Consider the following 53,208-nt stretch of genomic DNA (forward strand, 5'->3'; position numbering starts at 1 on the left):
GGTCCCTATCCCGGCGTCCAGCGTGTGGACGGCGTCGGTCGAGTAGAAGCCGTAGTAGGGAATATAGAGCGCGCTGGCGTAGGGATAGAACCCGATCTCGTTGGGCGTCAGGCGACCGTTCCTGTCCGCATCGACCAGGGTAGTGTCACGGCCGGTGACATAGGTCTGGTTGTCGATCAGGTCCTGGGTAAGGCGGTTCCAGCCGGGCGTCTGCACATCGCCGTCGGAGTGATAGAGCATCCCGCCGATCGCAGTCGTCCAGCCATTGCCCAGATCAAAGTCGGCCGAAATCTCGCCCGTCTCGCGTTTGGGATAGATCCCCTTGTAGTAACTGTGGGAATCCTCGACCTCGCCATAGGCGTAGACGCCGCCCGTCACCGTGCCGACATTGACCGGCATCCCGAACTGGGCAGTGACATTCTTCTTGTTGTACGAGCCAAACGTGGCGGTGACTTCGCCTATTGGTTCGCTCAGATAGCCGCCCTCGTTCTTGCCGGACTTGGGAATGAAGTTGAGCATGCCGCCCACCTTGCCCGAGCCATAGATCGGGGTCGGAGGACCGCGCACGATCTGGATCTGGTCGGCCGCGCCGATCGGCGTCGAATATGTGCCGCGGTTTTCGATGCGCTTGAAACCGCGGAAATAGTTCTCCGCCAGGGTTCCGCGGATATTGAGTGCGCCCGGCACCCCATAAAAGCTGGCTGTGTAGGCGCCGGGCGAAACGGCCGTAAGGCCGTCGATCGTCTCGATCCCGTAACGTTGCAGCGTTACGTCGCTGACGAAGCTGGCCGAACGCGGCGTCTCCAGCAGCGGCTTATCGAGACCAAAGACAGTATTGTTGGGCTGCTTCTCCAGCAGGCCAGCCTTGTCCCGCGCCTTGACAACCAACTCGTCGACGGCATCGGCGCTGGCCGTTGTCGGATCCTCGGCCCAGGCGGCCGTGGACAGGGTCAAAAGCACGACAGCGGAAGCTCCCGCCATCAGAAGTCGTTGTTTCGACATAACGTCCTCGCTCGAGGCTACCGCGCCCACCGCCTGCGGCGGTTATCCCCGGACGGGGCCTCACGAGAATGAGCATCACCCAGTCGCGCCTGTATGGCGGGACGCCGTCTCTAACATTTTGAAGGAAATGTCTCCGCCGCTCGGTTCTTGTTCACCCGAGGGGCATCGCGCTCGACCCCGGGTCAAACAACTTGATCCTACGCGCACTAGGGGCCGCCGAAAGCGTTGCCGTGCTGGCTTGAAGCCAGGCCATCCCCAGCGGCATCGTGGCCACTGCCAGCAAGCAGACCCTTCCAAGCTCACAGACGCGTTATATCTGCCCTTGGGTGGACGCGCATCGCACGGGCCGCTGAGGCTTGCCCGGAAGCGGACCTTCCCAAGGTCGTCCAAGAGTCACGAGCCGTAGGCCGTTTGCCTCCAGTAACTTGATGTTCCTTTGCCAATCGACGACAGCAATCTCCGAGCTCCCCCCCCCCTCCTGGCGGTGCTCTTCTGAAGCAATCCGCACGCGCCGGGCTGCGCTAGTTCAGAACGCACACGAGAGTGCCGAACCATCGATTTCTCCGATGGATAGCATCACAACATACCGGCTTTCGCACACCCATTCCCTGTGGGAAGCCTCCGCCATGTTCAACGCGATCAAGACTTTTCTTTCTCGCATCACGCCTGCTCGCAGCGGGCGTCCGGAGGACCATTCCGTGAAGACGATCCTGCACATCGATTCCAGCATTCTCGGCGGCTATTCGGTAAGCCGCGCGCTGACCGCCGACATCGTCGCGCGCCAAGAGGCGCTTCATCCTGGAGCGCGGGTGGTGCGCCGCGACCTCGTCGTCGATGCCACCCTTCATCTGTCGGACGCTCACATGGCGGTGTTCCAAGGCGGAGAAGTTGGCAATGCCGTCTTGGGTCAGGATCTGGCCACTGGCGCGGCCTATATCGACGAACTCTTCGCCGCCGACATCATCGTGATCGGTGCGCCGATGTACAATTTCAGCATTCCCACCCAACTGAAGGCTTGGGTCGACCGCGTCAGCGTCGCGGGCCGCACCTTCCGCTACGGTCCCAACGGCCCCGAAGGCCTGGTGACGGGCAAAACGGTCTTCGTGGCCTCGACGCGCGGTGGCGTCTATTCTGGCGACGCGCCCGGCGCGGCCATGGACCATCAGGAAACCTACCTGCTGAGCGTCCTGGCCTTTATCGGCTTGACCAATGTCACGGTCGTCCGTGCCGAAGGTCTGGCGCTCGGCGAGGAGGTCAAGGCTGCGGCGATCGCCGGTGCAAGGGCGCAGATCCAAGCGCTGGCGGCCTGATCGCAAGGCCACTAGATCTGCTGCAGACTTACGCAGACCAAGACCGCGAGCACGGGGCTGCTGAGCCCATGCTCGCGGTCGCTCAATATCCCCTACCCCGTCGATCTGCCCCCGTCTGATTGAGACACCAGCCACCACCAGCCTACGGAGCGACCTTGGAAATCGGTATCGACAGCTTCGCGGCCACGATCCCAAACCCGGAGACGGGCCATACCGTGTCGGCTTCCGACCGAATGGACGCCCTGCTGGCTGAGGTCGAGACCGCCGACCGGGTCGGTTTGGATGTGTTCGGGATTGGCGAACATCACCGCAAAGAGTTCCTGGATTCCGCACCGGCCGTGATCCTGGCGGCGGCGGCGGCCCGGACCCAGCGCATCCGTCTCACCAGCGCAGTGACGGTGCTTAGCGCTGCCGATCCCGTACGTGTCTTCCAGGACTTCGCGACCATCGACCTGATCGCCAAGGGGCGAGCAGAAATCGTTGTCGGGCGCGGCTCGTTTGGCGAAGCCTATCCGCTGTTTGGCTTTGCGATGGAGGACTATGACGCCCTGTTCGCCGAAAAACTCGACCTTCTCCTGAAGCTGCGAGACGAGGTCGGCGTCACCTGGCGCGGACGTTTCCGACCACCGTTGAACGGCCAAGGCGTCTTTCCACGACCGCACCAAGCCAAATTGCCGATCTGGTTGGGGGTTGGCGGCACGCCGCAGTCCTTCGTCCGCGCGGGAACCCTCGGCTTGCCTTTGATGGTGGCGATCATCGGTGGAAGCTTTGATCGGTTCCGCCCCTTGGTGGACCTCTATCGTGAAGCCGGCCGGCGCGCAGGCCATGGGCCAGACACACTCAAGGTTGGGGTCCATGCGATGGGTTTCGTCGGCGAAACCGACCAGGAGGCCGCTGACGCCTTCTTCCCAGGCTGGGCGCACATGTTCACCGAGATCGGCCGCGAACGCGGCTGGTCAACGGCGACCCGCGCGCAATTTGACGCGATGCGCGGCCCGGGCGGTGCCTTCCTTATCGGAAGCCCCGAGACCGTGCGTGACAAGGTTCTGGCCGCCGACAAGGCGCTTGGCGGTATCTCCCGCCTGACCTTCCAGATGAGTTCGGCCATGCTGGAAACAAAGGCCATGCAGCGTTCAATCGAATTGCTGGGCACCGAGGTCGCGCCCGCCGTCAAGGGGGTGCTTGGCGCGGGGCAAAAGCGCGGGTGACCCCAACTCAGGCGCTCTGGCCCCCGGCCCGCGCGCCACGCAGACGCGAAAGATAGCGGCCGAAGGCGTTATGCGCGGCCGATTTGGCCTCCTCGGCCGACCAGCCGAGCGTCCCGGATATGTAAAGCGCTGCCTGTCCCATGCAGAAGGCAAGAATATCGCGCGCCGTCTCGTGGACCTCGTTCAACGGCAGGTCCCCCGATGCGACGCAGGCGCGGGTGGCCTCCAGCAGGACCCTATAGGTCGGAAGTGCCACCGCCTTGACCGCCTCACGGTCCCGCAAGCCTGGAAGCGTTCGGCTCGACAGGAACAAAAGCTCAAAATAGCCGGGGTTCTCGACGGCGAAGGCCGCGAAGCCATCGGCCATCAGCACCAGGCGTTCCAGCGGCGTTGAGCCGATTTGGCTTCGCGCCAAGTAGGCGCCAAAGCGCCTGAACCCGGCGTCCAGCAAGTGCAGTTGCAAGTCTTCCTTGTTTTTGAAGTGGCGATAGAGGGCCATCGGGGTGACGCCCAGTTCGGCGGCCATTTGGCGCATCGACAACTGCTCGTGTCCGGGGAGCAGAAAGCGATCTAGCGCCAGTGTCAGGATCCGCTCGCGAAGCGGGGCTTCCTCGGCGGTGTTCATCCCCCCGCCTCCGACGCCTGCCGGATCTGACTCATCATGTCCTTGCCCAGGATGGCCGAAGAACAGATCACGCCGCCCGCCAGGGCACCGATCACCCCGTCGGTCGAGACGTCCTGACCGGTCAGCCAGAGCCCTTCGATCGGCGTGCGGGCCCGAAGCCAGTCCTGCCTGAAGCGCTGGGGCGAGCTCTCCACCCCCATGAAACCGCCGCGCTGGCGCTTGGCGAAGGTCTCGTAGGTGAGCGGCGTGGAGACCTCCACGCGATCAACCGCATCGCGCGCCGCTGGCACGAAGTTGAACAGGTTCTCCAAGAGGCGCGCCTGGATATCGGCCTTGCGCGCCAGATAGTCGTCGCCGCGCTTCATCCAGCGAGTATCAGCCCAGCGCTCGAAATGCCGATAGTCGGTGTAGGCGTACATCTCGACCGTCGCCTTGCCGGGATAGGCCTCGTCCCAACTGGGGTCCTTGGTCGACGGAAAGGTAATGAAGCTCCAGGGAAAGGGCGCGGCGAAGTCGGCGCGATGGGCTTCAAGATTGGCCTGCAGGTCGGCGCTGGGGTGGTCCCAGATGTTGGCGGGCGTGAAGCCCAGCTCGGCCGCCGAGCGGTTGAAGCCGATATTGAGGCCGACGACGGCGTAGGTATCGACCACCTGGGTCAGCTTGACGTCGAGACCGGCGTCTCGCGCGGTCCCGGCGTCCAACAGCCGGCCGAAGGTGTTCTGGACCCCGGCGTTGCTGATGACCGTGTCACAGTTGATCTCAACGCCATCGGCCATGCGCACGCCACGCACGCGGCCATCGTCGACGAGAATCTCCGTGACCTCGGCGCCGTGCAGCACCCGCCCGCCGGCCTGTTCGATCAACGGCGTCATGGCGTCGGCAAAGGCCGCCCCACCGCCGACCGGATAGCTGCCGCCGTTCATGTAATGCTTGGCCAGCATGCAGTGCATGGCGAATGAGCTCTTGGTGGGCTCCAGGCTGTAATCGCCCCAGTTGGCGCACAGGACCGCGATCAGTTCAGGATCGTCGGTCAGATCACGCAGGACATCGATCGTCAGACGATCGGACTGGGCCAGGAAAGGACCGCAGCCCTCCTGCAGCACGACCCGCGCCATGGTCTCGGGCAGGGCCTTCTGGGCGAAGAAGGGCGCGGACGCTTTGGACACCTGACGCACCAGCGCCAGATAGTCGTCGATCGCTTGTGCCTGGGTCGGAAAGTAGCCCTTCAGGGCCTCGGCGTAGCGCGCCTCGCCGGCCGGTATCTGGTACTCACGGCCGCCGATGACCATGCGGTTGAAGAGCTCCGGCATCGGCACCCAGCGTACGCCGCCGCCGGTCACGTAGTCGAACAGCTTGTAGGTCATGGTGCGGGGCGAGGCGACGTCGCCGATATAGTGCAGCCCCACCGTCCAGCGATAACCGTCACGCTGGTAGGACTGGGTCATCCCGCCGACGACACTGCTCTGCTCCAAAAGCAGCACCGCCTGGCCTTCACGCGCCAAAATGGCCGCGACGGAAAGGCCGCCCATACCCGATCCGACGACGATCGCGTCAAAGCCCCCTTCAACGGCGCGCCCCTTGCGATAAGGCGATCCCGTGGTCCGCATGGCGTCCTCCCAGACACGCCCGTTCATCGGGCAATGTATACACCCGTATACAGACTCCACAGGATTGGTCTGTCAACCGCCCCTCGCCCAGGAGCCGTCGCCAGCGGCCTGTCGCTGATCGAAGCCGGGGCGCCCCCGATTGACCACCGGCAGATGCGCGAAGACCCATTGGCCCGAGGCCTCAACGGGCACGCGCAAGGACAGGCCCTATCAGCCGCCGCTGACCGCCCGGCCGATCAGCAAGGTGTCGGCGAACTGCTCGAAGCGGTTGATCTTGCCATCCTTGACCTCCCAGACATGAGCAACGCGCGCGGTCATGAACTTGCCGGTCTTGCGGTAGGTCCCTGAATAGCGACCGATGCCGACGACCACGTCGCCTGCATCGATCAGCCGGTCCAGGGTGAAGGTGTAGTTGTCCCACTCACTTCCGACGCGCTTGACGACATTGTCGACGATGGCCTGCTTGCCGATGTAGGTCCCGTGGTAGGGAAAGCCTTCCATTTCCGTCCAGCGAACATCGGGTGCCAGGGTGCTCAGCATGCCGTCCAGGTCCCCCCGGGCATTGGCGGCGTACTGGGATTTGACCACCTCATAGGCGGTCGGCGCAGAGGGCGGGGTTTGGGCGAAGGCCGGAGCCGACAGGCCGGCCGCCAAAAGCGACACGGCCATGACGGCGGGCGTGATGGTCTTGATCATTCTCGTTGTCCTCCTGGCGGGTTGCGGCTTCAGGCGGCGGGCTAGCTTAGGGCCCGCAGCACCGTGTTGCTGTCCACGACCTGCTCCATCGTGAGGATCCTGCCGTCCTTGAACCTGTAGAGGTGGGCGAAGGTGGCGGTCATCGCCTTGCCGGTGGCGCGATAGGTTCCCGAATAGACCCCGAAGGCGGCGACCGTGTCGCCGTCCTCGAGATAGGTGTGAGCCTTCGCCTCATAGCCCTCCCATTCGGTTGCGAGGCGCCGGAAGACGCCGGCCGCAATGGCGTCAAAGCCGACATAGGTTCCGGCATAGGGAAAGCCGGCCGCCTCGGTCCAGGTCGCGTCAGGTGCGAGCGCGGCTTGCAGGCGCGCGCTTTTCTGCTCGGGCGAGGCCTCATAGGTGGCCCGGATGATGTCCTTGTTGGAGGCCATCGCTCAGCCCCACTTCATTTCGCCGGTCGCCACCTTGGCGCCGATCTGCAGGGCAACGCCCATGCCGGCGTCGGGATAGCGGGCGGTCATCGCCGCGATCAGGGCGGCGCTGTCCTTGGCCTGGGCCAGCTCGGCCTCGAAGGCCAGCAGATAGTCGCGCGTATAGGTCAGGGCCGCCACGCCGGTGGGCGCCGTGGAGGTCATGTGACCGGGCACGACCACGGCAGGCTTTCGGGCCAGCATGGCGTCCAGTTGCTTGACCCAGGTCGCGCGGCCTTCCGCGCCCACTGTGTCGGCGGTCCAGACGTGGACGCCCGAGAACACCAGCACGCCGCCAAAGATCGCAGACAGCGACGGTGCCCAAAGATAGCGGCGATTGGCCAGCCCCTCGGCCGCGACAATCTGGATCGCCTGGCCGTCAACGGTCAGATGGTCGCCATCAAAGGCGGTCGGCATGACGATATCGGCCAGGGTCTTGGGACCATTGTCGCCCAGTTGCGGCCCCCAGGTGGCCAGCTTCTTTTCGACGCTGGCCTGGATGGCCGCGATCGTGTCGGAGGCGGCAATCACCTTGGCGTCCGGGAAGGCGGCCTTGATCGGTCCCAGGCTGAAATAATAGTCCGGGTCGCTCTGGCTGACATAGATGGTCGTCAGCTTCCGGCCCGTGGCCTTAATGGCCTCGACCAGCGCCCGGCCGTCGGGCAGCGTGAAGCCGCCGTCGATCAGCACGGCTTCCCTGGGGCCCCAGACCAGGACCGGCGCGCGGAAGAAGCCGTTTTCACCGGCCGGGACGGCTTTCCATTCCAGCTTGGTGCCAGCGGCCAGGGCATCGCTCTGGCCGGCGAGGGTTGCGGCCGCGCCGCCTGCGATCATCGTCATCATCGTTCTCCGGGTGGGCATGGGGAACCGTCGCTCTGTTGAGGGTGAAAAGGCGGCGCGAGGCGTCAAGCGACGCCGGCCGTCGAAAGAAGGGAAAGCGGATTGCGGTAGAGGGCGCTGGCGTCGGCCAAGGCCAGGCCCTGGCTATCGTCGCGGATGAGGCTGGGGACGCCGCTTAGACCAAAGCGCCGCATCAAGATTTGCGCGTAGGTCGTGCGGCCCTGGTTGGCGGCAACGAGCGCGGGCTGAGGCTCGGCAATCATCGCCGCCGCCTCGGTCAGAGACAGGCTGGCGAGAATTTCGATCAAAATGGCGGGGTCAGTGATATCCGCCCCCTCGACATAGCGCGCGGTCTGGATGGCGCTCAGCGCGTCGCGCTCGAGCGCCGGCGCCGAGAGGGACACCGCCGTCAGGGCCAGGGTCGCAGGTCCGCTGTCGAGCCGGCCACCGCCACCGATCACCTGATCACGATAGCGCTCGGTGAAGGCCGCCCCGGTCATCTGAGCGATACGCTGATCAGCGGCCCAGATGTGGCTGGTCATGCCAGCATCGAGCGCGCGTGCTCCATCGCCGGCGAACAGGCCTGTCGGCAGCAGATCCACCGTGACCCCGGGCTGGGTGGCGAGAAGGCTGATCCCCGCCGAGGCTCCGTAGCACCAGCCACACAGGGGATCGAACAGATAGACAAAGCGGTGGGTCATCAGCGCGGCTCCAGGTTCGCAGCCAATATGCGCCTTGCTGATTGCAATTCGAAGATCGAGAAAATAGACATTCTGTATGCCAAGGACATACAATCAGCTCGATGGCGGCAACCAAGGGATCAGCAATCTCAAGCGCCTGGCCTATTTCGCCGAGGTCGTCGAAACCGGCTCCTTCACGGCGGCTGCACAGCGGCTCGGTATCACCAAGGCGGTCGTCAGCCAGCAGGTCGCCAAGCTTGAGCAGGCCTTCGAGACGACGCTTCTGGTGCGCACCACCCGCAGCGTTCGCCCGACGGAGGAAGGTCGCGCGTTCTATGAGCGCTGCGCACGGGTCCTGACAGAGGCCCAGGAGGCGTTCGCGGGCCTCGCAACCGACGACCGCGCGCCCAGCGGCATGCTGCGCCTGACCGCCCCCTTCGACTATGGCGTGGCCGTCGTCGTCCCGGCGATCGCCGAGTTCCAGCGGCGCCATGGCGCCTGCACCACTGATCTTCTGATCAGCGACCAGACCTTCGATCCTGTCGAAAAGGATATCGAGTTGGCGATCCGGGTCGGCTGGCTGAACGACAGCAACCTGCGGGCCAGGCGCATCGGGTCGTTCCAGCAGATCCTGGTCGGCACGCCTGACCTGGCCGCACGCCTGACGGACAGTTCACAGCCCGACCAGATCGGCGACCTGCCCTTCGTGGCCAACAGCGTCCTGCGCGACCCGCTGGGCTGGACATTCTTCGATGGCGCAGGGGACCAGCGATCCGTGCGATTTTCAGCAGCACTGGTCATCGACGCCACTCTAGGGGCCCTGGAGGCAGTGCGCGCCGGCGTCGGAGCGTCGGTCCTCCCCGACTATGCGGCGCAAGCGGACCTGGCCAGCGGGCGACTGGTGCGACTGCTGCCTGATTGGCGCCTCGAGAGCGGCGGCATCTACGCCGTCACCCCCGCGACGCGCTTCCGTCGCGCCCGCGTCAGCGCCTTTCTCGACGTCTTGGTAGAATGGGAACGGCGCAGGGTTCAAACCGCCGAAGCGGACGTGACTTCGGCCAACGCCTGACCGATCGACACCACCCAAGCCTCAATACGATTTTCTCGCCGCCCATGAAAAAAAGGCCTTGCCCAGCCTCCGACTGTGTAATAGTGATGATGACACACAAACGGAACTAGACATGCCAACCAGCACCCGCTTCGCAGTCGCCGCCCACGCTCTCACGGCGCTCGCCGTGAGCGGCGGAAAGCCGCTGCGCTCAGAGGACTTGGCCTTTTCGGCCAACACCGGCGCGGTCGTCATTCGCGGGCTTCTGTCACGCCTCAGCGAAGCGGGTCTGACCCGCTCGCAGCTTGGCGCTGGCGGCGGCGCGATGCTGGCGCGACCCGCTGAAGAGATCCGCCTTCTGGATGTCTACAACGCCGTCGAGGATACGGAGCTGTTTTCGCTTCACCGCACGCCGCCCTGCAAGGGCTGCGCGGTGGGCGGCAACATACTCGACGCCCTGCAACCCACGCTCGACCTGGCGCGCCAGGCCATGGAGGCCGAACTGGCCAGGACAACGATCGCCGACATCGCGGCCGAGGTCGCCAAGCTTGGCAAGTTCTCTATTCCGCTCGTGTGGTGAAGGCTTGCCCTAAAATGTCGCTAAGACAGCTACACACAATCATTTCAGAGCTCTAGGGCCTGAGATCACGCCTTGGACCGTCCAGCCTCAAGGGGCGCTGGCGGCTCCCTTTTTCAGCCCCCTCCAACTAAAGGAATAAGCAAATGAGCATCGGTATCATCGGCGCTGGCGCCCTCGGTTCGAACCTGGCGCGCGCCCTGGCCAAGGCCGGCATCTCGGCCACGATCTCCAACAGCCGCGGCCCGGCCTCCCTGGCCGCGCTGGTCGAGGAACTGGGGCCGTCCATCAAGGCCGGCTCGGTCGAGGAGGCCGCCCAGGCTGACATCGTGTTCGCCGCAGTACGCTGGACGGATGCCGAAAAGGTCTTTAGCGCCCTGCCCGCCTGGAATGGCCGCATCGTCGTCGACGGCACCAATCCGGTGGAATTCCTCGATCCGAACTCGCCGGACGCCAGCGACCCGACCAATCCGCTCGCAGCCTACGGCATCAAGGCCGTGGACCTGGACGGCAAGCACTCGAGTGAGATCTTCTCGCAGTTCGTCCCGGGCTCGCGGGTGGTCAAGGCCTTCAACCACCTCGACGTCAACGTCCTGCCCGAGCCCAAGACCGCCGGCGGCAATCGCGTGCTGTTCTATTCCGGCGACGACGCCGATGCGAAGGCCAAGGTTCGCGGCCTGATCGAGGCCCTGGAGTTCTTCGCCGTGGACCTGGGCTCGCTCGACGTCGGCGGCCCGCTGGCGTCGCTGCCGTTCGGCGCGCTGTCGACCCACAACTTCATCAAGGTCTAGGTGCTATCGAGGTGGAGGGCGTTCGCGTCTTGCACGCCCTCCACCTCCTTGGCCGTCGCGACTAGCCGTCGAAGCGAGCGCCGCTCATGGCGTTGAGGAACGCGAGCGGATTCCAGTATTCGCGATAGTTGACGATCAGGCCGTCTCGGAAGGTCACGAAGGTGGCGTAGCGCATCTCGTAGGGATTGCCGTTGGCCAGCACTTTGCCAGAAGCGCTCCATTCTGCGATCGCCACGGCCGGGTCATCGGTCGCGTAGATCTTCAGGGTTGGCAAGGCGCGCACATCAATAGCGTCGGGATAACCGCGCAGATACTCATAGAGCGCCTCGCGCCCCTCGATGCGCGCAGGCGAGCCTTCCGGGGCGAACGGAAACTCGGCGACGACGTCCTCGGCGCACAGGTCAGCCCACCCTCTCATGTCTTTGGCCAAGAAGGTATCGAGGCTGCGGCGCAGCAAATCGACGGCGCTTGTATTACTCATGTTCTGGTCCTCTTTGATGAGTTTAGGGTCTTTCGCCCGCGGCCAAACCGCTACCGCTCAAAATGTCGGTGCCGAGCAAAATCGTATTGGCGCGCGGATCGTGCCTGCGCCTATCCATCGGGAATGGCTGGGTCATAGAGCCTCTTTCACCCTGTCGCAGCCCCGGATTCGGCACCTATCCGACTCGATACTGGCCGCCGTCGACGACCAAAGCCTGAGCGGTCATGAAGGCCGCGTCATCGGAGGTAAGGAACAGCACCGGGCCAACAATGTCGCCGGGCTCCGCAAAGCGCTGGATGGCTTGAGCCTGCCAAGTGGCACGCCTTTGTTCTTCGCCCTGGGCCTCTGTGGCAACCGTATGGGTAAGGCCGGGCAGCACGGCGTTGCAGGTGATGCCGTCATTGGCCACGTCGTTGGCCAGGCCGCGCATAAAACCGATAATGCCCATCTTCGAGGCCATGTAGTGGCTCATGCCCTTGACCGGCAAACCGATCGAATTGGACGAGATGCCGACAAAGCGCCCCCATTGCTTGCGCCGCATCGCTGGAACGAACTGCTTGGCCGACAGGAACTGGGCGTCCAGATTGACGGACATCGTCTGTCGCCAGGTGTCGAGGTCGAGGTCCTCGATGGGATGATTGGGGTAGTAGGCGGCATTATTGATCACGATGTCTACGTCCCCGAACGCCTGCACCGCCGCCCGCCCGATCGCGGCCCAGCCCTCGGGTTTGGAGACGTCAGCGGCGACACCCAGGGCCGCGCTTCCGATCGCGGCGACCGTATCTTCTGGCTGGGCCAGATCGACGACGACGACCTTGGCACCCCGCTGCGCCAAACCCAGGGCGATGGCCGAGCCGATACCGCGTCCAGCGCCGGTCACAACGGCGATGCGCCCCTCGTGTGTGTGAAGCATGACGCGGCTCTTACCTTGGTTGGCGACAGGTCGGGTTCCGCCGCGAGGGTGCGCCGAAACACAGGCCACGAGATCGCATCCCCGTCCTGCTCAGGGCAGCCAAGAAGTTCCGATGCCAGCCATCGGCCGATCCGATAGGAGAACATAACCGTGGCAGACGCCCTTTCCTTAACCCAGATGCGGATCTTCGTGGCTGTAGCTGACGCGGGGAGCTTCTCCGCTGCGGCCCGCCGCGTGCGCCGAACGCAGTCGGCCATCAGCGAAACAATCGCCAATCTGGAGGCCCAGCTCGACGTTCCGCTCTTTGATCGTAGCGGCCGATACCCGCGCTTGACCGCCGAGGGCAGCGTCCTCCTGGCCGATGTTCGAGCTATCGTTGCCGGTGTTGATGACCTTCGAGCGCGCGCCAAGGGTATCGCCGGGGGTCTCGAGCCCGAACTGACCGCCGTAATGGACGTATTCCTGCCCCTGCAGCGCGTTGCCGAGGTCGCCAAAAAGTTCCGCGAGGTCTTTCCGGTCACGCCGCTTCGCCTATACGTCGAGGCGCTCGGAGCGGCGGTGCAGCCCGTTCTCGAAGGCAAGGCAAGCTTTGGCTTCGTGGGTTCACTGCCGATTCTCCCAGACGGGCTCACAGCCGAGAGGGTCACCAGCATCCGCTGCACTATGGTGGCGGCCGCCAGCCATCCCTTGGCGGAGCACGGCGGAATGATCCCCAGCGAGGAACTGAAACGTCACGTTCAGCTCGTCCTCACTGATCGCTCCGATTTGTCGGCCGGGCGCGAGTTTGGTGTGATGTCAGCATCGACCTGGAAGCTTGCGGACCTGTCGGCCAAGCATGCTTTTCTGATCGGAGGACTTGGCTGGGGCAGTATGCCTCTGCATGCGGTGCGCCAGGACATCGACGAAGGCAGACTTGTCGAACTTTCGATCGATAACATGCCCGCCAAAGGCTTCCTGATGCCAATGTCGGCGGTCTACCGAACCGGCGCGCCACCAGGCCCCGCTGGCCGATGGATGATCGACCGGCTTAAGCAATGCCCGAGCGAGCGCCTGGATTAGTTATCTGACAAGGACGTTCGGGTGGGTGATTCATATGTAAAGCCATGGTCAAAGGACGGCCCCGCGGGAGCCTGGATCACAGCCTGCGCCAAAGCCGGGTCCAAGATCGAAAAGCATCTCCACGACCTTCGGGGAAACTTCGCGACCAGGCTCATGGCCAATGGTCTCCGCGACGAACAAATCGCGGATATGCTGGGTTGGCAGACCGAAAAAGTTCTCAAAATTCGCTGTCGCTATGTTGATCGTGATCGTATCGCCCACGGAATCGCACTGCAGATTGGATCTGTCCCGTCAGATCAGCTGATGAACATCGCTGTAAACACGGTGCAGCCAGCGCCGAAACCAGAAACAAAATACATTGATTTTATTGGGAAAATTGGAGCGGGCGGGGGGAGTCGAACCCCCGACATTCTGCTTGGGAAGCAGACGCTCTACCTCTGAGCTACGCCCGCGCGGCGTGGTGGCTCGTCTAGCGGGTCTTGCCGGGGTTCTCAAGGGGCGAGCGGCCGCGTCCCGGGCAGAATGTCGGATGAGGCCGCGTTGACGCCCGAGGGGTTAGAGCGCACGATCGGCTCAAACAAACGTTCGGGGAGAAACGCCATGGCTGACGGGGAACACCATCCGCGCGCCCAGTTCCACGCCATGGTCGATGGCACGGCCGAGGACTGGGGCATCATCGCCAACGCCTCAATGGAGTTTGGCCGAGACCTGCCCACCCGGCTGGTGACACATCTCAAGCTGCTGCAAGGCGACTGTGGCGGCTTCGCCATCGACCGCCTGGAGCACAGCCTGCAGACGGCGACCAAGGCCCATCTCGACGGCCGCGACGAGGAGTATGTCGTCTGCGCCCTGCTGCACGACATCGGCGACATCCTGGGGCCGCGCAATCACGCCGACATCGCCGCAGCCATCGTCCAGCCGTTCGTGTCGGAACGAAACCACTGGATGGTTGCCAACCACGCCATCTTCCAGGGTTATTACTTCTTCCACCACCTGGGCCTGGACCGCGACATGCGCGAGCAGTTCAGGGGGCATCCGGACTTTGAGTACACCGCCCAGTTCGGGCACCTGTACGACCAAGACGCCTTCGACCCGAACTTCAAATCCATGCCGCTGGAGGCTTTCGAGCCGATGCTGCATCGGGTGATGAGCACGCCCAAGCGCTCGATCTATATGCGCAAGCCGGAAGCTGAGGCGGCCGAATAGCTTCGGCCGCCCCTCGCCTTCTGACTACTTCACTCGCTCTGCCTTGATGCCCAGCTTGGTCAGTTGCGCCTGAACACTGTCGGGGCCCACCAGATGGCCGGCACCGACGGCCACGAAGCTGACGCCCGAACCGTCAAGCTTGGTCTTGAGCTTGCCGGCCCAGTCGATGTTGCGCTTGGTCAGCAGCACGTCATAGACGTCGGCATAGTTGGTCTTCATCTCGGTGACGAACTCGTTTTCCAGTGCCTTGAGGTCACCAGCGGCCCAGGCCGCGACCATGGAATCGATTTTGGCGGAGCCTTCGTCAGCGTCATCCAATGTGGATTTGAACAGGTCGATCTCGGCTTGCGGCGACATGTCGGCGAAAAAGCGGATCTGCTGCTCGGCGGTCTCAAATGCGCCGGCCGACTTTCCGTCGGCTTTCATCTGGGCCGAGATCACCTGCTCCACCCCGCTCTTGGGATCATAGCCGGCCTTGAGGAGCGGCATCATGGCCAGGGTGATTGAAGCCAGCCAGGGACGCATCGGCTCCATCGCCTGGGGCGGCAGGCCGGCGGCCTGGGCCAGGGTCTGGGCGCGCTTGAGGTCTTCGGCCGACAGCTTTGACGACAGCGGTTTGGCCTGATCCACCCCATACTTCATGATCAGGGGCTGCATCAGGGCCGGGTCGTCAGCGCCCTGCACCTCGATCACCAGGTCGCCGCTGGCCTTGATCGCGCCGTCGATCCGGGGCGAGCGCCATTGGGTCTGGGGTTTCAGAACGTGAATGGTGCCAAACAGATAGATGGTCGAGTCCTTGTCCTTGATCGCCCAGAGGGCGGGCTCGGCCACGGCCGGGACGGCCGCGCCAAGCGCCAGGATGGAGACGAGGCCGGCGGCCAGACGACGGGCAGGCCGGAGTAGATTCGAGAGCATGGCTTTGTCCTGTGCTTTGCGAGAAAAACTTAGGGTTGAAGCTGGGTCGGAGGCAATGGCGTCCGCCGCATTTGGGCTATTTCAGGAACCGTTCGACTGCGTCGGCGAAGGCCGCCGGCTGGTCAGACATGATGAAGTGGAAGGCCCCCTCGATCCGCTCCAGGCGCACGCCCGGAAGGGCGGCATAGGCGCCGGCATACATCTGCTCGACCCGCTCGACGGGCGCGCCCATCATCGGATCAAACGGATAGAGGACGACGGTCGGCGTGGTCACGGCCGGCAGGTCTGAACGCAGGTCGGTGGTCAGCACGTCATAGAGGGCGCGGGCCACGACCGCGCGGTCGGAGGCCTGCGACCAGGCCAGCGCCGCCTTCAGACCTTCGGGCGATTTCACCAGCCGGGGCATGGTCATGGCCTGTTGGGCATTGAAGGTTTCGGGCGGCATGGCGATCATGCCGTCGCGCATTGCTACCGCCTGCGGCCGGACGGCCTCGACGGTCGCGGCAGGTGAGAACAGCAGCGGATAGAAGGGCAGGCTGTCGACGATCATCAGCCGCCCCACATCGGCGGGATGGCGACGGGCCAGGGCCAGGCCGGTGAGACCGCCCATGGAATGGCCGATCACCGCCGGCGACTTGAGTTTGGCGGTCTTGATATAGCCGTCCAACGCCTCGACCAGCGGGTCGAGCATGGGACCTTGCGCATTGGCGCCGACCGGCGCGCCGGCGAACCCCGCCACCTGGACGACATGGACCCGGTAGCGGCCCGACAGTTGCCTGACGGTGGCGTCCCACACGGCGCCGGACGAGGCCAGGCCGGGGATCAGGATCACGTCAGGCCCCTTCCCCGTCACGGTGACGGCGATGCGGTCGGACGGCGTGACGGCATGGGCCTGACGGCCGCCGATGACGCCGGTGGCGACCAGGATCGCCAGCAGGATGGCGAAGGCGTGAAGGCGGGGGCGGGCTCGGGACACGGCTTGAAATCCTTGAAGTCTTGGCGTGCGAAAGGGTTCAGCGACGCGCGCCGGGGCAAGGGCATAGGGGAGACGAAAGGTCGGTGGCGGGGCTTAGCCGCCCAGGCCTCGCCGGCCGGCGACGAGGGTTGAGATCAGCAGATAGCTGGCCATCATCAGCGTGACAGCGTCCCACATGGACAGGGCCGGCAGCAGGTTCAGCTTTTCACCGGCCGCCCAGAGAAACAGGGCACCCTGAAGGATCCAGAACGACGCTGCGCCCGTCTCGGACATCACGCGGCGCACCAGTTCGTCGCTGCGGGACCACAGGGTCAGATTACCCACGGTCTGCACCAGGAACAGGGCCACGATCCCCATCATGACGGCAGCGGCCAGTTCGAAGGGCAAGGGATCGAAGAGTACAATAGCCAGGACGGGGGCGGCCAGCATCAGCCCGGCCAACAGGGATACGAGGCCCTGCTGTCGGTAATAGGAGGTCTGGGCCGGCGTGGCGTCGCGGGCGCTGCCCGGATCGAGCACCCGCAGGGCGGTCTTGCGGCTGACGCTGACGATCAAGACCAGCGCGCCCATGGCGATCAGCATCAGAGCGATGAGGCCGGACAACAGGTCAGACCAGCCCAATCCCTCGACGGTCAGGGTGCCGGCCTTTTCGAGCTTGCCGATCAGCATGCCCGAACCAGCACCGACGACACCGCCACACAGGGCCAGCGCAGCGGCGACCCTGGCCTTGGGAGTGGAGAGAAACTTGGGGAACTTCGACGCAACGGTCATGGCGATGCTCCTGCCAGGGAAGGGCCCTCAGGCCTCGTCCTGGAAAATGGATTCAATGGATTGGCTGAACAGACGGGCGATCTTGAAGGCCAGCGGCAGGCTGGGATCGTACTTGCCCGTCTCGAGGGCATTAATGGTCTGGCGCGAGACTTCCAGCCGGTCGGCGAGATCCGCCTGGCTCCAGTCACGCTCGGCGCGCAGGACCTTAAGGCGATTTTTCACCGATACCTCCTGCTGACAAAGGGCTGGGCGAGGCCAAAGCTGCCGCAGAACAGCGGGAAGATCAGATACAGCGGCGGGTGCGGCAGCAGGCCGGCGTTCTCGAGGAAGCCCCAGATGGTGCAGAGCGCCATGGTCACCCCGATGCCCCACAGCATGGACTGGGCCAGGATGGCGCGCAGAAACTCGTCGGTCTCCTCCACCATATAGAGTCCCATGGCCGCTATGGCGGCGATGATCGGCACGGCGGGTGCCACCGCCACCAGCCAGAGCAGCGGTCCCTCGGGGTGAAGGTTGCGGATCGTCCAGATCGACGCGAACAACACGGCCACATAGGCCAGGATGGCGGGAAAGAAGCGGGCCAGATAGCGGCGCGCGGCGGGTGACTTGGCCTGAGCCATGATTCCTCTCCTTTTCTGGCGTTTTCAGCGCTGGCGCAGCCACCACCCGACCCAGACCAGACCGTAGCCGGCAAGCTGGGCGGTCAGCAGGGTCAGGAAGCCGAGAAGCACCCACTCGGCAGGTGGGCGCTGGTGGAAGACCGCGAGCAGGCGCTCATTGCTGACCAGGGTGCCCAGCGGCAGCATTGCCAGCATCCCGCCCGTGCCGCCCCAGAACCAGGCGAACTTGTGGGCCTCGCGCGCAGCCTCGTCGATGTTGCGCCAGTAGATGACGCACACCCAGAAGAAGACCCCGATGGCGATCAGGCTGGCGCTGAAGACCAGCGCCGTCGGCAGGACAATGCCGGTCTCGCTCAAAAGGGCACCGCCGGCACCCACGACACCTCCGAAGATGCCGCAGCCTACCAGGATCTTCTGCGCCAGGGCCTGGCGAGCCGCCTGGCGACCAATCTGCTCGTTCATGACAAACAACCCCGTCTAAATGACAAGGACATTTGTCATTCACCGACACGCGATGTCAAGTGTGCTTTTCTTTTTGTATGGCTAAGTGGACTAAATGTAAGGCTGGCCTAGCTTTTCAGGCCGCGCGGGGCAGATCGAACCCGTCACGGGCTTCGCCTCCCAGAATTCCGCGCCAGTGGATTGCCTCGATCCGGTAACGCTTGAGCGCCCGCCCCAGGGCAGTATCGCTGCGGCACGTTCGGGTTTCCCAGCCATAGCGCGAGAAGCGGTCGCCAAAATCGGCCCAGCGGATCACCCGACCGTTAGCGTCCTGTCGCCAGACCGCCTTGTCGCATCCTGGAATGCGCGAGCACCGGTCCCAGGCCCTTATGCGAGCGGCGAGAATGGCGAAGGGGTCGAGGCCAGGCTTTGCCAAGGGCGTATCTCCAGCGGACGAACCGGCGAAACGCTCCACTGATGAGCACCGGCAAACCTCGACCTTTGACTACCACTTGGGCGACGAACGAAAAGGGCCACCAGATGTAGTGTGACGCCGTGTCGCGCGACACGGCGATGCGACATTGAGGGGCGCAAGCGTGGCCTTTACGGACGGCCCGAATCTCATCGTGGGGCGAGCGCCCTGCCCTACTTCCAGGCCCTGAAATGCTTGGACAGCTTCAGGCCCTGTCGCTGGTAGTGCGAGCCGCCCTCGCCGTACAGGCGCACGGGCCGCGCGGTGAGCGGCTCATAGACCAGGCGCGCGACGGTCTGGCCGTCTTCCAGCAGGAACGGCGTCTCGTGGCTGCGCACCTCCAGCACGCCCTTGGAGCCGACAGCGCCGGCTTCCTCGGTGCCGAAGCCCGGATCGAAGAAACCGGCATAGTGGACGCGGAACTCGCCGACCGACGGATCGATGGGCGTCATCTCGGCCGCTTCCATCACCGGGATCTCGATATTGTCCTTCGACGCCAGGATGTAAAATTCGCCCGGATCCAGCAGCAACTCGCCATGGCGGGTTTCCAGCGGCTCCCAGAAGTCGCGCGGATCGTGGCCGTCCTCATGGTCCAGGTCGACGACGCCGGCGTGGCGGCGGCCGCGGAAACCGACAATGCCACCCATGCCGGGCGAAAGGTCCACCCCGACGCTGCGAATCGACAGCTTGGCCGGTTCGCCGCGCTTGAGGCGCAGTTGGTTCAGGCGCGTGCCCGACCGCACCAGAACCGAAAAGGTCTGGGGCGCGATCTCCATATAGAGCGGGCCGTCATATCCCGCGTCGACATCGTCGAAGGCACGGCTGTGATTGGTCAGCAGGCGCACGAACACGTCTACCCGGCCGGTCGAGCTTTTGGGATTGCCACGCGCCGAGATGTTGGCCGGCAGCGACAGCCCCTCCTGCAGTTCGGCGATATAGACGCAGCCCTTTTCCAGCACCGCGCCCTTGGTCAGGTCCAGCTCGTGCATGGCCACGTCTTTCAGACGCTCGCTCACCTTGCGACCCAGGCCCGGCAAGAACGAGGCCCGCACCCGCCAGGCGCGCGCGCCAAGGCGCAGGTCCAGGCTTGCGGGCTGCACCTGATCGACGTCGAAAGGCGTCTGTGAGGTGATCGCGTCGTGGGCGATCAGGTCCTCGATGGATTGGCAGGGCAGAATCCCTGCGGAATGGGCGTCGGTCATCGGCGCGACAGTCGCTAAAGCTCGCCTGGAAGGCAAGGCTGGAGCGCACGCGGCTCGCCTCCAGCACTTCTGATGTTGAAATCCGCCGGGCCAGCCTTGACCCTGCGGGCCGCTGAACCCCTTATGCCGGCCTTTTCCGCGCCGAAGAAGGAACACCCCGTGGCCGAGGACCCGAAAGACTGGGACATCGCGACCAAACTGATCCGCGGGGGGCTGGCCCGGTCGCAGTATATGGAGACCGCCGAAGCGCTCTATCTGACCCAGGGCTTCACCTATGACAGCGCCGAGGGAGCCGACCGCCGGTTCTCCGGCGAGGATCCGGGTTTCGTCTATTCGCGCTTCAACAATCCGACCGTGAAGATGTTCGAGGACCGCCTTGCGCTGCTGGAGGGCGCAGAAGTCTGCCGCGCCCAGGCGACGGGCATGGCCTCGATCAATGCGGCCCTGATGGGCCTGGTAAAGGCCGGCGACCACGTCGTGGCCGGCCGCGCCCTGTTCGGCTCGTGCCGCTGGCTGATCGCCGAGTGGCTGCCGCGCTTCGGCGTCGAAACCACCTTTGTCGACGCTACCGATCCCAAGGCCTGGGAAGCGGCCATGCGGCCCAACACCAAGGCGGTGCTGATCGAGACGCCTTCCAACCCGGTGCTGGAGATTACCGACATCCGCGCAGTGTCGGAAATGGCGCACGCGGTCGGCGCAAAGGTCATTGTCGATAACGTCTTCGCCACCCCGATCTTCCAGCAGCCGCTGAAGCTGGGCGCTGACGTCGTGGTCTATTCGGCCACCAAGCACATCGACGGCCAGGGCCGGGTTCTGGGCGGAGCCATCCTGACCAGCGAAGCGATCAACGAAGAATTCTATCGCGACATGCTGCGCCACACCGGCCCGTCGCTGTCGCCGTTTAACGCCTGGGTCCTGGTCAAGGGCCTGGAGACCCTTGATCTGCGCGTACGCCGCCAGACCGATACCGCCTTCGCCCTGGCCAATGTGATGGCCGAGCACAAGAAGACCAAGTCGGTGCTCTATCCCTTCCGCCACGACCATCCGGGCCACAATGTCGCCAAGTCGCAGATGACCGGCGGCGGCACGGTGGTGGCGCTGGACCTGGGCTCGCGCGAAGCGGCGTTCAAGTTCCTCAATGCCCTGGAGATCGTCGACATCTCCAACAATCTGGGGGACGCCAAATCGATGGCCACCCACCCGCCGACCACCACCCACCGCTCGGTGCCCGAAGATCAACGCCCCTCGCTGGGCGTTGTCGAAGGCGGCGTGCGCCTGTCGGTGGGCCTGGAAAGCCTGGATGATCTGACGCGAGATGTGACCCGTGCGCTCGACCAGGCGTGAATCCTCGCCGCCGCTGCAGCGGATAAGGCGTCGGCGCGGAGCCGACAGCGGCGCCTACGAGGCCCGCACGCGCGACATCGTGGTGCGTGTAGCCCCCACCTATCTGGCCGAGGATTCCTCGCCCGAGAACGGTCTCTATCTGTGGTCCTACACGGTGGAGATCGAGAACCACGGCGTCGAGACCGTGCACCTGGTGGCGCGCCGCTGGACGATCACCGACGGGCTCAACCGCAGTAACGATGTCGAGGGCTCTGGCGTGGTGGGCGAGCAGCCCGAGTTGAAGGCCCGCGAGGCCTTCCGCTACGTCTCCAACTGCCCGCTGCCCACCCCTTCCGGTGCCATGCGCGGCAGCTACCAGATGATGACCGAGGCGGGTGAGGTGTTCGACGCCGAGATCCCGGAATTCTCGCTACACCTGCCCGGCGCCGCAAGACGTTACAACTAGCAACGCGCCACCCCTTCCGCGCGCACGCGCCGTTGACACCTTCTTCAGGCGAGTTGAAGCTTTGCTCTTCTCATCAAAGAGGTTACCCGATGTCGCAGAAGGCTTTTCGTCTCCCCGCCTTGACGCTGGCCGCTGCGGCGGCGCTGGCGATTTCGGCCGCGCCTGCCCTCGCCCAGACCCAACCTGTTCCGGGCCAGTCGATCATCAAGCGCGACCCGCATTTCAACCGGGCGACGGGCGGCTACGCCACCCAGCGTGCCAACCTTTCCCGCCAGACCTATGACGGCGACTATGTGAGCTATGGCTTCGGACGGCTTGAAGAGCAGACCCGGGCTACACGCCGGCTGGTCTCCGAGGTCGCGCCGAAGTTCAAGGACGCCGTCAGCGAAACTCTCCCCAACCCGGAAGGTGCCCAATTCAGGGATCTGAGACTTGGGATGTATCGCTCGGCGCTGGTGATCTGCGGCACGGTGCACATTGATGACGGCGCCGGCGGCCGGGAGGCGCGTCGCTTCATCGCCCGCTCCAGCGTCGCCACCCTGGAGACCGAAGCCAATCACGAGGCCTTCCAACAGGGCCTGCGCCAGACCGGTTGCAACAGCTGACGGCAGGCTGGATCGGATCGAAGGAATGCCGGCGCCCGTAAGGGCCGCCGGCATTTTCGTGTCAGACCGCGTCCGGAGCCATCGCATAGACCCGCGAGCAATACTCGCACGTCACGTGGATCTTGCCGTCCGGCTCGACCATCTCGACCTTCTCCTCATCGGAGAACGAGGCCAGCACCGCACTGATCCGCTCGTCGGAACAGCGGCAGAATGCCTTCAGGGGCTTCTCTTCCAGCAGGCGCACACCGTCCTCGTGATAGAGGCGGTACAGCAGGGTCGGCGTGCTGACGGTCGGATCGATCAGTTCGTCCTCGCCGGTGGTCTCGAAAAAGGCCTGGGCGTGACGCCAGGCTTCCTGGGTCTCGCCGCGCGTCTCGTCGCCGGCGATGGCCTGGATCAGAATGCCGCCCGCGCGCCATGATGGGCCATCGCCCGTATCCACCTGCCCGACCGCCAGGCGCACCCGCGTCGGGGTCTGCTCGGACTGGTCGAAATACTGCTCGGCGCAAAGGGCCAGGGTCTCGCCCTCGATGGCGGTCACGCCCTGATAGCGGTCGGTATCGGGCCCCTGGTCGAGGGTCATGATGAAGACGCCGCCGCCCAGCAGGGTCTTGGCCCCGGGCCGCGCAAAGCCTTCGCTGACCTTTGCCACTTCGTCCGCGTCGAAACGGCAATAGCCGCGCAGGCCGCCGCTGGTGTCGTAGTCGACAACGACATAGCGCACCGGTCCATCGCCCTGGGCCTGGACGATCAGTCGGCCTTCGAACTTGAGACTGGAGCCGACCAGGGCCGCCAGGGCGCAGGCTTCGCCCAGCAGGTTGGCGACGGGCTCGGGATAGTCGTGGTGGCTCAGTACCTCGTGCACGGCGGCGCCCAGGCGAACGACGCGGCCACGCACCGGCAGGCCCTCGATCTGGAAGGCGGAAACGACGTCGTCGAGGGCGGGAATGGCGGAGATATCGGTCATGGGGCGGTTAGATAGGCGGTTCGGCGAAAATTGCGAGGGGGGGCAACCGGGTAGAGACCACTGTGTCACCGGGTCGCCTGATGGAAACGGCGGTGCTAGGCTGGCCGCAACCAGCGGAAACGCTGCGGGCACCGTCCGTAAAAGCCGACCGCAAGTGGAGGAAAGACCAGAATGTTTTCCCATATCATGATCGGCACGAACGACCTTGATCGCGCCCGGGGCTTCTATGACGCCCTTCTGGCCACGCTCGGCGTGCCGCCGGCCATGACCAACGGTGAGCGCATTTTCTACATGACCCCGACCGGCATCTTCGCGATCTCGAAGCCGATCAATGGCGAACCCGCGACCTTCGCCAATGGCGGGACGGTTGGCTTCGCCTGCAGTTCACCCGAACAGGCCGACGCCTGGCATGCGGCGGGCCTGGCCCAGGGCGGGACCGCCTGCGAAGACCCTCCCGGCGTGCGGGACGGCAGCGTGGGCAAGCTCTATCTGGCCTATCTGCGTGACCCCGACGGCAACAAGCTCTGCGCCATGCATCGCATGGGATAGGTCCTGCAACGAAAGGCGCGCCGGCCGTGATGGCCGGTGCTCCGCCCGTTTAGTCCTTGAACGGCTTCTCGATCTCGTAGACCGCGTCTTCCAGCTTTTCGCGGAACAGGGTCTGAGCGTCCTGAACGCCCTGATTGTAGTAGTACGGCCCCATCTCTTCGGAAATGAAGTCGAGCAGAAACCCCGCCTGAAGCGGGCTGGCCTCGCAGTCAAGTTCGCGATCAAGATAGCGGGTCAGCTTGATCAGCAGGGCATCGCGCTTCTGCTTGTTGAACTCGATTTTCGGCATCGACCCTAGCCGATCGCCCCGAAGGCCCAGGCCAGCACCGACTTCTGGGCGTGGATGCGGTTTTCCGCCTCGTCCCAGGCCAGGGACCGCGGACCATCAAGCACGGCGTCGGTGACCTCTTCACCCCGGTGAGCCGGCAGGCAGTGCAGGAAGACGCCGTCGGGCGCCGACAGGTCCATCAGGGCCTCATCGACCTGATAGGGCTCCAGCGCGGCCAGACGCTCGTCATGGTCGGTGTCGCCCATCGAGACCCAGGTATCGGCCACCACCACATCAGCCCCACGAACGGCTTCCTTGGGGTCGTCGGTCATGGTCACCTGGCCTTGCAGGTCCTGGGCCCGGGCCAGATCCACCAGGTCGGGGTGATAGACCGCCGGACAGGCGATCTTCAGCTTGAAGCCCAGCAGCGGGGCGGCGTGGATGAAGCTGGAGCAGACATTGTTGCCATCACCGACCCAGGCAATGGTCTTGCCACCGACGTCGCCGCGATGCTCTTCGATGGTCAAGAGGTCGGCCATGATCTGGCACGGATGGCTCTTGTCGGTCAGGCCGTTGATCACCGGCACGGTCGAGACCTGGGCGAAGCGCTCGACATCGGCATGGCTGTTGGCGCGGATCATCACCGCATCGACCATCCGCGACAGGACGCGGGCGGTGTCCTCGATCGTCTCGCCGCGCCCCAGTTGCATGTCGTTAGAGGTCGAGATGATCCCCGATCCGCCCAGCTGACGGATAGCCGCGTCGAACGAAAACCGCGTACGGGTCGAATTCTTCTGGAAGATCATCGCCAGCACCCGCCCGTCGGCCGGAGCGTCGGCGTCGATCCTGCCCTGCCCCCAGCCCTTGCGAGCGGTCTTGCGGGCCTTGGCATCCTCCAGCATCAGCCGCAGCGTTGCGCCGTCCAGCTTCCAGAGATCGATAAAGTTTCTGGGGTGGGTCATTGCCATTCCCTCTCCCGCTCTCCCCGGCAAAAGCCGGGGCCCAGATAGATCCGGGAAATCAGCGGGCGTGATCTGGGTCCCGGCTTTCGCCGGGAAGAGCCTATGGAAGTTGGGTTTAAGCGGCTGCCAGCTTTGCGCGTGCGGCCTCGCAAGCCTTTTCAAGCTTGGCGATCGCCTCGCTGGCTTCTTCGATGGTCAGGTTCAGCGGCGGCAGCAGACGCACGCAGTTGTCGCCACCTCCGGCCACCAGCAGCTTTTCATCGCGGGCCAGGACCATGAAGTCGCGGTTGTTCGGGATCAGCTTGACGCCGATCAGGAAGCCCTTGCCGCGGATATCGACGATGACGTCCGGGAAGCGATCCTTCAGCCCGTTCAGTTGCTGCACGAAATAGCCGGCCACGGTCTTCACGTTGTCGAGGATCTCGGGCGTGTTGATCGTGTCGAACGCCGCCTTGCCCACGGCCATGGCCAGCGGATTGCCGCCGAAGGTCGAGCCGTGAACGCCCACGGTCATGCCCTTGGCCGCCTCGGTGGTGGCCAGGCAGGCACCGACCGGGAAGCCGCCGCCCAGGGCCTTGGCCACAGCCATGATGTGCGGCTCGCCGCCGGGAGCCCATTCATAGGCGAACAGCTTGCCGGTCCGGCCCATGCCGCACTGCACTTCGTCATAGATCAGCAGGACGCCGTGCTCGTCGCAGAGCGAGCGCAGGCTGACCAGGCAGTGCTCGGGGATCGAACGCGCGCCGCCCTCGCCCTGCACGGGCTCGACGATGATCGCCGCCGTGGTCGGCAGCGCGATGGCCGCCTTCAGCGCGTCATGGTCACCGAAGGTCAGCTGGCTGTAACCCGGCAGGCGTGGGCCAAAACCCTCGACATAGCTGGGATTGCCCGAGGCATTGACCGCCGCATAGGAGCGGCCGTGGAACGAGCCGTCGAAACCGAAGATCTCGGTCCGCTCGGGCTGGCCATTGGCGGTGTGATACTTGCGGGCCGTCTTGAGCGCGCACTCAATCGCCTCGGTGCCCGAGTTGGTGAAGAACACAACGTCGGCGAAGCTATGGGCGCACAGCTTGTCGGCCAGCTCTTCCTGCTCGGGAATGCGATAGATGTTGGAGACGTGCCAGAGCTTCTCGCCCTGGGTCTTCAGCGCTTCGACCAGCACGGGGTGGGCGTGGCCCAGACCGTCGGTGGCGATGCCCGCCACGCAGTCCAGATAGACCTCGCCGTCGGTCGAGAACAGTCGTGCGCCTACGCCTCGCTCGAACGCCAGCGGGGCGCGGTTGTAGACGCCCATGATGTGCTGTTGCGACAGGTTCGACGATGACGCCTGAATGCTCAAGACGGCCTCCCAAAAAGGAAAGAAGCCCCCGCGCTGTTCGCACGGGGACCGGAAGGCCGCAGGTTGTCGCCGTGGAACGTCAGTCTGTCAATGAAAGTACGGTGAATTTAGCGACTTGAGGGCGCTTCGACACAGCCGCTCAGGTCTTCAGGCGATACCCGGTGCGGAACAGATGCCAGCACCACAGGAACAGCGCCACCGTCAGCACCGCTGTAGTCACCACGCCGATCAGGATCGAGCCGTCGGCATGGCCAATGAAGCCGTAGCGGAAGCCGTCGATCAGATAGAAGAACGGGTTGTAGTGGCTGGCCGTCCGGAACGGCTCGGGCAACTTGTCGACCAGGTAGAAGGTCCCCGACAGGAAGGTCATCGGCATGATCAGGAAGTTGGTCACGGCCGACAGCTGGTCGAACTTCTCGGCCCACAGGCCCGCCAGAATTCCGGCCAGACCCAGGATCAGCGAGGCACCGATCCCGAAATAGAAGATCGGCCAGACGTGGGCGACGCCCAAGCCCGCGCCCGGCAGCAGGCCGATGACGATGGCCGTCACCGCCCCGACCACCACACCCCGGGTCGCTGCGCCAAGGGCGAAAGCCGAAACCTGTTCCAGCGGCGACAGCGGCGGGGTCAGGAAGTCGGGCGTCAGACCCATCATCTTGGCCTGGATCAGCGAAGACGAGGAATTGGCGAAGGCATTGTTCAGAATGGCCATCATGATCAGGCCGGGGGCCACGAAGTGTCCGAAGCTGACCCCGTCCACCGCCTGACGCGCGGGGCCGACGGCGACCACGAACACCAGCATGTAGAGCAGGGTCGTCACCACGGGAGCGGCCACAGTCTGCGTGCCCACTTTCCAGAAACGGCGGATCTCCCGCTGGTACAGCGTAAAGAAGCCGCTCCAGTTCCAGCCGTGATAGTCGCGCGGCTGCGGCGGAACGACGCTGTCTGCTAAGTCTCTCATGAGCCCAAATCCCTGCGTGCCTTGGCCATTTGCGCCTTGGGTCGCCCCAAGGCAAGGCTGCCGCACCCCGAATCAACATGTAGTTTCTGTGGACAGACCACTGGGCGCCCATTGTGTGATTTAACGTTTTCTTTACGATATGTTGTAGGACGACCGCCGGCGGGGCGGTCAGAACACCAGATGTAGGGTCCGCCGGCTTGGGGAAGCCTCGGACCCGATCAATGGCGGGAGATGGGTATGAGCTGGACCGACGAGCGGGTCACGACCTTGAAGAAGCTCTGGCTGGACGGCCTTTCGGCCAGTCAGATCGCCAAGCAGTTGGGCGGCGTTACGCGCAACGCCGTCATCGGCAAGGTGCACCGCCTGGGCCTTTCGGGCCGCGCAGCCCCTTCGCAACCGGCGCGCCCGGCCTTCAAGGCCCCGCGTCCGGCGCGTCCGGCCGCCCAGACCATGCCCTCGGCACCGCGCCGCGTGGTCGCCGAGCCCGCGCCCGTTTCAGCGCCCAGCCCGGTTACCACCCACCAGCAGCCTCCTTCGATGCCCGTGCTGCGCGACGAGCAACCTGGCTCGGCTACCGTGCTGACCCTCGGCGCCCACATGTGTAAGTGGCCGATCGGCGATCCCTCGTCGGACGGCTTCACCTTCTGCGGTCGCCGCTCGTCAGACGGCCCGTATTGCAACGAACACGCCCGGGTGGCCTACCAGCCGCAACAATCCAAGAAGAAGGCCGGCCCGACCGAGCTGGCCCGCTCGCTGCGCCGCTACATCTAGGCTCCGGCGAACTTACAAGACCAAGTCTCTCATGCGGCCCTCCCCGTTCTTCGGGGAGGGCCTTATGCTGTGAGCGACTCATCTCGGGCCAAAGACCAACGCCAAGCCGCTGGCTATGGCGAATAGGCAGAGCCAAGCCAGGATAAGACTACCGCGCTTCTCCGGCTTGGCCGGGCGGGAAAAATTCGGCTCGCGCCCTTCGAGCGCCGCCTCAACCTTCGGCCATTCTGTGGCCATGAACTTTGAACGGAACAACAGCGTCCAAGACGGATTGCGTGGACGGTACCCGCTGATCTGGCCGAGCACGCCCAGAACGCGTTCGCGAACGTCGTCGGGATGAAAGCCCGCCCACTCACCGGCGATGTCCAGGATGTTGAACACAAAGGCAGGAAAGACTTCCGCCTCCAGGATCCGGCGCACCTCCTCGATGGAAAAGCCACCCGCCTGGGCTGCTTCAGCCACATCGCGATAGTTCCTGACCTCCATCTCCGTATCCAGGAACAGCTCGGCCAGCGCGCACCACAGCGGCGTGCGCCGAGCGATCTCGTCTTCGCTCAGGAAACTGTCAGCCATATGCCCCCACTCGGAGGCTACCTTAAGCGGAGCTTTCTCGCGCCAACAAGGCAGAGCGTTTATCGACCACGGCCAACTGTTCTATCGTGCGCCATGACCGACGCCGCCCTGCCCGATTCCAACGCGCCCGCCTATTCCGTTTCGGAACTGGCCTTTGCGCTGAAGCGCACGCTGGAAACCAGCTATTCCCACGTGCGGCTGCGCGGCGAGCTGTCGAAGGTAACCCATCACTCCAACGGCCACGTCTATCTGACCATCAAGGACGACAAGTCCGCGATCGACGGCGTGGTCTGGAAGGGCTCGGTGCGGGGCCTGGGCGTGCGGCCCGAGCACGGGCTGGAAGTCATCGTCACCGGCAAGATCACCACCTATCCGGCCGGCTCGCGCTACCAGATCGTTATCGAGAGCATGGAAGCGGCCGGGGTCGGCGCACTGCTGGCCCAACTGGAGCGCCTGAAGGCCAAGCTCCATGCCGAGGGCCTGTTCGACGCGGCGCGCAAACGGCCGCTGCCGACCATGCCGGCCGTGGTCGGAGTGATCACCAGCCCGACCGGGGCGGTGATCCGCGACATCCTGCACCGCATCCGCGACCGCTGGCCCTGCCACGTGCTGGTCTGGCCGGTGGTGGTGCAAGGCGATCAAGCGGCGCTGCAAGTGGCCGGAGCCATCCGCGGCTTCAACGCCATCGCGCCGGGTGGTCGTGTGCCGCGTCCCGACATCATCATCGTCGCCCGGGGCGGCGGCTCGGTGGAGGACCTCTGGGCCTTCAATGACGAGACCCTGGCCCGCACCGTGGCGGCCAGCGACATCCCGCTGATCTCGGCGGTCGGCCACGAGACCGACACCACCCTGATCGACTTCGTCTCCGACCGTCGCGCGCCAACCCCCACCGCCGCCGCCGAGATCGCCACGCCGGTGCTGGGCGAACTTCGGGCCCTGGTCTCTGACTATGATCGCCGCCTCAATCGCAGCGGCGCGCGGCTGATCGAGGATCGCCGCACCCGCCTGGTCAGCGCCGCGCGCGGCCTGCCTCGCCCGGCCGACCTGCTGGCCCTGGCCCAGCAGCGCTTCGACATCGCCGCCGGACGCCTCGATGCTGCCCTGGGCCGCAACACCGCCGTCCACGCCCAGGCCCTGCTACGCGTCACCGCCCGCCTGTCGCCGCAAGCTCTGGGCCGTCAGCGCCAGCAGAAAGCCGACCGTCTCTCTGACCTTAGCGAGCGCCTGACCCTGGCTGCGCGTCGCGCGCCCCAGCGTATCGAGGCCAATGCCCGCCTGCCCGTCCTGTGGGATCGCCTGAAAGCGGCGGGCGAACGGCGAGTGAAACGCGACGAAGACCGCCTGGCCAATCTGGAAAAGCTGCGCCGGTCGCTCGATCCGCGCCGGCCGCTGGACATGGGCTTTGCGCTGGTGCGCCAGGCCGACCAGTCCATCGTGCGCTCGTCCGCCAGCCTTGGTCCCGGCGATTGGGTGAGCCTGCAATTTGGCGACGGCGACCGCAACGCCGTCATCGACGGCGGCGAGGCCCCGGCGGCGGCGGCGCCCCTCATCCGCCCGCCCCGGCCAAAGCCTGCGACAACACCAAAAGCTGATCAGGGCGACCTGTTCTAAAGCGCCCGAATATCCTAAAGTGACCCCATGAACGCTTTTGATCGCGACCTTGGAAAATCCGACGGCCTGGCCGTGCTGCACTATGGCGACGGCGAATTCGCCGTAATGTCGCCAGGTCGCTATGTGGCCTGCGCCGTCACCGGAGCCAAGGTGCCGCTGGAGGCCCTGCGCTACTGGAGCCCGGAATTGCAGGAGGCCTATGCTGGCCCGACCGAGGCCCTGAAGCGCTGGCAAGAGAAGATCGCCTGAACCGCCGGGCGCTTCTGGCGGGTCTTTCCGCCACGGGACTGGCATGTCCGGCGCTGGCCGCCGCGCCGGGACTTTCGCTCTCGGGACGCTTTGTTCAGGGCGGCTACGCTCTGGGCCGCACCGCGCCTCGCGCCAATCTGACACTGAACGGCGAGGCCGTAGGCCAGGCTTCAGCGGCCGGCCTGTTCGTGATCGGCTTCGATCGCGACGCCCCTCCGGCCATGAGTCTGACCGTCTCGACGGATGAAGGCTCGGCCAGCCACGAGGCCGTCATTGCCCCCGGCGATTTCGACATCCAGCGCATCGACGGCCTGCCGCCCAGCCAGGTGACGCCGGAAGACCCCATGCTTCTGGCCCGCATCGCCGCCGAGGGCAGCCGCAAGGCCGTGGGCTTCGCCAGCCTGGCTGATCTGGACGGCTTCCGGACAGGCTTCATCATGCCTGTCGAGGGCGCGCGGCGCTCGGCCCGCTTCGGCGGTCAGCGCATTCTGAACGGCGAGCCGCGCCGACCCCACTATGGGGTCGATCTGGCCGCGCCCGTGGGGACGCCCATACGTGCGCCGGCGGCGGGCACGGTGACCTTTGCCGAATCCGACCTGCATTTTGAGGGCGGCCTGATACTGATTGACCATGGCCAGGGCCTGATCACCGCCTATCTGCACCTGTCGAAGGTATTGGTGGCGGCGGGCGATCCCGTCGCCCAGGGCCAGCGCATCGGGGCGGTCGGCCGGGAGGGCCGGGCCACCGGACCTCACCTTTGCTGGCGCATGAAGTGGCGTGGCCGCAACCTGGATCCCACCCTTATGGTGGGGGCCGTCACCGCTCGCGGCTAGCGAAAAAGTAAACCTTTCGTTAGCCTTGTTGTCGCTATCCACGAACTGAACAGTCGGCTTTCCGACATATCAACTTCAGGTCTGCCACGGAGTATAGATCCGCATGTCGGCGGCGCTTTCGAACCTGCGTTTCCTGATGGTTGACGACAACCAGCACATGCGGGCGATCGTGGGCGCGATCCTGAAGGGCGTCGGCGTAAAGCATTTCCGCGAGGCCATGGACGGCGCAGAGGCGCTGCAGGTCGTGCGCGACAGCATGATCGACATCGCCATCGTCGATTTCAAGATGTCACCGCTGGACGGCGTGCAGTTCACACAACTCGTCCGCAATTCGCCCGACAGCGTCGATCCGTTCCTGCCGATCATCATGCTGACGGGCTTTGCCGAACGTCACCGGGTGTTCGAGGCGCGCGACGCCGGCGTCACCGAGATCGTCGTCAAGCCGGTCACAGCCCGCTCGCTGCTGGACCGCATTAATACCGTGATCTTCAAGCCCCGGCCGTTCATCCGGTCAGGCGACTATTTCGGCCCCTGCCGGCGCCGGCGCGACGATCCCAGTTACGAGGGGCCGTTCCGGCGCAGGGGCGAAGCAGGCGCCGTGCAGGATACGCTGGAAATCTAGAGCATCGCGCGGAAAAGTGCCCCGCCGGTTTTCCGCAAAAGCGATGCGAGAACAAAAAGCTAGAGCAAGGCGAGCGAGTTTGATTTAGCGCGCGTTCCGAAAAGTGGGAACCGGTTTTCGGAATGAAACGCGCGTGAAAACAAAAGACTAGAGCGGGTGATCTGATTCCATCAGATCGCAACCGGCTCTAGCGCGCGTTGCTCTAGGCTTCCCGCGCCGCCAGGGCCGCATAGACCTCGTTGGGCCAGCGGCGGTGCACCCAGAACCACTCGGCCGGGCGCTCGCGGATCCGTTCTTCCATGAAGGCGTTGACCAGCTTCACCCCGGTCTCGATGTCGGCCGTGCGGTCGCCGGTCGAGGGAATAGCGATGGGATCGTGCACAACTGCCCGGAACCGCGCGCCCTTGATGCGCTGAACGGACATCGGCTGTAGCACTGTACCGAAACGGATCGCCAGACGGCTGGGCCCGGGTGCCGTACGAGCGTCGTGGCCGAAGAACGGACTGGCCACGCCGCCATTGAACTTCTGGTCATTCATCAGTGCAACCGAACGGCCCTGTTTCATGCCCTCCAGCAGCTCGCGCGCACCGTCGCCGCCCTTGGGGGCGAACAGCCGCACGCCGTAGCGGTGGCGGCTGGCCTTGATGCGTTCATCGACATAGGGATTGTTGGCGGCCCGGTAGGTCATTTCGCAGATCACGCCGGAATCGACGATGGCGGCCGGCATCACTTCCCAGTTCGACAGATGTCCGGATACGAACACCACCGGTGTCTGGTCGGCAGCAATCTGGAAAAGGCGCTCCTGGTTGACCACCTCGACCCGACCTGTCGAGGGCAGGATGCGGTCCATCAGCGGAAACTCGGCGAAGGTGCGGCCCAGACCGTCCCACTGCGCTACCAGGATCTCATCGCGCCAGGCGGCGTCCTGGTCGGGGAAGGCCAGCTTCAGATTGCGCTCCGCGACCTTGTGGGCGCTGCTCAAGGGGCCAAAGGTGCGTCCCAGCCAGCCGCCGAACGCCGAAGCGGCGTCCACGCCCAGCAGGCGCACGACGCCGATGAAGAGGTCAAAGCCTAGCGCCTCGCAGCGCCAGAGCAGGTCCTGGGCCCAAGGCCGACGCTTATCCGACATGGGTCTTTACTAGGCTGGCTTGCACGTCCGGCGCAACGCCGCTTCGTCCGGCACGTCCCTTGCGACGCCTCGGACGAGCGTTCCGTTTTGGGACGCGCGGTGATTGAAGCGGGGGGCTTGGCTTCCATGAGCAGTGATATTGACGTGCATCTGGGCAAGCGCCTTCGCCGCCGCCGCCGTCTGCTGGGCCTGACCCAGCAGCAGCTGGCCGGCACGGTGGGCGTGCGTTTCCAGCAGATCCAAAAATATGAATGCGGTGCCAATCGCATCTCGGCGGCGCGCCTTTGGCAGCTGTCCGAGGCGCTGGAAGTGCCGGTCGGCTACTTCTATGACGGCCTGTCCGATCAGATGCGTCGCGAAAGCGCCGGCGAGACCGAAGGCGGCGAGATGTTCGCGCGCAAGGAAACGCTGGATCTGATCCGCGCCTACTATCTGCTGGGCGAGCGTCCGCGTCGTCGCCTGCTGGACCTGGCCAAGTCGCTGAACGGCGGTGCCGAGCACGCCGACGCCTAACTCTGGGTGGCGCACCTGCGGCGAGGGGGTTAAACCCTCGCCCATGATGCTTTCCGCTGATCGGCTCGCGGCGCTCGACGCCTTCGTCCTTGACCTCAATCGCGCTTCGGCGGCGGCGATCCTGCCGCTGTTCCGGGCCGATCACGGGCTAGAAGACAAGGGCGTCGGCAAAAATCTGCCGCGTGAGAGTCACGCTGCCTTCGATCCCGTTACCGAGGCGGATCGCGGCGCCGAAGCCGCCATTCGCAAGCTGATCGCCACACACTTTCCCGAGCATGGCGTGATCGGCGAGGAATATGGCGAAGATCGCCCGGACGCCGAGTTCGTCTGGGTGCTTGACCCCGTCGACGGCACCCGCGCCTTCATTGCGGGCCTGCCGCTGTGGACCACCCTGATCGGCCTGCGCTATCAGGGCCGCCCCGTGCTGGGCTCCATCGGCCAGCCCTATCTGGACGAGGTGTTCATCGGCCATGCCGGTGGCTCGCGCCTTGAAGTGCGCGGCCAGACCCGTCCCCTGAAGGTGCGCCCCTGCGAGCGCCTGACCGACGCTGTCATCGCCACCACCGACGCCGACGCCTGCTTTGACGGAGCCGAGCGCGGCGCCTGGCTGCAGGTGCGGGCCGGTGCCAAGCTGGCCCGCCTGGGCTGCGACGCCTATGCCTATGCGATGGTCGCTGCCGGCACGATGGACATGGTCATCGAGGCCGGTCTGAAATCCTGGGACATCGAAGCCGCCATTCCCGTGATCGAAGGCGCCGGCGGCCTGGTCACCGACTGGCGCGGCCAACCCGTAGGCCAGAACGGCGGCCAGATCGTGATTTCGGGGGACCGCAGGCCGCTAGACGAGGCGCTGGTGTGTCTCAGGCGCTCGGCGAAGTAGCTAAAGCCGCGGCGCGACGGCATCCACCGTCTCGTCAAACGCCGCCCAGAACTGCGCCCGGCGCTCATCGATCTCGATCAGGATCTCGTGGAAGGCACCCGGCACCTCCAGGTAGCGGCCGTTCGGAATACGGCTGGCGATGGATTTCAGGTCGGCGTTCAGCACCCGGCTGTCTTCACCCGCTCCGACGATAGTGACCGGGATAGAGATGGCCTCGACACCCGGCGAGCGGCGTAGCCAGGCGCAGGCTGAGAAGGCGAAGTCGACCCAGCCCCAGGTCGTTCCGCCCAGGGCGATATCGGGATTGGCCGTCAACTGCGCCATATACAGGCCATAGCGGGCTTCATCGTGGGTCAGGGCGTCCTTGGCGAAGCTCTGGGCGAAAGGATCGCCGCGATCGCCCAGGGTGTAGTCACCCGCCAGCCCGGCGCGGGCGAAGATCCAGGCTAGGGCGCGAGCCGCACGGGCGGGCTTGCCGCCGGTATTGAGGCCCAGCATCGGCGCCGACAGCACACAGGCTGAACAGCGGTTTTCACCATGGGCCAGGGCCAGGGTCGTCAGGCAGCCGCCCATTGAGTGGCCCATGGCGACCCAGGGCCGGGGCAAACGCTCGGCGAACGCCTCCAGCAAGGCGACATAGTCACTCAGAAAGGTCTTGAAGCCCCTGGCATGGCCCTTGAGACGATCAGGCAGGGCGCGCGCCGAAAGCCCCTGCCCTCGCCAGTCGTGGACCAGCACGACGAAGCCACGCGCCAGCAGATCCTGCACGACCTCGAAATACTTCTCGATCGGTTCGCTACGGCCGGGGCTGACCACAACAGAGCCGCGCGGTTTGCCTTGCGGCGAAAAGAAAGCGGCGCGGAGAGTTGCCCCATCCGCGCCGCTGAACCATTCGGCCGTTCCATGATCGGGGACCCGCGCCTGCGGAATCGAAACCAGAGGCGCCCGCTCCCCCATGGGATCAGCGCATCTTCGCGAAGAGCGTCGCCATCTTGGACTGCAGCGCCATGGCGGCACCCATGTCCGACAGCTTCAGCTTGCCGGTCATGACTGCCATGGTGGGGTCCAGCGAACCGGCGCCGATGGCCAGAAGATCGTCCATGCTGAGCGTCATGGTCAGATCAGCGGGCTTGTCTTCGTTGGTGACCGAGCCGCCGTCGATATGAACGACGCCAGCGTCCTTCAGGTCGAACTTCAGGCTCTTGCCCAGGCCGCTGTCGTCGCCGACGGCGGTGATGATGCGATCGGTGAGTTCCTGCAGAGTAGCCATAAGCGCGTTCTCCCTGTCTGCGCGATGTGATTTTGCGATAGACTGACCGCGCGAGCGCGGCAAGTAAACAGTGTTCAGACCCGGCTGGGCTTATTTTTTCTTGTCGTAGAAACCGACCCGCGTCGGAGGCTTGGTCAGCTTCACCCGCACCGCACCCTGGAAATCCTCAGGTCGGAAGTACGGCGTTTCCTTGGCCAGCGGTAGCGGCTGGGTGCGTCCATCGGCGAATACGGCCACACCCCCGCCGGCCTTGGCAAAGGCGATGCCGGTCATCTTGGGTGCCAGGGCGCTGAGCGGACCAGCCGCCTTGCCGATCACGGTATTGGCCTCAGCGACAGTCGCCGCCAGTTCCCGCACCTCATAGTCCATCGCCGGCTTCAGCTGGGTTCCAAAATTCAGGCTGGTTCCCACCTTGGCGTCCTGCGGCAGGTCCAGCGACAGCTGCGCCCCGGCCTGAAGCTGGGCCAGTGTCGGCAGTCGCTCGAAGGCGCCGTCGGCATTGACTGGCAAGGGCGTGCGTGCGCCACCGGCCTCGACCAGGACCGCCTTGAGGTTGGCCAGCGGCTTGCCGTCGCGCGACAGGGCATAGCTCAGCCGCACCCTCGAGCGCTCGGCCGCCGGCACCTTCAGGAAGCGCTCCAGATAGGGAAAGGCCTTCTCTGCGGGACCTATTTTTTCAGCCAGGGCCGGTGTGGCGACGGCGGTGATCAGGGCGGCAGCCAGCAGGCCATGGCGAAGCGGGTTCATGCCGGTTTCACGAACTTGAGGGTCATGCGGTCGCTCTCTCCGATGGCGTCATATTGGGCGTGATCGAATCCCGCCTTGGCCGGCTGGCCACGGGGCGCCGAAAGGCGGGCGGGCGGCAGGGTCCAGACCCCGAAAGGGTGGTCCTTGTCGTCCCTGGGATTGGCGTTGATCTGGCTGGATCCGGCAAGCTGGAAACCCGCCTCACGCGCCAGCTGGATCACATAGGCTTCCTGCACATAGCCATCGGCGGCCAGAACGTCCTGTACCCGGCCCGGCTCGCCGCGATGTTCTTCGACGCCCAGGACGCCCCCTGGCTTCAGGGCCGCCAGCGCGTCCCTGAAGGCCTTGTCCGCAATGCCGGCGGCCATCCAGTTATGCACATTGCGCAGGAACAGCACCGTATCCGCCGAGCCGACCGGCGCGACCGGTCCGCTGGTCGGGCCAAAGGCGGTGATCTCCAGCGCGCCGTAAAGTCTGGGCGATTCTGTGAAGTGGCGGCGATAGGCCTCGACGATTTCGGCACCGGTCGGATCGGCCGGATCGACCTGCAGGCTGGCCGCGTAGAGCTTGCCCTTGGTCGAGGCCAGGAACGGAGCCAGTATCTCGCTGTACCAACCTGCTCCAGGCCAGAACTCGACGACGGTCTGACCGGGCTTTACGCCCCAGAAGTTCAGGGTCTCGACGGGATGGCGCCAGGCGTCGCGGGCCTTGTCGGCGGGCGTGCGCCAGTCGCCGGCCACGGCGCCGGCAAGCGTCTCGGGCCCCGCCTTGGCCTTGGCTTTTGGCCCTTCCTGCGGTGCCTCGCTCCGCCCGCAGGCGCTCAGTCCCGCCGCACAAGCGCCGGCGATCAGGCCACGTCGGGACCAAGAACTGTCTGGAAGCATCAATCGCCCGTCACCTGCGCCGCCAGACTAGAGCCAGACCTTGGCAAAAAGGCGCCGGTCGCCCGGAGCCTTGTTGACAGGCGTCAGGCCGGTTTACGGAAGCGCAGCGTCATCCGGTCACTCTCACCGATCGCATCATATTTGCTGCGGTCGAAGCTGGGATCGGCCGGCTGGCCACCGGGCGCAGTGCGCTTGACGGGCGGCAGAGTCCAGACGCCGAAGGGGTGGTCCTTGGTGTCCTTGGGATTGGCGTTGATTTCCGACTTCGCGTCCAGCTTGAAGCCGGCCTTCTCAGCCAGGGCCACCACGGTCGCCGTCGAAAGATAGCCGTCGGCGCCGGCGCTGGTTTCGGACTTGGGATCAGCGCGATGCTCCTCGATCGCCAGAACGCCGCCGGGCTTGAGCACGGCGAAGAAGTCGGCGAACACCTTGTCTGCCACGCCCGGCTGGACGGTCCAGTTGTGGACGTTGCGAGCGGTCAGCACCAGGTCGGCCGACCCGGGCGCGCCCAGCGGGGCTGAAACCGCGCCGAAATTGGCGTAGCCCACCTTGCCATAGCGGGCCTCGTCGGCGAAGCGCGCCTCGAAGGCCTCGCGTCCCTTGCGGGCCCCTTCGGAGATCTTCGGGTTCGCCAGGTCAGCGACCCCGGCGATGTAGGTCCCGCCTGTCGCCTTGGCGTAGGGGGCCAGGATCTCAGTCCAGTAGCCGTTGCCGGGCGAGACCTCGATCACGGTCTGCTTGGACTTCAGACCCCAGAAAGACAGGCTCTCGTACGGATGGCGGGCGCCGTCGCGGGCCACGTCGCCGGCGGGACGGTGGGGAGCGGCGACGGCGGCCTTGAGCGCCGCATCGGCGGCGTAGGCGGCGGGTGCGGCCAAGCAAAGAGCGGCGGCTAGCAGCAGGACATGGCGACGGTGGGTCATGTTCAAAGTCTCTCTTCCGCGTCAGTTGCGAGGGACCTTAGCCGTGGCCGCGTGACGATCAAGCGATTAGCGATCACGGCGCGCAACAAGGCCTTGAAGTCGAAAATCGCCTCCCCAACTTGTTTAGCGGAGGCGCTGGAAAGCCGGGCCTTCCGGACCAAGGGCGATGCCGATTTCGGGTCGCCGACGGGACGAAACTGAAACACGACCTTGCTTTGAAAGAAGGATGTGACCATGCGAACGATCGACCTTTCCCCTCTGTACCGCTCCCTCGTCGGCTTCGACCGGCTGGCTGCGCAACTCGACGCCGCCGCTACGAATGAAGCCGCATCGGGCTATCCCCCCTACAATATCGAGCGCACCGCCGAGAACGCCTACCGCATCGAGATCGCCGTCGCCGGCTTCAAGTCGGACGAGCTGGGCATCGAGGTGAAGGAAGGTCTTCTGACCGTTTCCGGCCGCAAGCCGGCCAATGACGAGGCCAAGCGCTACCTGCATCGCGGCCTGGCCGAGCGCAACTTCGAGCGCCGGTTCCAGCTGGCCGACTATGTGGTGGTGACGGACGCGGCCCTGGCCGACGGCCTGCTCTCGATCTCGCTCAAGCGCGAGCTGCCCGAAGCGCTGAAGCCGCGCACGATCGAGATCAACACAGCGCCCTCGCCCCTGATCGAGAGCGAACAGGCCGCTTAAAGCGCGGCCTTCTACCGAGACCCCCTCTCCCCCTCTGAACTTTGGCGGCGCAGCGATGCGCCGCCTTTTTCGTGGGTGGGCCTATTCCGGGGCGGAGAGATCCAGGCCCTGCACCTGATTGAAGTCGCATTCGCGGAAGCTGGCGCGATGGGCGCGTGCACCCGAAAAATCGGCGCCGCGCAGGTCGGCACCGTCGAAAACGGCCTCACTAAGGTCGGCGGCCTGGCCCATCACATAGCGCAGCTTGGCCGACGCCAGATTGGTCTCGGTGCGCCGCACCGGTCCCAGGGGTAGAGGGCACAGGAAGGCCTGGCGCAGATCGGCCTTTGTCAGGTTGGCGCCCGTCAGCTTGGCACCGCGCAGGTCGGCACCGCGCAGATTGACCGCGCGCAGATCGGCGTTCTGGAGATTGGCCCCCTGCAACTGGGCGCCTGACAGATCCAGCCCCACAAAACAGGCGCCCTTGGCGCTCATGGCGGTCATGCGAAGGCCCTTGAGGCGGTCACCCAGTGGCCGAAGGTCTTCACCGTCCAGCCTTGCGGGCTGGCCTTCCTTTCCCCCGGTCAGGCACCATTGCTGGTTGGCCAGAGCGCGCTCAAGGAGTTCCTGGGCCTTGGCCTTGGCCTCGTTGGTCGGGTCCGACAGGCAGCCGGTCATGCTGGCGCCGCTGACCCGGGCAGTGGAGGTGTCGACCCCCGCCATTACAGCGCCGCTGAAATTGGCACCCTCAAGATTGGCGCCCTTGACGTCTGCCCCGTCCAGTATGGCTCCGGAGAAGTTGGCTTCCTTGAGGTTGGCGCCCGACAGCTTTGCGCCGCGCAGGGAGCAGTCGCTGAAATCAGCCTTGAACGCCGAGACACCGGAAAACTGCGAGCCGTCCAGTGTGGCACCTGAGAAATTGACGTCGTCGACCTCCCCGGCCCGGGTCTCGTGACGCAGGGTGTCGAGGCCCTTGCGCGGATGGGGGATGGCGATCTGGCCTTCGCGGAAGTCGGCCTGGGTGAGGTCGGCCTGGGCCAGGTTGGCACCGCGCAGGCAGGCGCCACGCAGGTCGGCCCGGATCAGAACCGCCTGGCGCAGGTCAGCCTTGCGCAGGTCGCAGCCGAACAGGCTGGCGCGATCCAACTTGGTTCGCACCATGCGGCAACCGTCGAGAACCGAAGCGGAGAGGTCGGCGTCGACCAGGTTGCGGAATGACATGTCCAGGCCAGACAGGTTCATGAACCGCAGCGAGGCGCGCTTGCCGCCCTGCTTGCCGGTGACGAACTTCTCATGAGCCGTCACGATCATGTCCAGCTCGGCCTGGGTGAGGCGTCTGCGTCCAGACAGGTTCTGCGCGGCGTTCATGCCTGTTCGACTTTCCCAAATTTCATCTGTGAAGCGCACCGATCCTAGTCGCCATCGACGAGCGAACGGTTAAGACCGCGCCAGATTGTCGCAGCCCTCAGATAATGTTCCCGAGTCCCCGAGCGCCTATTCGGATCGCACCCGTGATGTCGATGTCCTTAAGGAGCGCATTCGTGAAATTGGCCCGCGACAGGTCCGCGCCACTCAAACAAGCCTGCCTCAGGTCGGCCCGCGCCAGGTCAGCATTCGTGAGGAACACCCCGGTCAGGTCGGACGGCAAAAGCCGGTCACGGCCAATCAGCAGCGGCCCCAGTTGAGCGTCGCGCAGATCTGATCCCGAGAGCTTGGCCCCTCTCAGCCGCGCCCCGCGCAGGTCGGCGTGCCGCAGGTTGCAGGCCCGCAGGTCCGCCCCATCCAGCTGGGCGCCCTGCATCTGCACGCCCTCCATGTCGAGGCCGTAGAACACCGCCCCCTTGGCCGACAGAGCCGTCAGGTTGAAGCCCCGAACAGAGCGCAGGCTACGCAGGTCAGCCTTGTCGAACGCAGAGGGCTTGCCCTCGGCGCCGCCGGATTCGCACCAGCGCGCATGGTCGGCGATCATTTGTTCATAGGGCAAGTCGGCGATATCGGTGCCCGACGGCTTGTCGGTCAGGGCGCCGTCCATATTGGTGTCGCTGACGTTCCAGGACTGGGTCTTGGCGCCCACCAGTACGGTGTTGCGCAGATCGGCGCCGGAGAGGTTGGCCCCCGACAGATCGGCTCCAGCGAGATTTGCCCCGTTGAAATTGGCCTGTTTCAGATTGGCCCGGACCAGTTTGGCGTCCTTGAGGATAGCGTCGCTGAAATCGGCCTGGGTGGCCACTATCCCCGAAAGGCGAGAGCGCTCCAGGTTAGCCCCTGCCAGGATCGCGCCAGTCGCATAGGTCGCGCGCTGCACGGTTTCGATCAGCCGATAACCTTCCTTTCGGTCTGCGGCGGCAATGGACCCTTCGCGGATATCGGCTTCGAACAGATCGGCACCGCTCAGATTGGCGCCGCGCAGGCTGGAGCCGCGCAGGTCGGCGCGCCGCATGGAGGCTTCGGTAAGATTGGCCCCCTGCAGGTCAGCGCCGTAGAGGTTGGCATTGTCCAGCTTGGCGCGACTGAGGTCGCAACCGACCAGCATGGCACCCGTAAAGTCGGCGTCGGCCAGATTGCGACCGGTCACTGACAGGCCCGTGAGGTCGCAGAACGCAAAAACGGCGCGCGCGCCGCCAAGCCGGGCAGACCACAGACGGTCATGCTTGGCGCAGATGACATCGACTTCGTATTGCGTCAGGCGCCGGTGTTCATGGCCTGACGCCGGAGGGGCGCTCATGGAGCTCGCGATCTATCCAGTACAGACGGACCGCGAGCATGAGGGGGCAGGATTAACGCAGCGTTTCCCACTATTTCCGCTGGATCAGGCGATCGGTGGCAGCTTTTCGGCGCGACTCTCGTCGAGGTAGCGGACCGCAACCGGCTTCAGGGCCGCGTCCAACTCGATGACAAGCGGATTGCCCGTCGGGATCTCGACATGAACGATGTCGGCATCAGGCACCTGGAACAGGTGCTTGACGATCGCGCGCAGAGAATTGCCGTGCGCGGCCACCAGAATGGTCTCGCCGGCCACCAGCTTGGGAGCGATGTCAGATTCCCAATAGGGCAGAACCCGGACAAGGGTGGTGGCCAGGCTTTCGGTGGAAGGCAGATCCTTCCCGGCGTAGCGGCGGTCCTTGCTGAAGTCGTATTCACCGCCCGGGGCCATTTCGGGCGGAGGGATGTCATAGGAGCGGCGCCAGATCGTGACCTGGGCCTCACCGTGCAGGGCAGCGGTCTCAGCCTTGTTCAGTCCGGTAAGGCCGCCATAGTGGCGCTCGTTAAGCCGCCAGTCCTTGGTCACGGGAACAAAGCTCTGACCGGCGGCGTCCAGCGCCAGATTGCAGGTGCGAATCGCACGCGTCTGGACCGAGGTGAAGGCGTCATCGATCTCGATGCCTGCGGCCTTGATCAGGTCGCCGCCCTTGCGGGCCTGGGCTTCGCCCTCGGCGGTCAGGTCGACATCGACCCAGCCGGTGAAGCGGTTCTCGAGATTCCACTGGCTCTGGCCGTGGCGGAGCAGGACGAGGGTCGGCATCGGGCCTCCTTGCAGATGTCACTGCGCGGGCTAGGCTCAGGCGGCTCTGCCGTCAAGCACCCGATGGTGGGGCTCTCCCCGACCGCAAACGACATGCTATAGGCTGACGCATGTCTGACCGTATCTTCTTGCCCCTGATGACACTTGTCGCCATCGCGATGATCGCCTTGGCCATGGTCTGGCCCCAGGGCTATGGCGCGCGCTCCCCGGCCCCGTTCGGCTCGACCCCGATCCAGCAAACTCCGGAGATGCGCGCCAAGATCGAGCGCGAAAAGGCCAGTGCCCGTCGCCGGGCCGAAGAGGCCCTTCGCGCCGTCAAGGCGACAGGCGCGACGGTTCCGCAATGAGCAGCCCTTTCGACGCCGTCGCCGTGGGCCAGCGCGTGATCCTGGTCGAGGCCGACGCTCTGCGCGGCCTGGCCAGTGCCCTGAGCGAAAGTTTTACCCAGGGCGTCGAGACCCTGTTCGCCGCCAAGGGCCGGATTGTCTGCACCGGCATCGGCAAGTCGGGCCATGTGGCCCGCAAGATCGCCGCCACCCTGGCCTCAACCGGGGCCCCGGCCATGTTCGTCCACGCGGCCGAGGCCAGCCATGGCGACCTGGGCATGATTGGCCAGGACGATGTCGTGCTGGCCCTGTCAAAGTCGGGCGAGGCTCGCGAGCTGTCCGACACACTGGCCTATGCCAAGCGCTTCTCGATCCCGCTGATCGCAATCACAGCCCAGGCAGACAGCCAGCTGGGCCGCGCGGCCGATATCCTGTTGCTGTTGCCCGATGCGCCGGAAGCCACCGCTGAGGTCAATGCGCCCACAACCTCGACGACCCTGCAGATGGCCCTGGGCGACGCCCTGGCCGTCGCCTTGCTGGAGCGACGGGGCTTCACGGCCAGCGATTTTCGGGTCTTCCACCCCGGCGGAAAGCTGGGCGCCATGCTCCGAACCGTGGGCGACCTGATGCACGGCGACGACGCGCTGCCGCTGGTCGAGGCCGACGCCCCGATGGCGCAGGCCCTGTTGGTGATGAGCGAGAAGCGTTTTGGCGCTGCCGGGGTGGTCGACGCCGAAGGAAACTTGGCCGGCCTGATCACCGACGGCGACCTGCGCCGCCACATGGACGGCCTGCTGAGCCACCGCGCCGACGAGGTGATGACCCGCGCGCCGCTGACCATTTCGCCAGGCGCTCTGGCAGCCGAAGCGCTGAAAGTGATGAACGAACGACGCATCACGGTGTTGTTCGTCGTCGACGCCGAACGCCCCGTTGGCATACTGCATGTTCACGATTTGCTGCGAGCGGGTGTGATCTAGGCGAAACCACACTTTCTCATCGCCCTGTCATATGACGACGCTAGCGACATCAGCGTCCGACCGCTAAAGCCCAGACCTCAACATTTGAAGCGAGCCAAGATGTTCTCCAAGCCCCGCGCTGATCTCGTCGCCAACACCGCCGCCTACGAAAACGAGCCGCTCGTTAAGGCCACCGGCTTCCGCGAATACGACGCGCGCTGGCTGTTTGGCCCCGATATCAACCTTCTGGGCATCCAGGCGCTGGGCCTGGGCCTGGGCACCTACATCCAGGAACTGGGCCAGTCGAAGATCGTGGTCGGTCACGATTTCCGCTCCTATTCGTCATCGATCAAGAACGCCCTGATGCTGGGTTTGATCAGCGCCGGCTGCGAGGTTCATGACATCGGCCTGGCCCTGTCGCCCACCGCCTATTTCGCCCAGTTCGACCTGGATATTCCCTGCGTGGCCATGGTCACCGCCAGCCACAACGAGAACGGCTGGACCGGCGTGAAGATGGGTGCCCAGCGTCCCCTCACCTTCGGCCCCGACGAGATGGGTCGCCTCAAGGAAATCGTGCTGGGCGGCCTGTTCGTCGAGCGTGACGGCGGCAAGCTGATCCGCGTCGAGGGCGAAGCCGAGCGCTTCATCGCCGACGTCGCCAAGCGCGCCAGCATCACCCGCCCGCTGAAGGTGATCGCGGCCTGCGGCAACGGCACGGCCGGTGCCTTCGCCGTCGACGCCCTGCAGCGCATGGGCGTTTCCGACGTTGTCGGCATGGATACCGAGCTGGACTACACCTTCCCGAAATATAATCCGAACCCGGAAGATGTGGAAATGCTGCACTCGATGGCTGCGGCCGTCCGTGAGCACGGCGCCGACCTGGCGTTCGGCTTCGACGGCGACGGCGACCGCTGCGGCGTGGTCGACGATGAGGGCGAAGAGATCTTCGCCGACAAGATCGGCCTGATGCTGGCCCGCGACCTGGCCCCGCTGAACCCGGGTGCCACCTTCGTCGTGGATGTGAAGTCGACCGGCCTCTACGCCACCGACCCGATCCTGGCAGAGCATGGCTGCAAGGTGATCTATTGGAAAACCGGCCACAGCTATATCAAGCGCAAGAGCGCCGAGACCGGTGCCCTGGCCGGCTTCGAGAAGAGCGGCCACTTCTTCATGAACGGCGAGCTGGGCTACGGCTATGACTGCGGCCTGACCGCCGCTGCTGCCGTTCTGGCCATGCTGGACCGCAATCCCGGCCTGAAGCTGTCGGACATGCGCAAGGCCCTGCCCGTGGCCTATACCTCGCTGACCATGAGCCCCCACTGCGACGACGAGAAGAAGTACGGCGTCGTCGCCGACGTGGTGAAGGAATACGAAGACCTGTTCGCCGCTGGCGGCTCGATCCTGGGCCGCAAGATCACCGAGGTCATTACCGTCAACGGTGTGCGCGTTCACCTGGAAGACGGCTCGTGGGTGCTGGTCCGCGCCTCTTCGAACAAGCCCGAGATCGTCGTCGTGGTCGAAAGCACCAGCTCCGAAGACGACATGCGCGCCCTGTTCCGCGAGGAAGTGAAGCCGCGCCTGGGTGACCGCGTGGGCAAGTACAACCAGGAAGTCTGATCAGGCTTTTCGGTCTTGAATGCAGAAGGGCCGGAGGGCGATCTCCGGCCCTTTTTGTTTGGGCGGACGCCAGTACGGCGGGCCTTTGATCACGGGAACTTTCGGCCCTCAGCCTGTCGGCGTCAGATCGAAACCCTCGACATCGAACACTTCCAGTCCGTCGGGTTTGGGCAGAGAGGCGTCGCCGTGCAGTCGCGCCAGGAGGTAGGCCACGGCCAGCACCATGTCGGCGGCGTCGTAAGGCTTGGGCAAGGAGCCGATGGCCACCGTCTGGGCCGATCTCGCCCGGCTGACCTGTCCGCTGATCAGCAGAACGGGAATGCCCAGTGCGTGTAGATGTTCAGCAAGTTCGATGCCGTCATCGCGGCCGGCCAGGCGGATGTTCACCAGGGCCAGGTCGGGCTTACACGCCGTGGCCACCGCCAGCGCCTCGGCATGCCGGTCGGTCAGGTCCAGAACGTGATAGCCGGCGTCCTCCAGTTCATCTCTCAGGATCATCGCCACGAGGACCTCGTCCTCGACGATCATCAGGGTCTTGCCGGTCTTGCCGTCGCGCGATTGGGTCATGATCACTCTTTGCCTATCGATCGCCAGTGACGCTGGACGTGGGCTGAACCGTGTCGAGCGAAGCGCTCGCCGTCTCGGGCTCGTCATGCACCAGAGCGATCCGGGTGTGCTGAATGGAAACCTGGGTTCCGGGCTGTTGCGCCGTGATGGCGACAACCGCGTTCAGCTGTCCCGCCAACGCACGCACGATGCTCGTCCCCAAGCCCGTTCGAAGGGGTTTAATAGTGGGCATGCCAACGCCGTCATCGCGCACGCACAGCGTCCAATTGGGTCCACGAAAACTGTAGTCGACTACGATCTTCCCGTGCCGCCCGTCAGGAAAGGCGTGCTTGAGGGCGTTGATGACCAGTTCCGTGACGATCAGGCCCAGGCTCACTGAAACCTTGGCTTCGACGACGCCCTCCCCCCCTCCACGGTCAGGGAAACATGGTCCTGCTCACCGATCATCGACGCGGAAATGCTCTCGCAGAGACCCGTAAAGTAGGCATGCACTTCGACGTCGCCGTCCCCGGCGGTGGAGAGCAGACGCTCCAGGGCGGCGACAGACATCACCCGGTGGTGCGCGTCCTTGAGATGACCACGGGTCTCTTCGGAGTCGGTCTTACGGGCGTTTTGTAGCAGGACGCTGGCGATGATCTGCAGGCTGTTGGCGACCCGGTGACGGACCTCCTGCAGAAGCACACTGCTTTGACGCAGCGCGTCTTCCTTCCTGGCGAGGTCGGCCTCCGCGTCGGTCACGTCAGACACGGCCACAAGAATTCGGGTCTGCTCGGGGTCGAGGTAATCCAGCCGCCTGACCTGAACGATCAGGTGACGAACCGGCCGTCGGGCCGGTTTCAGATCGATGTCCCGTACATCCGGTGAAGCTTCACCCGTGAGGGTGGCGGTCATCAAGGATCTCAGTTGCGGGCTATCCCACTTGCCGTCGTCCAGAGCGTAAAGCGGCTGACCTGTCAGGTCCTCCGGATTGACGCCGAAGACATCGCAGAAGGAGGTACTGGCTGCGACGACCGTCAGGTCGCCGTCCAGAAGCAGCAAAGGGGCGGGCGAAGACGTCACCACAGCCAGAGTCAGACTTAAGGCAATATCTTCTTTGCCAGGTTTTCGGGCGGGCATGGTCGGCCTTCGGTAAAACCGGAGGCTCGCGGAGCGAAAGCCAAGGCCGGGACGTCGCGGCTGTCGGACTGGCGCTCTACCGAGAGGTCGCCATCCTTGGTCGCGTGCCATCTCAACGAATAGCGAGCGGAAAAGTTGCCTCGGCTAGGTCCTTGGTAGGCTGGCGCGACCGGCGATCAGGGCCCTGGCGAGGGCCTCGACCAAGCCCATGGCCGACAGAGGCTTGGCGATCTGGCCGTCGAACAGGTCGTCAACCGCCAGGGTGGAAGCGTCTGCGGAGAAGGCCAGGATCGGGGTGCCGATATTGGCACCCTCCTGCCTGATGCGGGAGGCTGCGGTGCGTCCGTCGACGCGGGGCATGCGCAGATCCATCAGGATAAGGTCGAACGGCGTCTCGCGGGCCAGCAAAATGGCCTCATCACCATCGGCCGCGTCGGTCATGCGGACCTCGAACGGAGTGAGTATGGCCCGCACCAGCGCCCGGTTGGCGCTGTTGTCATCGACGATCAGGATGCTGCGGCCAGGCGGTAGCGACAGGTCGCTGCCCGCAGCCAAGGCGCGCTCGTCCCGGCGCTCCACCATGCGGGCCGGGATCGAGAACCAGAAACGTGAACCCTGCCCCTCCTGGCTTTCGACGCCGATCTCGCCGCCCATGGCCTCGGCCAGGCCCTTGCAGATGGCCAGACCAAGGCCGGTCCCGCCGTGTTTGCGCGTCGTTGAGCCGTCGATCTGCGAGAAGCGCTGAAACAGTTGGCCCACCCTGTCGGCAGGCATGCCCGGCCCGGTGTCAGATACAGAAAAGGTCATCCAACCGGCCTGGGCGTCATAGGCCAAAGCAACCTCGACCCCGCCGGTCTCGGTGAACTTCACGGCGTTGCCGATCAGGTTCAGCAGGATCTGGCGTAAGCGGTCAGGGTCGGCCTTGACCAGCGGCGGCGCGGTCTCCAGCCCCAGCACCGCAAGCGACAGCGCCTTGTCGCGGGCCTGGGCCTCGAACAGCTCGACCGTCTCGCGCATCAGGTCAGCGGGCGACATGGTGGCGGGCTTGATGTCGACCTGGCCGGCCTCCAGCTTGGAGAAATCCAGGATGTCGTTGACGGTGGCCATCAGGGCCTTGCCAGCGTTGGACACCCGCTCGACATAGCCGCGCGTCTGGACGCCCAGTTCGGGCTGCTCCTCGACCAGCTTTGCAAAGCCCAGCACGGCGGTCAGGGGCGTACGAAGCTCGTGGCTCATATTGGCCAGGAAGTCGGCCTTCACGGCGGCGGCCTCTTCGGCGTCGGTTCGGGCCTGGCGGAGCTCTGCCTCCAGCGCCTTGCGCTGCGAGATGTCGCGAATGATGTCAGTGACGCCGGTCGGCTGGCCGCTGTCTGGATCGAAGGCCACCGTGGGGCGGGCCTCAAACCAGGCGGTGTGGCCGTCCTTGTGCAGCGCGCGATACTCGACCTGCACGGGCGTCACCGCGCCGCGGCCGTTGATCTGGGCGCGTATGGTCCGCTGCACGGCCTTGGTGTCCTCGGGGACAATGAAAGGCAGAAACGACTGTCCGATCAGTTCCTCTGGTTTATAGCCCAGTCGCAGCTCGATTGACGGCGATACATAGGTCATCCGCCCATCCATGGCGGTGTGGGTGACAATGTCGCCGCCGTTTTCGGCCAGCATGCGAAAGCGCGCCTCGCTTTCAGAGATGGCGATCTGTGCGCGCTTCTGGGCAGTGATGTCCATCATCACCCCGAACACAGTGACGGCTCTGCCCTCGGTGTCGCGTTCCACAACCATATTGCCGGTCACATAGCGCACCTCGCCCGAGGGCCGCACGAGACGGGTCGGTTGAGACGGACCGTGGTCGGCCGTGCGCTTGGCCGCCCTGAACCGCTCCATGACCGCTGCGCGGTCGTCGGGATGCACCATGTCCAGGCCTGCGCCGCCAGAAACGGGCGTTCCGCGCATCACGCCGAAAATGTCGTACATCTGATCGGACCAGGTCAGGGTCTGGGTGGCCAGATTAAACCGCCAATAGCCGACCCCCGCCAGCCTCTCGGCCATCTCGGCCAGACGTGTCTGTTCCTGGGCCACGTCGCGCAGCCGTCGGCGCTGGGCGTTGACGGTGGCAAGTGGCAGGGCAGCGAAGATCGACACCACCAGGAACACCTGCAGGAGAAGGGCACGCTCGGCCAGGCCTCCGGCGATCTGGTTGATAGGGCCGATGCCCAGGGCCGTCAGGGTAATGGCCAGGACGGCCAGGATCAGCGTGCCGACCACCGCACCCAGCATTTCCAATTCCAGGGCCACAAAAGCCAAGGCCGGCGGGATCACGAACAGCAGCGGATAGCGGGTGTTGCTGAACACCAGTAAGGTGGCCCCGACCAGAAGGATCAGCGAGAGCCAGCCTCCCCGCGTGATCGGACGCTCGGCCAGCAGGCTCTTGGCCTGACCCAGCACCAGCAGGCACGGCGTCAGCAGCATCAGACCCAGGGCGTTGGAGAGGCCCCAGTTGGTCAGGGTGGACAGGATCTCGGCGCGCCGGACAAGATACAGGACCATGGCTGCGATCGCGCCCGACAGCAGCGGTGCACAAACGCCGCATATGGCGGCGATCCAAAGCAGGTCGCGCGAGCGGCTGACGTCGATGTCGCGCCCTAACGCCCGATTCAGGGCCACAGCGCAGAACAGGTACTCAACCACATTGGCCAGGCTCAGCCCCAGCACGATGGCAGGCCGACCGCCAGAATAGAGACTGGCAACTATAGTGCCGCTCATGGCGAAGGCGATCAGCAGGGGCCAACGGGCCCGGTCGGTGCGTAACAGCACGGCCAGCACCACGGCGTTGGCCAGCCAGATCGGCGTTACCTGCTTCAGGTCGCGCGGCACTTCGATACAGACATAGGCCAGAAGGCCCACCACGACGGCGAGGCCCACCGCAGCGGCCAGCCGGGACCAGAAGGATTGAGCCTTGGCGCTGATCATTGTGCGTCTTAGCCGCCCGGTCCGTCGGGATCACGTGTTATTGCAAACGCCAGGACCGACAAAGGCAGCGCATGGCTCCGCCAGTAGCGCCTTGATGCAGAATTCCACTGTAGCTGACCGCAAAGAGGAAGAGTTCGCGCATGACCAAGACCCTGGGCGTTCTGGGCGGCATGGGTCCGGCCGCGACTCTGGATTTCCTGGCCAAACTTCAGGCGGCCACACCGACGGCGCGCGAGCAGGACCATCTGCGGGTTCTGGTCGACATCAATCCCCACGTGCCTGATCGCAATGTCGAAGGCGCTGATCCCGGACCGGTTCTGGCGGCCATGGCGGCCGGTCTGCGCGACGGCGGCGCCCAGATACTGGCCATCACCTGCAACACCGCCCATGCCTATGCTCGCGACGTCGAGGCCAGCGGCTTGCCGCTGATCGACATGCTTGAGACGGCTGGTCATGTGGCGCGGGGAGCCGGGGCCCGCCGTGTGGGTGTTCTGGGCACAGGCCTGGCCCTGGGTCTCTATCGCGACCGCCTGTTCCACCAGGGCCTGGAGGTGGTGACCCTGGACGATCACGAACAGGTTGAATTCATGGCCCTGCTCTATCGGATCAAGTCTGGCGATGCAGGAGCCAACTCTCGTCAGGCCATGACAGCCCTGGCTCACCGCCTGGTCAGCAAGGGCTCAGAGGCAATCATCGCGGGCTGTACAGAGGTTCCGCTGGTACTCGACGCCGCAGACCTGACCCTGCCACTCATCGACGCCACCGAGGCTCTGGCCCGCGCCTGCGTTGCCGCCTGCATCGCTGCCCCCTCTAGCCTCTTGATTTGACGCGCGTTTCAGTCCGAAACCCGGTTCCCACTTTTCGGAACGCGCTCTAGAGGATTGCCGCCGGAACCTCCTCGCGACACGCCTCGATCATCCCGACCAGAGCCGCCGCCCCGCGCGAAGCCTGAGCCATGCGCCGCAGCGCCGCGCGCGCATGGGCGCTATCGGCGATCTCGGCCTGTCGTTCCAGGCGCTCGGCTTCATCGATGTGGTCTGTGCGGGTAGCCATGGCTAAAATCTTTACAGAGGGTAAAAACCCATCGCCATGCGACCGCTGGCCGCATGCAATTTTTATATATTTAGATCAATTACTTAGCCGGATAACATCGATCAGTTGAACACACCCCCGAACCCCGTTTCGGGTTCGGGGGTGTCGTCCTGTTCCCCAACAGGACAGCGTCGCGCGCACCGATCCGGCGCGGCGGCGTCGCCTAAAGAGCGATGACACCGTTCTTCGCCGAACGCCGGTCACCGCGCAAGGTGACCGCCTGTCGCAGCGTCTCGCGCCCCATGCGCGCCATCGCGGATGAAAAGACTCTAGCCAAGAAGTGACACCGGTGTCACAACAACGGCAAGACATCGCCGCATCAAGGCGGCGGGATCGGCTTGTCCGGTCCGGGAGGATGCAACGGAACCGCCCCTGGCGAACGGCTCAAGCCGCGCGGGAGGCCCGACGCCACCCCGGCCGATCAAGAGGATCGTCAGCCGGAGTACAGCATGCCGCTCAGCCCCCTCTCCCGCCGCCGCCTGATGGCCACGTCCGCCGCCGCTTTCGCCGCCGCAGGCAGCCTGGCACCGCTCAAGGCCCTGGCCGCCGAGACCCCGACACGCGAGCAGGCCCTGGCCACGATGAAGAAGGCTACGACCTTCATGGTCGAAAAGGCGGCCTATAACGGCGGCTATGTCTGGAGCTACCTGCCTGACTTCTCGCGTCGCTGGGGCGAGATGGAAGCCTTCCCAACCATGATCTGGGTCCAGCCGCCCGGCACGGCGACGATGGGCCACCTGTTTCTGGACGCCTATCACGCCACGGGCGACGCCTACTATTACGACGCCGCCTGCAAGGCCGCCCAGGCCCTGATCGCGATCCAGCACCCGGCCGGCGGCTGGAACTATATCGGCGACCTGGCTGGCGAGGCCTCGCTGAAGAAGTGGTACGACACCATCGGCAAGAACGGCTGGCGGCTCGAGGAATTCCAGCACTACTACGGCAACGCCACGTTTGACGACGCGGGCACCGCCGAGAGCTCGCAGTTCCTGCTGCGCCTCTATGCAGAGAAGCAGGACAAGGCCTTTAAGCCGGCGCTGGACAAGGCCCTGCAATTTGTCCTCGACAGCCAGTACCCGGTCGGTGGCTGGCCCCAGCGCTTCCCGCTGAAGGACGAATTCCACCATCACGGCAAGGCCGACTATACCGGCTACATCACCTTCAACGACGATGTGGCCGGCGAGAACCTCAAGTTCCTGATCATGGTCTGGCAGGCGCTGGGCGACGCCCGCGTGCTGCCGGCGATCCACAAGGCCATGGACTGCTTCCTGGCCTGCCAGCAGCCGCAACCGCAGCCGGCCTGGGGCCTGCAGCACAAGGTGAGCGACCTCAAGCCCGTTGGCGCCCGCACCTATGAGCCCGAGGCCTTCGCCACCCACACCACCGGCGGTAACATCGCCGCCTGCATGGACTTCTACGAACTGACCGGCGATCCCAAGTACCTGGCCCGCCTGGGCGAGGCGCTGGACTGGCTGGACAGCGTCAAACTGCCCGTCGAGATCAAGAAGGGCGCGCCCTATCCCACCTTCATCGCCATCGGCTCGGGCCTGCCGCTCTACATCCACCGCACCGGCAGCAATGTGGTCAACGGCCGCTACTTCGCCGATCAGAACCCCCACGACACAGTGATCCACTACTCGTCGTTCCGCTCAGTGAACGTTGAAGGGCTGCGAAAGCGGCTGGCCAAGCTGCAAGCGACGTCGCCTGAACTCGCCAGCCAGAACTCGCCGCTGAAGGGTGGACGCAAGGCCCTGCCGCGATATTTCACCACCGGCGACATCTCGGTCTCGGATCTGAACGTCGACACGCTCAAAGCCGACAGCGGCGCGGCCTCGCCTGCCAAGGCGGCGGCCCTGATCGCGACGCTAAATGCCGAAGGCTGGTGGCCGGCTGAACTGCGGGCGACCAGCAATCCCTATATCGGCGACGGCTCTCCCACCCCCGCGCCGGGCGACTTCAGCCAGACCCGGGTCGGCGACGCGACTGACACCTCGCCGTTCATCACCGACACGCCCAAGAT

General features: G+C 65.0%; 61 protein-coding genes and 1 tRNA gene (2 of these 62 running past the window's edge). 24 read left to right on the plus strand and 38 right to left on the minus strand.

Going from position 1 to position 53,208, the window contains the following annotated elements:
- Positions 1-1,002: the start of a TonB-dependent siderophore receptor gene (locus ACW179_RS18290; protein ID WP_492060879.1), read on the minus strand. The gene continues 1,398 nt to the left of window position 1, outside the view; 1,002 of the gene's 2,400 nt are visible here — the first part of the coding sequence; its start codon is at positions 1,000-1,002; the stop codon falls past the left edge of the window.
- 626 nt (positions 1,003-1,628) lie between these two features.
- Between ACW179_RS18290 and ACW179_RS18295 the strand changes: the two genes are divergently transcribed.
- Positions 1,629-2,312, plus strand: coding sequence for an FMN-dependent NADH-azoreductase (locus ACW179_RS18295; RefSeq protein WP_492060880.1), 684 nt, complete (start codon positions 1,629-1,631; stop codon positions 2,310-2,312).
- Between the two features lie 155 nt (positions 2,313-2,467).
- Positions 2,468-3,520 carry an Atu2307/SP_0267 family LLM class monooxygenase gene (locus ACW179_RS18300; RefSeq protein ID WP_492060881.1) on the plus strand — a complete coding sequence of 351 codons (1,053 nt, stop codon included), beginning with the start codon at positions 2,468-2,470 and terminating at the stop codon, positions 3,518-3,520.
- A 7-nt stretch (positions 3,521-3,527) separates the two neighbouring features.
- Here ACW179_RS18300 and ACW179_RS18305 read toward each other — a convergent pair whose 3' ends face one another.
- The 6 genes from ACW179_RS18305 to ACW179_RS18330 form a co-directional block, all read right to left on the minus strand.
- Positions 3,528-4,145 carry a TetR/AcrR family transcriptional regulator gene (locus ACW179_RS18305; RefSeq protein ID WP_492060882.1) on the minus strand — a complete coding sequence of 206 codons (618 nt, stop codon included), beginning with the start codon at positions 4,143-4,145 and terminating at the stop codon, positions 3,528-3,530.
- The gene (locus ACW179_RS18310) at positions 4,142-5,752 is read right to left on the minus strand and encodes a phytoene desaturase family protein (protein WP_492060883.1); all 1,611 of its coding nucleotides are present in this window, start codon (positions 5,750-5,752) and stop codon (positions 4,142-4,144) included. The genes ACW179_RS18305 and ACW179_RS18310 overlap by 4 nt, the downstream gene beginning before the upstream one ends.
- 210 nt (positions 5,753-5,962) lie before the next feature.
- Positions 5,963-6,448: a nuclear transport factor 2 family protein gene (locus tag ACW179_RS18315; protein ID WP_492060884.1), complete on the minus strand. Its 486-nt coding sequence runs from the start codon at positions 6,446-6,448 to the stop codon at positions 5,963-5,965.
- A 41-nt stretch (positions 6,449-6,489) separates the two neighbouring features.
- Positions 6,490-6,879: a nuclear transport factor 2 family protein gene (locus ACW179_RS18320; RefSeq protein ID WP_492060885.1), complete on the minus strand. Its 390-nt coding sequence runs from the start codon at positions 6,877-6,879 to the stop codon at positions 6,490-6,492.
- 3 nt (positions 6,880-6,882) lie between these two features.
- Positions 6,883-7,758 carry an MBL fold metallo-hydrolase gene (locus tag ACW179_RS18325; protein WP_492060886.1) on the minus strand — a complete coding sequence of 292 codons (876 nt, stop codon included), beginning with the start codon at positions 7,756-7,758 and terminating at the stop codon, positions 6,883-6,885.
- A 65-nt stretch (positions 7,759-7,823) separates the two neighbouring features.
- The gene (locus ACW179_RS18330; RefSeq protein ID WP_492060887.1) at positions 7,824-8,552 is read right to left on the minus strand and encodes a DsbA family protein; all 729 of its coding nucleotides are present in this window, start codon (positions 8,550-8,552) and stop codon (positions 7,824-7,826) included.
- Between ACW179_RS18330 and ACW179_RS18335 the strand changes: the two genes are divergently transcribed.
- The 3 genes from ACW179_RS18335 to ACW179_RS18345 all read left to right on the plus strand — a co-directional run bounded on the left by ACW179_RS18335 (position 8,536) and on the right by ACW179_RS18345 (position 10,854).
- Positions 8,536-9,507 (plus strand): LysR family transcriptional regulator, encoded by a 972-nt coding sequence (locus ACW179_RS18335; protein WP_492060888.1) that lies wholly within the window; start codon positions 8,536-8,538, stop codon positions 9,505-9,507. The genes ACW179_RS18330 and ACW179_RS18335 overlap by 17 nt on opposite strands.
- Before the next feature lie 112 nt (positions 9,508-9,619).
- Positions 9,620-10,066, plus strand: a complete 447-nt coding sequence (locus tag ACW179_RS18340) for an Rrf2 family transcriptional regulator (RefSeq protein ID WP_492060889.1) — start codon at positions 9,620-9,622, stop codon at positions 10,064-10,066.
- A 143-nt stretch (positions 10,067-10,209) separates the two neighbouring features.
- Positions 10,210-10,854 (plus strand): NADPH-dependent F420 reductase, encoded by a 645-nt coding sequence (locus tag ACW179_RS18345; RefSeq protein WP_492060890.1) that lies wholly within the window; start codon positions 10,210-10,212, stop codon positions 10,852-10,854.
- A 61-nt stretch (positions 10,855-10,915) separates the two neighbouring features.
- On the opposite strand, the gene ACW179_RS18350 is transcribed toward ACW179_RS18345, so the two are convergent.
- Positions 10,916-11,335, minus strand: coding sequence for a nuclear transport factor 2 family protein (locus ACW179_RS18350; protein ID WP_492060891.1), 420 nt, complete (start codon positions 11,333-11,335; stop codon positions 10,916-10,918).
- Positions 11,336-11,510: 175 nt separating this feature from the next.
- Entirely contained in the window at positions 11,511-12,248 is a 738-nt protein-coding gene (locus tag ACW179_RS18355) for an SDR family NAD(P)-dependent oxidoreductase (protein ID WP_492060892.1), read from the minus strand.
- A 150-nt stretch (positions 12,249-12,398) separates the two neighbouring features.
- Between ACW179_RS18355 and ACW179_RS18360 the strand changes: the two genes are divergently transcribed.
- Positions 12,399-13,307, plus strand: a complete 909-nt coding sequence (locus ACW179_RS18360) for a LysR family transcriptional regulator (RefSeq protein WP_492060893.1) — start codon at positions 12,399-12,401, stop codon at positions 13,305-13,307.
- 377 nt (positions 13,308-13,684) lie between these two features.
- On the opposite strand, the gene ACW179_RS18365 is transcribed toward ACW179_RS18360, so the two are convergent.
- A tRNA-Gly gene (locus ACW179_RS18365) sits at positions 13,685-13,759 on the minus strand.
- A gap of 148 nt (positions 13,760-13,907) precedes the next feature.
- Between ACW179_RS18365 and ACW179_RS18370 the strand changes: the two genes are divergently transcribed.
- Positions 13,908-14,513: an HD domain-containing protein gene (locus ACW179_RS18370; RefSeq protein ID WP_492060894.1), complete on the plus strand. Its 606-nt coding sequence runs from the start codon at positions 13,908-13,910 to the stop codon at positions 14,511-14,513.
- Positions 14,514-14,537: 24 nt separating this feature from the next.
- On the opposite strand, the gene ACW179_RS18375 is transcribed toward ACW179_RS18370, so the two are convergent.
- From ACW179_RS18375 to ACW179_RS18410, 8 genes are all read right to left on the minus strand, one after another.
- On the minus strand, positions 14,538-15,428 hold the full coding sequence (locus tag ACW179_RS18375) for a TraB/GumN family protein (RefSeq protein WP_492060895.1): 891 nt from the start codon (positions 15,426-15,428) through the stop codon (positions 14,538-14,540).
- A gap of 76 nt (positions 15,429-15,504) precedes the next feature.
- Entirely contained in the window at positions 15,505-16,404 is a 900-nt protein-coding gene (locus ACW179_RS18380; protein ID WP_492060896.1) for an alpha/beta fold hydrolase, read from the minus strand.
- Between the two features lie 93 nt (positions 16,405-16,497).
- On the minus strand, positions 16,498-17,175 hold the full coding sequence (locus ACW179_RS18385; protein WP_492060897.1) for a hypothetical protein: 678 nt from the start codon (positions 17,173-17,175) through the stop codon (positions 16,498-16,500).
- A 27-nt stretch (positions 17,176-17,202) separates the two neighbouring features.
- Positions 17,203-17,397 (minus strand): helix-turn-helix transcriptional regulator, encoded by a 195-nt coding sequence (locus tag ACW179_RS18390; protein ID WP_492060898.1) that lies wholly within the window; start codon positions 17,395-17,397, stop codon positions 17,203-17,205.
- Positions 17,394-17,795 carry a hypothetical protein gene (locus tag ACW179_RS18395; protein WP_492060899.1) on the minus strand — a complete coding sequence of 134 codons (402 nt, stop codon included), beginning with the start codon at positions 17,793-17,795 and terminating at the stop codon, positions 17,394-17,396. Before ACW179_RS18395 ends, ACW179_RS18390 begins: the two co-directional genes overlap by 4 nt.
- 24 nt (positions 17,796-17,819) lie before the next feature.
- Complete coding sequence (locus tag ACW179_RS18400; protein ID WP_492060900.1) at positions 17,820-18,257, minus strand: hypothetical protein; 438 nt, start codon at positions 18,255-18,257, stop codon at positions 17,820-17,822.
- A 115-nt stretch (positions 18,258-18,372) separates the two neighbouring features.
- Positions 18,373-18,672, minus strand: a complete 300-nt coding sequence (locus ACW179_RS18405; RefSeq protein ID WP_492060901.1) for a hypothetical protein — start codon at positions 18,670-18,672, stop codon at positions 18,373-18,375.
- Between the two features lie 209 nt (positions 18,673-18,881).
- Positions 18,882-19,910 carry a 2'-deoxycytidine 5'-triphosphate deaminase gene (locus ACW179_RS18410; protein WP_492060902.1) on the minus strand — a complete coding sequence of 343 codons (1,029 nt, stop codon included), beginning with the start codon at positions 19,908-19,910 and terminating at the stop codon, positions 18,882-18,884.
- A 159-nt stretch (positions 19,911-20,069) separates the two neighbouring features.
- Between ACW179_RS18410 and metZ the strand changes: the two genes are divergently transcribed.
- From metZ to ACW179_RS18425, 3 genes are all read left to right on the plus strand, one after another.
- Positions 20,070-21,254, plus strand: coding sequence for an O-succinylhomoserine sulfhydrylase (gene metZ, locus ACW179_RS18415; RefSeq protein ID WP_492064350.1), 1,185 nt, complete (start codon positions 20,070-20,072; stop codon positions 21,252-21,254).
- Positions 21,235-21,699 carry a Co2+/Mg2+ efflux protein ApaG gene (gene apaG, locus ACW179_RS18420; RefSeq protein WP_492060903.1) on the plus strand — a complete coding sequence of 155 codons (465 nt, stop codon included), beginning with the start codon at positions 21,235-21,237 and terminating at the stop codon, positions 21,697-21,699. Before metZ ends, apaG begins: the two co-directional genes overlap by 20 nt.
- Before the next feature lie 89 nt (positions 21,700-21,788).
- Positions 21,789-22,304, plus strand: coding sequence for a hypothetical protein (locus tag ACW179_RS18425; protein ID WP_492060904.1), 516 nt, complete (start codon positions 21,789-21,791; stop codon positions 22,302-22,304).
- 61 nt (positions 22,305-22,365) lie between these two features.
- On the opposite strand, the gene ACW179_RS18430 is transcribed toward ACW179_RS18425, so the two are convergent.
- On the minus strand, positions 22,366-23,271 hold the full coding sequence (locus ACW179_RS18430; RefSeq protein WP_492060905.1) for an Hsp33 family molecular chaperone: 906 nt from the start codon (positions 23,269-23,271) through the stop codon (positions 22,366-22,368).
- Between the two features lie 171 nt (positions 23,272-23,442).
- On the opposite strand from ACW179_RS18430, the gene ACW179_RS18435 reads away from it, so the two are divergent.
- Positions 23,443-23,820 (plus strand): VOC family protein, encoded by a 378-nt coding sequence (locus ACW179_RS18435; protein ID WP_492060906.1) that lies wholly within the window; start codon positions 23,443-23,445, stop codon positions 23,818-23,820.
- Between the two features lie 49 nt (positions 23,821-23,869).
- On the opposite strand, the gene ACW179_RS18440 is transcribed toward ACW179_RS18435, so the two are convergent.
- The 4 genes from ACW179_RS18440 to ACW179_RS18455 all read right to left on the minus strand — a co-directional run bounded on the left by ACW179_RS18440 (position 23,870) and on the right by ACW179_RS18455 (position 27,350).
- Entirely contained in the window at positions 23,870-24,109 is a 240-nt protein-coding gene (locus ACW179_RS18440) for a DUF2164 domain-containing protein (protein ID WP_492060907.1), read from the minus strand.
- 5 nt (positions 24,110-24,114) lie between these two features.
- Positions 24,115-25,050 (minus strand): ornithine carbamoyltransferase, encoded by a 936-nt coding sequence (gene argF / locus ACW179_RS18445; protein ID WP_492060908.1) that lies wholly within the window; start codon positions 25,048-25,050, stop codon positions 24,115-24,117.
- A gap of 115 nt (positions 25,051-25,165) precedes the next feature.
- Positions 25,166-26,344: an aspartate aminotransferase family protein gene (locus tag ACW179_RS18450; RefSeq protein ID WP_492064351.1), complete on the minus strand. Its 1,179-nt coding sequence runs from the start codon at positions 26,342-26,344 to the stop codon at positions 25,166-25,168.
- A 184-nt stretch (positions 26,345-26,528) separates the two neighbouring features.
- On the minus strand, positions 26,529-27,350 hold the full coding sequence (locus ACW179_RS18455; RefSeq protein WP_492060909.1) for an ABC transporter permease: 822 nt from the start codon (positions 27,348-27,350) through the stop codon (positions 26,529-26,531).
- Between the two features lie 237 nt (positions 27,351-27,587).
- Here ACW179_RS18455 and gcrA point away from each other — a divergent pair, with 237 nt between their 5' ends.
- Entirely contained in the window at positions 27,588-28,121 is a 534-nt protein-coding gene (gene gcrA / locus ACW179_RS18460; protein WP_492060910.1) for a cell cycle sigma 70 cofactor GcrA, read from the plus strand.
- Positions 28,122-28,199: 78 nt separating this feature from the next.
- Here the strand turns inward: gcrA and ACW179_RS18465 are convergent, their stop codons facing one another.
- Positions 28,200-28,694 (minus strand): DUF7079 family protein, encoded by a 495-nt coding sequence (locus tag ACW179_RS18465; RefSeq protein WP_492060911.1) that lies wholly within the window; start codon positions 28,692-28,694, stop codon positions 28,200-28,202.
- 93 nt (positions 28,695-28,787) lie between these two features.
- Here ACW179_RS18465 and xseA point away from each other — a divergent pair, with 93 nt between their 5' ends.
- The 4 genes from xseA (at position 28,788) to ACW179_RS18485 (ending at position 32,009) form a co-directional block, all read left to right on the plus strand.
- On the plus strand, positions 28,788-30,305 hold the full coding sequence (gene xseA, locus ACW179_RS18470; RefSeq protein ID WP_492060912.1) for an exodeoxyribonuclease VII large subunit: 1,518 nt from the start codon (positions 28,788-28,790) through the stop codon (positions 30,303-30,305).
- A gap of 27 nt (positions 30,306-30,332) precedes the next feature.
- A complete protein-coding gene (locus tag ACW179_RS18475; protein WP_492060913.1) occupies positions 30,333-30,554 on the plus strand; it encodes a DUF2093 domain-containing protein in 222 nt (73 codons plus the stop codon).
- A gap of 38 nt (positions 30,555-30,592) precedes the next feature.
- Positions 30,593-31,387, plus strand: coding sequence for a M23 family metallopeptidase (locus ACW179_RS18480; protein WP_492064352.1), 795 nt, complete (start codon positions 30,593-30,595; stop codon positions 31,385-31,387).
- A gap of 103 nt (positions 31,388-31,490) precedes the next feature.
- Positions 31,491-32,009, plus strand: coding sequence for a response regulator (locus ACW179_RS18485; protein WP_492060914.1), 519 nt, complete (start codon positions 31,491-31,493; stop codon positions 32,007-32,009).
- A 202-nt stretch (positions 32,010-32,211) separates the two neighbouring features.
- Here the strand turns inward: ACW179_RS18485 and ACW179_RS18490 are convergent, their stop codons facing one another.
- Positions 32,212-33,138, minus strand: a complete 927-nt coding sequence (locus tag ACW179_RS18490) for a lysophospholipid acyltransferase family protein (RefSeq protein WP_492060915.1) — start codon at positions 33,136-33,138, stop codon at positions 32,212-32,214.
- Positions 33,139-33,255: 117 nt separating this feature from the next.
- Here ACW179_RS18490 and ACW179_RS18495 point away from each other — a divergent pair, with 117 nt between their 5' ends.
- Together ACW179_RS18495 and hisN are read left to right on the plus strand one after the other, a co-directional pair.
- A complete protein-coding gene (locus ACW179_RS18495; protein WP_492060916.1) occupies positions 33,256-33,651 on the plus strand; it encodes a helix-turn-helix domain-containing protein in 396 nt (131 codons plus the stop codon).
- Between the two features lie 43 nt (positions 33,652-33,694).
- The gene (gene hisN / locus ACW179_RS18500) at positions 33,695-34,531 is read left to right on the plus strand and encodes a histidinol-phosphatase (RefSeq protein ID WP_492060917.1); all 837 of its coding nucleotides are present in this window, start codon (positions 33,695-33,697) and stop codon (positions 34,529-34,531) included.
- Here the strand turns inward: hisN and ACW179_RS18505 are convergent, their stop codons facing one another.
- The 5 genes from ACW179_RS18505 to ACW179_RS18525 form a co-directional block, all read right to left on the minus strand.
- Positions 34,532-35,488 carry an alpha/beta fold hydrolase gene (locus ACW179_RS18505; RefSeq protein ID WP_492060918.1) on the minus strand — a complete coding sequence of 319 codons (957 nt, stop codon included), beginning with the start codon at positions 35,486-35,488 and terminating at the stop codon, positions 34,532-34,534. It abuts the gene before it with no gap.
- 4 nt (positions 35,489-35,492) lie between these two features.
- Positions 35,493-35,801, minus strand: a complete 309-nt coding sequence (locus ACW179_RS18510; protein ID WP_492060919.1) for an SCP2 sterol-binding domain-containing protein — start codon at positions 35,799-35,801, stop codon at positions 35,493-35,495.
- A 90-nt stretch (positions 35,802-35,891) separates the two neighbouring features.
- Positions 35,892-36,548, minus strand: a complete 657-nt coding sequence (locus ACW179_RS18515) for a hypothetical protein (RefSeq protein WP_492060920.1) — start codon at positions 36,546-36,548, stop codon at positions 35,892-35,894.
- The gene (locus ACW179_RS18520) at positions 36,545-37,432 is read right to left on the minus strand and encodes a class I SAM-dependent methyltransferase (RefSeq protein ID WP_492060921.1); all 888 of its coding nucleotides are present in this window, start codon (positions 37,430-37,432) and stop codon (positions 36,545-36,547) included. The genes ACW179_RS18515 and ACW179_RS18520 overlap by 4 nt, the downstream gene beginning before the upstream one ends.
- Positions 37,433-37,515: 83 nt before the next feature.
- The gene (locus ACW179_RS18525) at positions 37,516-38,355 is read right to left on the minus strand and encodes a class I SAM-dependent methyltransferase (RefSeq protein WP_492060922.1); all 840 of its coding nucleotides are present in this window, start codon (positions 38,353-38,355) and stop codon (positions 37,516-37,518) included.
- A 234-nt stretch (positions 38,356-38,589) separates the two neighbouring features.
- Between ACW179_RS18525 and ACW179_RS18530 the strand changes: the two genes are divergently transcribed.
- Complete coding sequence (locus ACW179_RS18530; RefSeq protein WP_492060923.1) at positions 38,590-39,045, plus strand: Hsp20 family protein; 456 nt, start codon at positions 38,590-38,592, stop codon at positions 39,043-39,045.
- Between the two features lie 81 nt (positions 39,046-39,126).
- On the opposite strand, the gene ACW179_RS18535 is transcribed toward ACW179_RS18530, so the two are convergent.
- The 3 genes from ACW179_RS18535 to gpmA all read right to left on the minus strand — a co-directional run bounded on the left by ACW179_RS18535 (position 39,127) and on the right by gpmA (position 42,547).
- Positions 39,127-40,392, minus strand: coding sequence for a pentapeptide repeat-containing protein (locus ACW179_RS18535; protein WP_492060924.1), 1,266 nt, complete (start codon positions 40,390-40,392; stop codon positions 39,127-39,129).
- A gap of 97 nt (positions 40,393-40,489) precedes the next feature.
- Positions 40,490-41,749: a pentapeptide repeat-containing protein gene (locus tag ACW179_RS18540; protein WP_492060925.1), complete on the minus strand. Its 1,260-nt coding sequence runs from the start codon at positions 41,747-41,749 to the stop codon at positions 40,490-40,492.
- An 84-nt stretch (positions 41,750-41,833) separates the two neighbouring features.
- Complete coding sequence (gene gpmA / locus ACW179_RS18545) at positions 41,834-42,547, minus strand: 2,3-diphosphoglycerate-dependent phosphoglycerate mutase (protein ID WP_492060926.1); 714 nt, start codon at positions 42,545-42,547, stop codon at positions 41,834-41,836.
- Positions 42,548-42,657: 110 nt separating this feature from the next.
- Here gpmA and ACW179_RS18550 point away from each other — a divergent pair, with 110 nt between their 5' ends.
- From ACW179_RS18550 to ACW179_RS18560, 3 genes are all read left to right on the plus strand, one after another.
- Positions 42,658-42,894, plus strand: a complete 237-nt coding sequence (locus ACW179_RS18550; protein WP_492060927.1) for a hypothetical protein — start codon at positions 42,658-42,660, stop codon at positions 42,892-42,894.
- Positions 42,891-43,850, plus strand: a complete 960-nt coding sequence (locus tag ACW179_RS18555; protein WP_492060928.1) for a KpsF/GutQ family sugar-phosphate isomerase — start codon at positions 42,891-42,893, stop codon at positions 43,848-43,850. The genes ACW179_RS18550 and ACW179_RS18555 overlap by 4 nt, the downstream gene beginning before the upstream one ends.
- A gap of 99 nt (positions 43,851-43,949) precedes the next feature.
- A complete protein-coding gene (locus ACW179_RS18560; RefSeq protein ID WP_492060929.1) occupies positions 43,950-45,446 on the plus strand; it encodes a phosphomannomutase/phosphoglucomutase in 1,497 nt (498 codons plus the stop codon).
- 108 nt (positions 45,447-45,554) lie between these two features.
- On the opposite strand, the gene ACW179_RS18565 is transcribed toward ACW179_RS18560, so the two are convergent.
- From ACW179_RS18565 to ACW179_RS18580, 4 genes are all read right to left on the minus strand, one after another.
- Positions 45,555-46,013, minus strand: a complete 459-nt coding sequence (locus ACW179_RS18565) for a response regulator (protein ID WP_492060930.1) — start codon at positions 46,011-46,013, stop codon at positions 45,555-45,557.
- 13 nt (positions 46,014-46,026) lie between these two features.
- Positions 46,027-46,389 carry an ATP-binding protein gene (locus ACW179_RS18570; RefSeq protein ID WP_492060931.1) on the minus strand — a complete coding sequence of 121 codons (363 nt, stop codon included), beginning with the start codon at positions 46,387-46,389 and terminating at the stop codon, positions 46,027-46,029.
- A complete protein-coding gene (locus tag ACW179_RS18575) occupies positions 46,386-47,129 on the minus strand; it encodes a histidine kinase dimerization/phosphoacceptor domain -containing protein (protein ID WP_492060932.1) in 744 nt (247 codons plus the stop codon). Before ACW179_RS18575 ends, ACW179_RS18570 begins: the two co-directional genes overlap by 4 nt.
- A 144-nt stretch (positions 47,130-47,273) precedes the next feature.
- Entirely contained in the window at positions 47,274-50,096 is a 2,823-nt protein-coding gene (locus ACW179_RS18580) for a PAS domain S-box protein (protein WP_492060933.1), read from the minus strand.
- 140 nt (positions 50,097-50,236) lie between these two features.
- Here ACW179_RS18580 and cuyB point away from each other — a divergent pair, with 140 nt between their 5' ends.
- On the plus strand, positions 50,237-50,923 hold the full coding sequence (gene cuyB / locus ACW179_RS18585) for a cysteate racemase (RefSeq protein WP_492060934.1): 687 nt from the start codon (positions 50,237-50,239) through the stop codon (positions 50,921-50,923).
- Positions 50,924-50,969: 46 nt separating this feature from the next.
- Here the strand turns inward: cuyB and ACW179_RS18590 are convergent, their stop codons facing one another.
- Entirely contained in the window at positions 50,970-51,149 is a 180-nt protein-coding gene (locus ACW179_RS18590) for a hypothetical protein (RefSeq protein WP_492060935.1), read from the minus strand.
- Between the two features lie 488 nt (positions 51,150-51,637).
- Here ACW179_RS18590 and ACW179_RS18595 point away from each other — a divergent pair, with 488 nt between their 5' ends.
- Positions 51,638-53,208 carry the 5' portion of a pectate lyase gene (locus tag ACW179_RS18595; protein WP_492060936.1) on the plus strand. The gene runs 67 nt beyond the window's last position, so only the first 1,571 of its 1,638 coding nucleotides appear in the window; the start codon lies at positions 51,638-51,640; its stop codon lies off the right edge, out of view.

The organism is Caulobacter sp. AVps18, assembly GCF_058681425.1.

What these genes read in the sequence shown, in the direction of transcription:
- ACW179_RS18450 (WP_492064351.1), bottom strand. Translation starts at nt 26,344, where the DNA reads ATGGGCGTCTACAACCGCGCCCCGCTGGCGTTCGAGCGAGGCGTAGGC.
- ACW179_RS18385 (WP_492060897.1), bottom strand. Translation starts at nt 17,175, where the DNA reads ATGACCGTTGCGTCGAAGTTCCCCAAGTTTCTCTCCACTCCCAAGGCC.
- ACW179_RS18565 (WP_492060930.1), bottom strand. Translation starts at nt 46,013, where the DNA reads ATGACCCAATCGCGCGACGGCAAGACCGGCAAGACCCTGATGATCGTC.
- ACW179_RS18355 (WP_492060892.1), bottom strand. Translation starts at nt 12,248, where the DNA reads ATGCTTCACACACACGAGGGGCGCATCGCCGTTGTGACCGGCGCTGGA.
- ACW179_RS18370 (WP_492060894.1), top strand. Translation starts at nt 13,908, where the DNA reads ATGGCTGACGGGGAACACCATCCGCGCGCCCAGTTCCACGCCATGGTC.
- xseA (WP_492060912.1), top strand. Translation starts at nt 28,788, where the DNA reads ATGACCGACGCCGCCCTGCCCGATTCCAACGCGCCCGCCTATTCCGTT.
- ACW179_RS18400 (WP_492060900.1), bottom strand. Translation starts at nt 18,257, where the DNA reads ATGAACGAGCAGATTGGTCGCCAGGCGGCTCGCCAGGCCCTGGCGCAG.
- ACW179_RS18430 (WP_492060905.1), bottom strand. Translation starts at nt 23,271, where the DNA reads ATGACCGATATCTCCGCCATTCCCGCCCTCGACGACGTCGTTTCCGCC.
- ACW179_RS18540 (WP_492060925.1), bottom strand. Translation starts at nt 41,749, where the DNA reads ATGAGCGCCCCTCCGGCGTCAGGCCATGAACACCGGCGCCTGACGCAA.
- ACW179_RS18560 (WP_492060929.1), top strand. Translation starts at nt 43,950, where the DNA reads ATGTTCTCCAAGCCCCGCGCTGATCTCGTCGCCAACACCGCCGCCTAC.
- ACW179_RS18310 (WP_492060883.1), bottom strand. Translation starts at nt 5,752, where the DNA reads ATGCGGACCACGGGATCGCCTTATCGCAAGGGGCGCGCCGTTGAAGGG.
- ACW179_RS18530 (WP_492060923.1), top strand. Translation starts at nt 38,590, where the DNA reads ATGCGAACGATCGACCTTTCCCCTCTGTACCGCTCCCTCGTCGGCTTC.
- ACW179_RS18395 (WP_492060899.1), bottom strand. Translation starts at nt 17,795, where the DNA reads ATGGCTCAGGCCAAGTCACCCGCCGCGCGCCGCTATCTGGCCCGCTTC.
- ACW179_RS18590 (WP_492060935.1), bottom strand. Translation starts at nt 51,149, where the DNA reads ATGGCTACCCGCACAGACCACATCGATGAAGCCGAGCGCCTGGAACGA.
- ACW179_RS18315 (WP_492060884.1), bottom strand. Translation starts at nt 6,448, where the DNA reads ATGATCAAGACCATCACGCCCGCCGTCATGGCCGTGTCGCTTTTGGCG.
- ACW179_RS18475 (WP_492060913.1), top strand. Translation starts at nt 30,333, where the DNA reads ATGAACGCTTTTGATCGCGACCTTGGAAAATCCGACGGCCTGGCCGTG.
- ACW179_RS18340 (WP_492060889.1), top strand. Translation starts at nt 9,620, where the DNA reads ATGCCAACCAGCACCCGCTTCGCAGTCGCCGCCCACGCTCTCACGGCG.
- ACW179_RS18335 (WP_492060888.1), top strand. Translation starts at nt 8,536, where the DNA reads ATGCCAAGGACATACAATCAGCTCGATGGCGGCAACCAAGGGATCAGC.
- ACW179_RS18505 (WP_492060918.1), bottom strand. Translation starts at nt 35,488, where the DNA reads ATGGGGGAGCGGGCGCCTCTGGTTTCGATTCCGCAGGCGCGGGTCCCC.
- ACW179_RS18325 (WP_492060886.1), bottom strand. Translation starts at nt 7,758, where the DNA reads ATGACGATGATCGCAGGCGGCGCGGCCGCAACCCTCGCCGGCCAGAGC.
- hisN (WP_492060917.1), top strand. Translation starts at nt 33,695, where the DNA reads ATGATGCTTTCCGCTGATCGGCTCGCGGCGCTCGACGCCTTCGTCCTT.
- ACW179_RS18305 (WP_492060882.1), bottom strand. Translation starts at nt 4,145, where the DNA reads ATGAACACCGCCGAGGAAGCCCCGCTTCGCGAGCGGATCCTGACACTG.
- gcrA (WP_492060910.1), top strand. Translation starts at nt 27,588, where the DNA reads ATGAGCTGGACCGACGAGCGGGTCACGACCTTGAAGAAGCTCTGGCTG.
- ACW179_RS18550 (WP_492060927.1), top strand. Translation starts at nt 42,658, where the DNA reads ATGTCTGACCGTATCTTCTTGCCCCTGATGACACTTGTCGCCATCGCG.
- ACW179_RS18410 (WP_492060902.1), bottom strand. Translation starts at nt 19,910, where the DNA reads ATGACCGACGCCCATTCCGCAGGGATTCTGCCCTGCCAATCCATCGAG.
- ACW179_RS18375 (WP_492060895.1), bottom strand. Translation starts at nt 15,428, where the DNA reads ATGCTCTCGAATCTACTCCGGCCTGCCCGTCGTCTGGCCGCCGGCCTC.
- ACW179_RS18320 (WP_492060885.1), bottom strand. Translation starts at nt 6,879, where the DNA reads ATGGCCTCCAACAAGGACATCATCCGGGCCACCTATGAGGCCTCGCCC.
- argF (WP_492060908.1), bottom strand. Translation starts at nt 25,050, where the DNA reads ATGACCCACCCCAGAAACTTTATCGATCTCTGGAAGCTGGACGGCGCA.
- ACW179_RS18525 (WP_492060922.1), bottom strand. Translation starts at nt 38,355, where the DNA reads ATGACCCACCGTCGCCATGTCCTGCTGCTAGCCGCCGCTCTTTGCTTG.
- ACW179_RS18295 (WP_492060880.1), top strand. Translation starts at nt 1,629, where the DNA reads ATGTTCAACGCGATCAAGACTTTTCTTTCTCGCATCACGCCTGCTCGC.
- ACW179_RS18345 (WP_492060890.1), top strand. Translation starts at nt 10,210, where the DNA reads ATGAGCATCGGTATCATCGGCGCTGGCGCCCTCGGTTCGAACCTGGCG.
- ACW179_RS18510 (WP_492060919.1), bottom strand. Translation starts at nt 35,801, where the DNA reads ATGGCTACTCTGCAGGAACTCACCGATCGCATCATCACCGCCGTCGGC.
- ACW179_RS18575 (WP_492060932.1), bottom strand. Translation starts at nt 47,129, where the DNA reads ATGCCCGCCCGAAAACCTGGCAAAGAAGATATTGCCTTAAGTCTGACT.
- ACW179_RS18490 (WP_492060915.1), bottom strand. Translation starts at nt 33,138, where the DNA reads ATGTCGGATAAGCGTCGGCCTTGGGCCCAGGACCTGCTCTGGCGCTGC.
- ACW179_RS18435 (WP_492060906.1), top strand. Translation starts at nt 23,443, where the DNA reads ATGTTTTCCCATATCATGATCGGCACGAACGACCTTGATCGCGCCCGG.
- ACW179_RS18440 (WP_492060907.1), bottom strand. Translation starts at nt 24,109, where the DNA reads ATGCCGAAAATCGAGTTCAACAAGCAGAAGCGCGATGCCCTGCTGATC.
- ACW179_RS18555 (WP_492060928.1), top strand. Translation starts at nt 42,891, where the DNA reads ATGAGCAGCCCTTTCGACGCCGTCGCCGTGGGCCAGCGCGTGATCCTG.
- ACW179_RS18535 (WP_492060924.1), bottom strand. Translation starts at nt 40,392, where the DNA reads ATGAACGCCGCGCAGAACCTGTCTGGACGCAGACGCCTCACCCAGGCC.
- ACW179_RS18520 (WP_492060921.1), bottom strand. Translation starts at nt 37,432, where the DNA reads ATGCTTCCAGACAGTTCTTGGTCCCGACGTGGCCTGATCGCCGGCGCT.
- ACW179_RS18465 (WP_492060911.1), bottom strand. Translation starts at nt 28,694, where the DNA reads ATGGCTGACAGTTTCCTGAGCGAAGACGAGATCGCTCGGCGCACGCCG.
- ACW179_RS18455 (WP_492060909.1), bottom strand. Translation starts at nt 27,350, where the DNA reads ATGAGAGACTTAGCAGACAGCGTCGTTCCGCCGCAGCCGCGCGACTAT.
- ACW179_RS18515 (WP_492060920.1), bottom strand. Translation starts at nt 36,548, where the DNA reads ATGAACCCGCTTCGCCATGGCCTGCTGGCTGCCGCCCTGATCACCGCC.
- gpmA (WP_492060926.1), bottom strand. Translation starts at nt 42,547, where the DNA reads ATGCCGACCCTCGTCCTGCTCCGCCACGGCCAGAGCCAGTGGAATCTC.
- ACW179_RS18425 (WP_492060904.1), top strand. Translation starts at nt 21,789, where the DNA reads ATGTCGCAGAAGGCTTTTCGTCTCCCCGCCTTGACGCTGGCCGCTGCG.
- ACW179_RS18485 (WP_492060914.1), top strand. Translation starts at nt 31,491, where the DNA reads ATGTCGGCGGCGCTTTCGAACCTGCGTTTCCTGATGGTTGACGACAAC.
- cuyB (WP_492060934.1), top strand. Translation starts at nt 50,237, where the DNA reads ATGACCAAGACCCTGGGCGTTCTGGGCGGCATGGGTCCGGCCGCGACT.
- ACW179_RS18580 (WP_492060933.1), bottom strand. Translation starts at nt 50,096, where the DNA reads ATGATCAGCGCCAAGGCTCAATCCTTCTGGTCCCGGCTGGCCGCTGCG.
- ACW179_RS18350 (WP_492060891.1), bottom strand. Translation starts at nt 11,335, where the DNA reads ATGAGTAATACAAGCGCCGTCGATTTGCTGCGCCGCAGCCTCGATACC.